At 61.7% G+C, this 56736-nt stretch carries 51 protein-coding genes and 1 pseudogene (2 of these 52 cut by a window edge); 22 read left to right on the forward strand and 30 right to left on the reverse strand.

The features are described from left to right. The 4 genes from mdoH to NWV16_RS02830 form a co-directional block, all read left to right on the forward strand. Positions 1-1697, forward strand: partial view of a glucans biosynthesis glucosyltransferase MdoH gene (gene mdoH / locus NWV16_RS02815; RefSeq protein WP_260521885.1) — the 3' portion only. The gene continues 874 nt to the left of window position 1, outside the view; only the last 1697 of its 2571 coding nucleotides appear in the window; the start codon falls outside the window, past its left edge; the stop codon is at positions 1695-1697. Positions 1698-1885: 188 nt separating this feature from the next. Continuing rightward, positions 1886-2683: a transporter substrate-binding domain-containing protein gene (locus NWV16_RS02820; protein ID WP_260521886.1), complete on the forward strand. Its 798-nt coding sequence runs from the start codon at positions 1886-1888 to the stop codon at positions 2681-2683. 184 nt (positions 2684-2867) lie between these two features. Further along, a complete protein-coding gene (locus tag NWV16_RS02825; protein ID WP_007952431.1) occupies positions 2868-3827 on the forward strand; it encodes an amino acid ABC transporter permease in 960 nt (319 codons plus the stop codon). Beyond that, entirely contained in the window at positions 3820-4554 is a 735-nt protein-coding gene (locus tag NWV16_RS02830) for an amino acid ABC transporter ATP-binding protein (protein ID WP_260521887.1), read from the forward strand. The genes NWV16_RS02825 and NWV16_RS02830 overlap by 8 nt, the downstream gene beginning before the upstream one ends. A gap of 151 nt (positions 4555-4705) precedes the next feature. Here the strand turns inward: NWV16_RS02830 and NWV16_RS27770 are convergent, their stop codons facing one another. The 11 genes and pseudogenes from NWV16_RS27770 to ubiE form a co-directional block, all read right to left on the reverse strand. After that, a complete protein-coding gene (locus tag NWV16_RS27770; protein WP_409519369.1) occupies positions 4706-5578 on the reverse strand; it encodes a methyl-accepting chemotaxis protein in 873 nt (290 codons plus the stop codon). After that, positions 5561-6622, reverse strand: a pseudogene (locus tag NWV16_RS27775) (methyl-accepting chemotaxis protein); the annotation flags it as partial. The pseudogene NWV16_RS27775 and the gene NWV16_RS27770, both read right to left, overlap by 18 nt. 239 nt (positions 6623-6861) lie before the next feature. Further along, entirely contained in the window at positions 6862-7569 is a 708-nt protein-coding gene (locus NWV16_RS02840) for a 16S rRNA (uracil(1498)-N(3))-methyltransferase (protein ID WP_260521889.1), read from the reverse strand. Beyond that, positions 7566-8354 (reverse strand): twin-arginine translocase subunit TatC, encoded by a 789-nt coding sequence (tatC, locus tag NWV16_RS02845; RefSeq protein WP_065261773.1) that lies wholly within the window; start codon positions 8352-8354, stop codon positions 7566-7568. The genes NWV16_RS02840 and tatC overlap by 4 nt, the downstream gene beginning before the upstream one ends. Beyond that, positions 8351-8803: a Sec-independent protein translocase protein TatB gene (gene tatB / locus NWV16_RS02850; RefSeq protein WP_260521890.1), complete on the reverse strand. Its 453-nt coding sequence runs from the start codon at positions 8801-8803 to the stop codon at positions 8351-8353. The genes tatC and tatB overlap by 4 nt, the downstream gene beginning before the upstream one ends. A 10-nt stretch (positions 8804-8813) precedes the next feature. Beyond that, a complete protein-coding gene (locus NWV16_RS02855; protein ID WP_007952423.1) occupies positions 8814-9092 on the reverse strand; it encodes a twin-arginine translocase TatA/TatE family subunit in 279 nt (92 codons plus the stop codon). 25 nt (positions 9093-9117) lie between these two features. After that, positions 9118-9450 carry a phosphoribosyl-ATP diphosphatase gene (locus tag NWV16_RS02860; protein WP_260521891.1) on the reverse strand — a complete coding sequence of 111 codons (333 nt, stop codon included), beginning with the start codon at positions 9448-9450 and terminating at the stop codon, positions 9118-9120. Beyond that, complete coding sequence (hisI, locus tag NWV16_RS02865; RefSeq protein WP_065261770.1) at positions 9443-9844, reverse strand: phosphoribosyl-AMP cyclohydrolase; 402 nt, start codon at positions 9842-9844, stop codon at positions 9443-9445. The genes NWV16_RS02860 and hisI overlap by 8 nt, the downstream gene beginning before the upstream one ends. Before the next feature lie 80 nt (positions 9845-9924). Further along, positions 9925-11529, reverse strand: coding sequence for a ubiquinone biosynthesis regulatory protein kinase UbiB (gene ubiB / locus NWV16_RS02870; protein WP_065261769.1), 1605 nt, complete (start codon positions 11527-11529; stop codon positions 9925-9927). Next, on the reverse strand, positions 11526-12149 hold the full coding sequence (locus tag NWV16_RS02875) for an SCP2 domain-containing protein (RefSeq protein WP_230734852.1): 624 nt from the start codon (positions 12147-12149) through the stop codon (positions 11526-11528). Before NWV16_RS02875 ends, ubiB begins: the two co-directional genes overlap by 4 nt. Further along, positions 12149-12919 (reverse strand): bifunctional demethylmenaquinone methyltransferase/2-methoxy-6-polyprenyl-1,4-benzoquinol methylase UbiE, encoded by a 771-nt coding sequence (gene ubiE, locus NWV16_RS02880; RefSeq protein WP_065261768.1) that lies wholly within the window; start codon positions 12917-12919, stop codon positions 12149-12151. The genes NWV16_RS02875 and ubiE overlap by 1 nt, the downstream gene beginning before the upstream one ends. 165 nt (positions 12920-13084) lie before the next feature. Here ubiE and NWV16_RS02885 point away from each other — a divergent pair, with 165 nt between their 5' ends. The 3 genes from NWV16_RS02885 to NWV16_RS02895 all read left to right on the forward strand — a co-directional run bounded on the left by NWV16_RS02885 (position 13085) and on the right by NWV16_RS02895 (position 14781). Beyond that, positions 13085-13360, forward strand: a complete 276-nt coding sequence (locus tag NWV16_RS02885; RefSeq protein WP_065261767.1) for a polyhydroxyalkanoic acid system family protein — start codon at positions 13085-13087, stop codon at positions 13358-13360. A 160-nt stretch (positions 13361-13520) separates the two neighbouring features. Continuing rightward, positions 13521-13943 carry a phasin family protein gene (locus NWV16_RS02890; protein ID WP_065261766.1) on the forward strand — a complete coding sequence of 141 codons (423 nt, stop codon included), beginning with the start codon at positions 13521-13523 and terminating at the stop codon, positions 13941-13943. Positions 13944-13953: 10 nt separating this feature from the next. Next, positions 13954-14781: a phasin family protein gene (locus tag NWV16_RS02895; protein WP_260521892.1), complete on the forward strand. Its 828-nt coding sequence runs from the start codon at positions 13954-13956 to the stop codon at positions 14779-14781. Positions 14782-14839: 58 nt separating this feature from the next. Here the strand turns inward: NWV16_RS02895 and NWV16_RS02900 are convergent, their stop codons facing one another. The 10 genes from NWV16_RS02900 to NWV16_RS02945 all read right to left on the reverse strand — a co-directional run bounded on the left by NWV16_RS02900 (position 14840) and on the right by NWV16_RS02945 (position 27746). After that, positions 14840-15460: a TetR/AcrR family transcriptional regulator gene (locus NWV16_RS02900; RefSeq protein WP_260521893.1), complete on the reverse strand. Its 621-nt coding sequence runs from the start codon at positions 15458-15460 to the stop codon at positions 14840-14842. 28 nt (positions 15461-15488) lie between these two features. Continuing rightward, the gene (gene phaC, locus NWV16_RS02905) at positions 15489-17171 is read right to left on the reverse strand and encodes a class II poly(R)-hydroxyalkanoic acid synthase (protein WP_260521894.1); all 1683 of its coding nucleotides are present in this window, start codon (positions 17169-17171) and stop codon (positions 15489-15491) included. A gap of 150 nt (positions 17172-17321) precedes the next feature. Beyond that, positions 17322-18176, reverse strand: coding sequence for a poly(3-hydroxyalkanoate) depolymerase (gene phaZ / locus NWV16_RS02910; RefSeq protein WP_065259455.1), 855 nt, complete (start codon positions 18174-18176; stop codon positions 17322-17324). Positions 18177-18330: 154 nt separating this feature from the next. After that, positions 18331-20010, reverse strand: a complete 1680-nt coding sequence (gene phaC, locus NWV16_RS02915) for a class II poly(R)-hydroxyalkanoic acid synthase (protein ID WP_065259456.1) — start codon at positions 20008-20010, stop codon at positions 18331-18333. Between the two features lie 258 nt (positions 20011-20268). Next, positions 20269-20640, reverse strand: coding sequence for a DUF971 domain-containing protein (locus tag NWV16_RS02920; RefSeq protein ID WP_260521895.1), 372 nt, complete (start codon positions 20638-20640; stop codon positions 20269-20271). Positions 20641-20783: 143 nt separating this feature from the next. Then, the gene (hslU, locus tag NWV16_RS02925) at positions 20784-22121 is read right to left on the reverse strand and encodes an ATP-dependent protease ATPase subunit HslU (protein WP_260521896.1); all 1338 of its coding nucleotides are present in this window, start codon (positions 22119-22121) and stop codon (positions 20784-20786) included. 49 nt (positions 22122-22170) lie between these two features. Then, complete coding sequence (gene hslV, locus NWV16_RS02930) at positions 22171-22707, reverse strand: ATP-dependent protease subunit HslV (RefSeq protein ID WP_085683990.1); 537 nt, start codon at positions 22705-22707, stop codon at positions 22171-22173. 153 nt (positions 22708-22860) lie between these two features. Continuing rightward, positions 22861-23577 carry an SPOR domain-containing protein gene (locus tag NWV16_RS02935; RefSeq protein WP_065259459.1) on the reverse strand — a complete coding sequence of 239 codons (717 nt, stop codon included), beginning with the start codon at positions 23575-23577 and terminating at the stop codon, positions 22861-22863. A 1-nt stretch (position 23578) separates the two neighbouring features. Then, a complete protein-coding gene (argS, locus tag NWV16_RS02940) occupies positions 23579-25315 on the reverse strand; it encodes an arginine--tRNA ligase (protein WP_260521897.1) in 1737 nt (578 codons plus the stop codon). Between the two features lie 211 nt (positions 25316-25526). After that, complete coding sequence (locus NWV16_RS02945) at positions 25527-27746, reverse strand: primosomal protein N' (protein WP_260521898.1); 2220 nt, start codon at positions 27744-27746, stop codon at positions 25527-25529. A gap of 301 nt (positions 27747-28047) precedes the next feature. Between NWV16_RS02945 and rpmE the strand changes: the two genes are divergently transcribed. From rpmE to NWV16_RS02960, 3 genes are all read left to right on the forward strand, one after another. Then, on the forward strand, positions 28048-28266 hold the full coding sequence (rpmE, locus tag NWV16_RS02950; protein WP_260521899.1) for a 50S ribosomal protein L31: 219 nt from the start codon (positions 28048-28050) through the stop codon (positions 28264-28266). 41 nt (positions 28267-28307) lie between these two features. After that, a complete protein-coding gene (locus NWV16_RS02955) occupies positions 28308-29090 on the forward strand; it encodes a thermonuclease family protein (RefSeq protein WP_260521900.1) in 783 nt (260 codons plus the stop codon). A 183-nt stretch (positions 29091-29273) separates the two neighbouring features. Further along, complete coding sequence (locus NWV16_RS02960; protein WP_260521901.1) at positions 29274-30542, forward strand: malic enzyme-like NAD(P)-binding protein; 1269 nt, start codon at positions 29274-29276, stop codon at positions 30540-30542. Between the two features lie 265 nt (positions 30543-30807). On the opposite strand, the gene NWV16_RS02965 is transcribed toward NWV16_RS02960, so the two are convergent. Further along, a complete protein-coding gene (locus NWV16_RS02965; RefSeq protein ID WP_409519370.1) occupies positions 30808-33252 on the reverse strand; it encodes a penicillin-binding protein 1A in 2445 nt (814 codons plus the stop codon). 219 nt (positions 33253-33471) lie between these two features. Here NWV16_RS02965 and NWV16_RS02970 point away from each other — a divergent pair, with 219 nt between their 5' ends. The 11 genes from NWV16_RS02970 to hemE all read left to right on the forward strand — a co-directional run bounded on the left by NWV16_RS02970 (position 33472) and on the right by hemE (position 49276). After that, positions 33472-34536: a pilus assembly protein PilM gene (locus tag NWV16_RS02970; RefSeq protein ID WP_260521903.1), complete on the forward strand. Its 1065-nt coding sequence runs from the start codon at positions 33472-33474 to the stop codon at positions 34534-34536. Further along, positions 34536-35102: a PilN domain-containing protein gene (locus NWV16_RS02975; RefSeq protein WP_260521904.1), complete on the forward strand. Its 567-nt coding sequence runs from the start codon at positions 34536-34538 to the stop codon at positions 35100-35102. The genes NWV16_RS02970 and NWV16_RS02975 overlap by 1 nt, the downstream gene beginning before the upstream one ends. Continuing rightward, a complete protein-coding gene (pilO, locus tag NWV16_RS02980) occupies positions 35099-35722 on the forward strand; it encodes a type 4a pilus biogenesis protein PilO (protein WP_260521905.1) in 624 nt (207 codons plus the stop codon). Before NWV16_RS02975 ends, pilO begins: the two co-directional genes overlap by 4 nt. Further along, on the forward strand, positions 35719-36243 hold the full coding sequence (locus NWV16_RS02985; RefSeq protein ID WP_260521906.1) for a pilus assembly protein PilP: 525 nt from the start codon (positions 35719-35721) through the stop codon (positions 36241-36243). Before pilO ends, NWV16_RS02985 begins: the two co-directional genes overlap by 4 nt. Before the next feature lie 13 nt (positions 36244-36256). Next, on the forward strand, positions 36257-38335 hold the full coding sequence (gene pilQ / locus NWV16_RS02990) for a type IV pilus secretin PilQ (RefSeq protein ID WP_260521907.1): 2079 nt from the start codon (positions 36257-36259) through the stop codon (positions 38333-38335). Positions 38336-38339: 4 nt separating this feature from the next. Further along, positions 38340-38858 carry a shikimate kinase AroK gene (gene aroK / locus NWV16_RS02995; protein WP_011332081.1) on the forward strand — a complete coding sequence of 173 codons (519 nt, stop codon included), beginning with the start codon at positions 38340-38342 and terminating at the stop codon, positions 38856-38858. Positions 38859-38999: 141 nt separating this feature from the next. Beyond that, complete coding sequence (gene aroB / locus NWV16_RS03000) at positions 39000-40100, forward strand: 3-dehydroquinate synthase (RefSeq protein ID WP_260521908.1); 1101 nt, start codon at positions 39000-39002, stop codon at positions 40098-40100. 10 nt (positions 40101-40110) lie between these two features. Continuing rightward, positions 40111-41709, forward strand: coding sequence for an AAA family ATPase (locus tag NWV16_RS03005; protein ID WP_260521909.1), 1599 nt, complete (start codon positions 40111-40113; stop codon positions 41707-41709). A gap of 349 nt (positions 41710-42058) precedes the next feature. Further along, a complete protein-coding gene (gltB, locus tag NWV16_RS03010; protein ID WP_260521910.1) occupies positions 42059-46504 on the forward strand; it encodes a glutamate synthase large subunit in 4446 nt (1481 codons plus the stop codon). 33 nt (positions 46505-46537) lie between these two features. Next, positions 46538-47956, forward strand: a complete 1419-nt coding sequence (locus NWV16_RS03015; protein WP_169428512.1) for an FAD-dependent oxidoreductase — start codon at positions 46538-46540, stop codon at positions 47954-47956. Between the two features lie 252 nt (positions 47957-48208). Next, on the forward strand, positions 48209-49276 hold the full coding sequence (gene hemE, locus NWV16_RS03020; protein WP_260521911.1) for a uroporphyrinogen decarboxylase: 1068 nt from the start codon (positions 48209-48211) through the stop codon (positions 49274-49276). A 70-nt stretch (positions 49277-49346) separates the two neighbouring features. On the opposite strand, the gene NWV16_RS03025 is transcribed toward hemE, so the two are convergent. Then, positions 49347-50561, reverse strand: coding sequence for an MFS transporter (locus tag NWV16_RS03025; protein WP_409519371.1), 1215 nt, complete (start codon positions 50559-50561; stop codon positions 49347-49349). 179 nt (positions 50562-50740) lie between these two features. Here NWV16_RS03025 and NWV16_RS03030 point away from each other — a divergent pair, with 179 nt between their 5' ends. Then, positions 50741-51637 (forward strand): LysR family transcriptional regulator, encoded by an 897-nt coding sequence (locus NWV16_RS03030; RefSeq protein WP_260521913.1) that lies wholly within the window; start codon positions 50741-50743, stop codon positions 51635-51637. On the opposite strand, the gene NWV16_RS03035 is transcribed toward NWV16_RS03030, so the two are convergent. The 7 genes from NWV16_RS03035 to NWV16_RS03065 all read right to left on the reverse strand — a co-directional run. Further along, a complete protein-coding gene (locus NWV16_RS03035) occupies positions 51638-52075 on the reverse strand; it encodes an excinuclease (RefSeq protein ID WP_260521914.1) in 438 nt (145 codons plus the stop codon). A gap of 303 nt (positions 52076-52378) precedes the next feature. Beyond that, entirely contained in the window at positions 52379-52819 is a 441-nt protein-coding gene (locus tag NWV16_RS03040) for an excinuclease (protein WP_260521915.1), read from the reverse strand. Between the two features lie 20 nt (positions 52820-52839). Next, complete coding sequence (locus tag NWV16_RS03045) at positions 52840-54075, reverse strand: beta-ketoacyl-ACP synthase (protein ID WP_260521916.1); 1236 nt, start codon at positions 54073-54075, stop codon at positions 52840-52842. Next, entirely contained in the window at positions 54075-54803 is a 729-nt protein-coding gene (fabG, locus tag NWV16_RS03050; RefSeq protein WP_260521917.1) for a 3-oxoacyl-ACP reductase FabG, read from the reverse strand. The genes NWV16_RS03045 and fabG overlap by 1 nt, the downstream gene beginning before the upstream one ends. Further along, positions 54796-55260 carry a hotdog family protein gene (locus NWV16_RS03055; protein ID WP_260521918.1) on the reverse strand — a complete coding sequence of 155 codons (465 nt, stop codon included), beginning with the start codon at positions 55258-55260 and terminating at the stop codon, positions 54796-54798. Before NWV16_RS03055 ends, fabG begins: the two co-directional genes overlap by 8 nt. Continuing rightward, on the reverse strand, positions 55257-56453 hold the full coding sequence (locus NWV16_RS03060; RefSeq protein ID WP_260521919.1) for a beta-ketoacyl-[acyl-carrier-protein] synthase family protein: 1197 nt from the start codon (positions 56451-56453) through the stop codon (positions 55257-55259). The genes NWV16_RS03055 and NWV16_RS03060 overlap by 4 nt, the downstream gene beginning before the upstream one ends. Further along, positions 56450-56736, reverse strand: partial view of a hypothetical protein gene (locus NWV16_RS03065; protein ID WP_312846918.1) — the 3' portion only. Its footprint extends 196 nt past the window's final position; 287 of the gene's 483 nt are visible here — the last part of the coding sequence; the start codon falls outside the window, past its right edge — the gene reads right to left on this strand; its stop codon occupies positions 56450-56452. The genes NWV16_RS03060 and NWV16_RS03065 overlap by 4 nt, the downstream gene beginning before the upstream one ends.

Genomic DNA, 56736 nt, shown 5'->3' on the forward strand with positions numbered 1-56736 from the left:
ACACCGATATCTGCGTTGCCGAACAGCAGGCCTGGCTGGACGTCTGCCGCGAAGCCAAAGGCTTCGGCAAGATCTTCTATCGTCGCCGTCGTCGTCGCGTCAAACGCAAGAGCGGCAACCTCGATGACTTCTGCCGTCGCTGGGGTGGCGATTACAAGTACATGGTCGTGCTCGACGCCGACTCGGTGATGAGCGGCGAGTGCCTGACCAGCCTGGTGCGCCTGATGGAGGCCACGCCGGACGCCGGTATCATCCAGACCGCGCCGCGTGCTTCGGGCATGGACACGCTGTATGCGCGCATGCAGCAATTCGCTACGCGGGTTTACGGTCCGCTGTTCACTGCCGGCCTGCACTTCTGGCAGTTGGGTGAATCCCACTACTGGGGTCACAACGCGATCATCCGCATGAAGCCGTTCATCGACCACTGCGCCCTGGCGCCGTTGCCGGGCAAGGGGGCGTTCTCCGGTGCGATCCTCTCCCACGACTTCGTCGAAGCCGCGCTGATGCGCCGTGCCGGCTGGGGCGTGTGGATTGCCTATGATCTGCCGGGCAGCTACGAAGAACTGCCGCCAAACCTGCTCGACGAGCTCAAGCGTGACCGTCGCTGGTGCCACGGCAACCTGATGAACTTCCGCCTGTTCCTGGTCAAAGGCATGCACCCGGTACACCGCGCGGTGTTCCTGACCGGCGTGATGTCCTACCTGTCGGCGCCGTTGTGGTTCTTCTTCCTGGTGCTGTCGACGGCGCTGCTGGCGGTGAACACGCTCATGGAGCCGCAGTACTTCCTCGAGCCGCGCCAGCTCTATCCGCTGTGGCCGCAATGGCACCCGGACAAGGCCATCGCGCTGTTCTCGACGACCATCGTGCTGCTGTTCCTGCCGAAGCTGTTGAGCGTCATCCTGATCTGGGCCAAGGGCGCGAAAGAGTTCGGCGGCAAGTTCAAGGTGACCCTGTCGATGCTGCTGGAGATGCTGTTTTCCATGCTGCTGGCGCCGGTGCGGATGATTTTCCACACCCGTTTCGTTCTGGCCGCGTTCCTTGGCTGGGCGGCGACCTGGAACTCGCCACAGCGTGACGACGACTCCACGCCATGGAGCGAAGCGATCAAGCGCCACGGTCCGCAGACCCTGCTGGGCTTTTTCTGGGCGCTGCTGGTGATCTGGCTGAACCCGAGCTTCCTGTGGTGGCTGGTGCCGATCGTCGGTTCGCTGATGCTGTCGATTCCGGTGTCGGTGATTTCCAGCCGCGTGGGCCTGGGCCTCAAATCCCGTGACGAGAGCCTGTTCCTCATCCCCGAGGAATACAATCCGCCACAGGCGCTGCTGGCCACCGATCAGTACACCCACGAAAACCGCTGGCATGCGCTTAACGACGGCTTCGTCCGCGCCGTGGTCGATCCGCAGCAGAACGCTTTGGCGTGCTCGCTGGCGACCTCGCGTCACGGTCAGGCCGAGCCGATCGAGTGGTTGCGTCAGGAACGTGTGCGTCACGCGATCAAGGTCGGCCCGGCCGGGCTGAACAACCACGATCGCCTGCAACTGCTGAGCGATCCGGTGGCCCTGGCCCGTCTGCACGAGCAGGTGTGGGCCGAAGGTCACGCCGAGTGGCTGGACGCCTGGCGGGCCTCGGTGAAAGCCGATCCCCATGCGCCGCTGCTGCCGCTCAAGCCTGTGAGCCTGCAAGCGCAACCGGCCTGATGAAGAAACCCCGCGAAAGCGGGGTTTTTTTTGCCTGCCGAATGCTGGCATCGGTCAGTCCCTCATGAAAAAACTTGTGCAAACGGACGAGTGCGTTAGCATCCGTCCCCGAATTGGCGCACCCGGACACATTTGTCCATCTCTGTCGGTTTTCGCGCCGCAAACGCAATGGTTTTGGGGACTTGAAGATGAAGAAGTATCTGTCGATGCTGCTGGTCGGCGTCACGGCACTGGTTGCAGTCACTGCGGCGCAGGCCGGCGCAATCGATGACGCGGTCAAGCGCGGCACCTTGAAAGTCGGCATGGACCCGACCTACATGCCGTTCGAGATGACCAACAAGCGCGGCGAGATCATCGGTTTTGAAGTCGACATCCTCAAAGCCATGTCCAAGGCCATGGGCGTCAAGCTGGAGCTGGTTTCGACCGGTTACGACGGGATCATCCCGGCACTGATGACCGACAAGTTCGACATGATCGGCAGCGGCATGACCCTGACCCAGGAACGCAACCTGCGCCTGAACTTCAGCGAACCGTTCATCGTGGTCGGCCAGACCCTGCTGATCCGCAAGGAACTGGAAGGCACCATCAAGTCTTACAAAGACCTGAACACCGCCGACTACCGCATCACCTCCAAGCTCGGCACCACCGGCGAAATGGTCGCCAAAAAACTTATCGCCAAGGCCAAGTACCACGGCTACGACAACGAGCAGGAAGCCGTGCTCGACGTGGTCAACGGCAAGGCCGACGCTTTCATCTATGACGCGCCGTACAACGTCGTCGCGGTAAACAAGGTCGGCGCCGGCAAACTGGTGTTCCTCGACAAGCCGTTCACTTACGAACCGCTGGCCTTCGGTCTGAAGAAGGGTGACTACGACAGCCTCAACTTCATCAACAACTTCCTGCACCAGATCCACGAAGACGGCACCTACGATCGCATCCATGACAAGTGGTTCAAGAGCACCGAGTGGCTCAAGGACATGGAATAAGCCCGGTCATTGTGGCGAGGGAGCTTGCTCCCGCTCGGCTGCAAAGCAGTCGTAGTCTCCGGTTGACTCGTTCTACCCGATGTTGCGCAGAGGCCGGTTTCAGGGCTGCTTCGCAACCCAGCGGGAGCAAGCTCCCTCGCCACAGAGGGAGTGAGCGCCCTGATCGTTATGGATTTACCTCTAGATGAAACAGAAAAAAGCCCAATGGCCCTGGCACGTCCTGACCGTGCTGGTGCTGGTCGGCCTGGCGGGCGCGCTGTATTACGCCACGTCGCTGATGTCCTACGAATGGCGCTGGAACCGTGTGCCGCAGTACTTCGCCTATCAGGCCGAGGAAACCCAGCGCGCCACTGACATTTCCACCGTCAGCGAACTGGTACGCAAGGGCGGCAGTGCTCAGGTCACCCTGCGCAATGATGCCGGTGACGAGCAGCACCTGACCGTCGACGAAAACAGCCTGCAATTCGCCCAGGGCGACGATGTGGCCGAAGGCGACGTTGTGGGCGTGACCCGGCATTGGGCGGCGGGTCCGCTGCTGTGGGGGCTGTGGACGACGCTTTGGCTGTCGGTGGTGTCCGGTGTCCTCGGTCTGCTGATCGGTCTGGCCACCGGCCTGTGCCGGTTGTCGAGCAACCCGACCCTGCGCGACCTGTCGACGATCTATGTCGAACTGGTGCGCGGCACGCCGCTGCTGGTGCAGATCTTCATTTTTTACTTCTTCATCGGCACGGTGATGAACCTGTCCCGGGAGTTCGCCGGGATCGCCGCGTTGTCGCTGTTCACCGGCGCCTATGTGGCGGAAATCATTCGTTCCGGCGTGCAGTCGATTGCCCGTGGGCAGAACGAAGCGGCGCGTTCGCTGGGTCTGAGCGCCGGCCAGTCGATGCGCCATGTGGTGCTGCCGCAGGCGTTCAAACGCGTGCTGCCACCGTTGGCCGGGCAGTTCATCAGTCTGGTGAAGGACACTTCGCTGGTGTCGGTGATTGCGATTACCGAGCTGCTGAAAAGCGGCCGTGAAGTCATCACCACCTCGTTTTCGCCGTTCGAAATCCTGTTCTGCGTGGCCGGCCTGTACTTGTTGATCAACCTGCCGCTGTCGAAAATCGCCAGCCGGCTCGAGCGGAGGCTCGCGCAAAGTGATTGAAGTCCGCGATCTGGTAAAAGTCTTCGACACCCGTGGTCAGGTGGTGCGTGCGGTGGATAACGTCAGCACCAACGTCGCCAAGGGCGAGGTGCTGGTGGTGCTCGGCCCGTCCGGTTCCGGCAAGTCGACCTTCCTGCGCTGCCTTAATGGTCTTGAGGAATTCGATTCCGGCTCGGTGAGCATCGACGGCCTGCAACTGGCCGACCCGAAAACCGACATCAACGCCTATCGCCGTGAAGTCGGCATGGTGTTCCAGCACTTCAACCTGTTTCCGCACATGACCGTACTGGAAAACCTCTGCCTGGCACAGAAAGTCGTGCGCAAGCGTGGCCAGAAGGACAGCGAGGCCAAGGCGATGGCGCTGCTGGAAAAGGTCGGCATTGCGCAGAAGGCCCGCGAATACCCTTCGCGTCTGTCCGGCGGTCAGCAGCAGCGCGTGGCGATCGCCCGGGCGTTGGCGATGGACCCGAAGGTCATGCTATTCGATGAGCCGACCTCGGCCCTCGACCCGGAAATGGTCGGTGAGGTGCTGGATGTGATGAAAAACCTGGCAGTTGAAGGCATGACCATGGTCTGCGTGACCCACGAAATGGGCTTCGCCCGGGAGGTGGCGGACCGGGTGCTGTTCTTCGATCACGGCAAACTGCTGGAAGACGCCTCGCCGACGGAATTCTTCGATGCGCCGAGGGATCCGCGAGCCCAGGCGTTTTTGCGGCAGGTTTTGTAACTGCGGCGCCTGTTCGGCCGTCTCCGCGAGCAAGCCCGCTGCCACATTGTCTGGTGGTGAACACAAATCCTGTGTTCCACCAGGATCCCTGTGGGAGCGAGCTTGCTCGCGAAAGTATCACCTCGGTCCATAGTGAACCGAGGCAGATGAATCAAACCTTGAACCGGCCCACCAGCGTTTGCAGGTGAGTGCCCAGGCGTGCCAGCTCGACGCTGGAGGCCGCCGTCTCTTCACTGGCCGCCGAGGTCTGGTCCGACACATCCCGCACGTTCAGCACGCTGCGGTTGATCTCTTCGGCCACGGCACTCTGCTGTTCGGCGGCCGCGGCGATCTGCTGGTTCATCGCCTGAATCGCCGAAACGGTGCGAGTGATGCTGTCCAGCGAGCCACCGGCGCGGCGGGTCAGCTCGACGCTGCTGTCGGTCAGCGTGCGGCTGTTGTCCATGATCGTCGCCACCTGCTGGGTGCCGTTCTGCAGGCCGACGATCAGCTCTTCGATCTCTTCGGTGGATTTCTGGGTGCGCTGGGCGAGGCTGCGCACTTCATCGGCGACCACCGCAAAACCACGTCCGGCCTCACCGGCACGGGCCGCTTCGATGGCGGCGTTGAGGGCCAGCAGGTTGGTTTGCTGGGCCACGGATTTGATCACGTCGAGGACGCTGCCGATCTTGTCGCTTTCGCGCTTGAGCTCGCCCATGGCTTCGGTGGAGTGGCCGACTTCAGTGGCCAGACGTTCGATCTGAGCAATGGCTTCACCGACCACCTTGTCGCCTTCGCGGGCCTGCTGGTCAGCCGCGACGGCGGCTTCCGAAGCTTCCTCGGCGTTGCGCGCGACTTCCTGCACGGTGGCGGCCATTTCGTTCATGGCGGTGGCGACCTGATCGGTCTCGACTTTCTGATTGTTCACGCCGGCGCTGGTCTGCTCGGTCACGGCGGACAGCTCCTCGGCGGCGCTGGCGATCTGGGTCACGCCGTCGCTGATGCCGCTGATCAGCTCCCGCAGGCCCTGGGTCATGCTCTGCATCGAACGCTGCAACTGGCCGAGTTCGTCGCGACGCAGGGAGATCAGGTTGTGCGTCAGGTCGCCGGAGGCTACGCGCTCGGCCACTTTCAGGGTCTGGTTCAGCGGAATGATGATCTGCCGGGTGATCGCCCATGCCGCCAGCAAGCCGAAGGCCACGGCCAGCAGGGTGGCGATCAGCAGCTGGCGCTTCGCGCTGGCGGCATCGGTGTCGCGGACGACTGTCTGGGATTCGGTGAGTTGCTTGCTGACATCGAGCAGGATGTCACCCTGCACCGACATGCGGGCCAGAGCCTTGGCGCTGGCCACCTGGGAGTCGCGGAACTGGCTGACAGCGGCACGATAGGCCTTGAGTGAGTCAGTGGCCTGCTGGAGGTTGGCGATGTGTTGCTCAGGCAGCTTGGCCGGCAGGGTCTCGAGGTTTTTCAGGGCGTTGTCGATGGCGTCCAGGGCCGGTTGCTCGGCTTCGGTCTTGCCGCTGTAGGTGTAGCCACGGACCTGGAAGCGGGCCTGCTGGATGAGTTTGCTCAGGTCGATCACCGCGTTGAACTGGGCGACGCTGTCGCCCTGCAGCATGGATTTTTCGACTTCGGCGACCCTGGCCACGGCGTTGTCGGCGGTAGCGCCGAGTTTGCTGCGGGCATCTTCGCGGTTGGCACCGGCCTGCACCATGTCGGCGAAGGCGCGTTTGTATTCGGCGACGGCCGCCAGTTGCTGATCGACTTTCGCCGCGTCGGCGGGTTGTTCGATCAGGCCGCGTGCAGTCTGCAGGCCGCTGTCGAGTTTGCCCAGCAGGTCGTTGACCGTGCCCGGGCCTTGTTCGCCGCGACGCATTTCGTAATCCAGGCGCGCCAGGCGCAGGTCCTTGGTCAGCTCGTTGAGGCTGGAGATGAAACCGAGTTTGTCACCGCGGCTGATGATGCCGCTCATGCCGGTCCAGCCGGTGAAGGTGATCAACAGCGTCAGCAGCAGCACCAGGCCGAAACCGATGCCCAGCTTGCGTTTGACGCTGACGTTTCCAAGATTCTCGGCTAACCAACGGTACATGCGACGACTCCCCTCGGACCACTAATTGGACTTATGGAGACTGTATCGGCTGGATGATGGCAATCTGTAACATCATTTATTTGATGTGATGCCGGATTTTGTGGCGAGGGCGCTTGCTCCCGCTTGGGCGCGAAGCGGCCATCGCTCTTTCTTCAGATGAGCAAGGGGTTGCCGTTTTTGCGACGGCTGCGCCGCCGAGCGGGAGCGAGCGCCCTCGCCACAGTGGCTTCGTGTGTGTCTTAGAACAGACGGGCGAGCAGGGCAGTGACGGCGGTTTCTACGCGCAGGATGCGCTCGCCCAGTTGTACCGCTTGCAGTCCGGCCTTGGTCAGCAGGTCGATTTCGTAGGGAATCCAGCCACCCTCGGGGCCGATGGCCAGTGTCACCGGTTCGTTCAGCGCGCGGGGGCAGGGCGGGAAGTTGCCGGGATGGCCGACCAGGCCGAGGGTGCCGTCGGTGATGGCCGGCAGGCGGTCTTCGACGAACGGCTTGAAGCGCTTTTCGATGATGATCTGCGGCAGCACGGTATCCCGGGCCTGTTCGAGACCGAGGATCAGATTCTCGCGAATCGCCTCCGGCTCCAGAAACGGCGTCTGCCAGAAACTCTTCTCGACGCGATAGCTGTTGACCAGAATCACCTTGGACACACCCATGGTCGCCACGGTCTGGAACACCCGACGCAGCATTTTCGGGCGAGGCAGGGCCAGTACCAGAGTCAGCGGAAGCTTCGCCGGTGGTGGTTGATCGAGCGACACGCGCAATTCTGCTTCATTGGCATCCAGGCGCAGCACTTGAGCCGACCCCATCAAACCATCGATACGCCCGACCCGCAGGCTGTCACCGACTTCCGAACGGTGGACTTCCTGCATGTGGGTCAGGCGTCGGTCGCGCAGCACGACGCGGTCGGCCGCAATGAAATCGGCCTCTTCGAGCAGCAGCAGGTTCATGGCTGGGTCGCTGGCGGCTGGTCGTTGTGGTCGTCGACGGTTTCGTCCGGGCGCTCGCGCTTGCTGACCAGACTGCCGAACAGGATGCCGACTTCAAACAGCATCCACATCGGTACGGCCAGCAGGGTCTGGGAGAAGATGTCCGGCGGGGTCAGGATCATGCCGACCACGAAGCAGCCGATGATCACGTACGGGCGGATCTTCTTCAGGTATTTGACGTCGACCACGCCGATCCACACCAGCAGCACCACGGCCACCGGGATTTCGAACGCCACGCCGAAGGCGAAGAACAGCGTCATGACGAAATCGAGATAGCTGGTGATGTCGGTCATCATTTCCACGCCGGCCGGGGTGGCCGAGGCGAAGAACTTGAAGATCAGCGGGAATACGAAGAAATAGGCGAACGCCATGCCGGTGTAGAACAGCAGGATGCTGGAAATCAGCAGCGGCACCGCGACACGCTTCTCGTGCTTGTACAGACCCGGCGCGATGAAGCCCCAGATCTGGTGCAGGATCACCGGAATCGCCAGGAACAGCGACACCATCATGGTCAGCTTCAACGGCGTCAGGAACGGCGACGACACGTCAGTCGCGATCATTGTCGCGCCGGCCGGCAGGTACTGGCGGAGCGGTGTCGAGACAAAGGTATAGATCTGCTGGGTGAAGGCGAACAGCCCGGCGAAGATGATGAAGATCGCCGCGACGCAACGCAGCAGGCGGGTGCGCAACTCGGTGAGGTGCGATACCAGCGGCATGTGCTGGTCGTTTTCGGGAAGATCGCTCATGGGGCTCGCGGCGGCAATGTTGGGTCGTGAGGGGCCGGCGTGGTTGGCGCGGCGGCTGGAGCAACGGGTTCGATCGGTTGCATGACCGGGGCAGTTTCAGCGGCTGCGGCAGAGACGTGTTCGACGCTCGCCGGCTGCTCCGCAACGGGAGCCGCAGGGGTCTGTTCTGCCACTGGCTGCACCGGCGTCGGCTCCTGCTGAACCGGTGGCGTGAAGATTTTTCGCGCCTCCTGCTCCAGCGACAGGATGTGTTCGTTGTGCAGTTGCCGACGGATTTCGTCGGCACCGATTTCACGTTCAACTTCCTGTTTGATCGCGTTGAAGCTGCGCTTCAGCCGCCCGACCCACAGGCCGGCGGTGCGTGCAGCGCCCGGCAGACGCTCGGGGCCCAGCACCAGCAGGGCAACGAGGCCGACGAGCAGCAGTTCAGAGAAGCTGATACCAAACATTAGTCAGTGCTCACACGTCTTTGCGGATCGGCTCTTCGACTTTCTGCGCCTGCACGTCGATGGTGTGCGGCGGGTTGGCCTGAGCGGTGGCTTGCGGCTGGACCGGTGGTACCGGCTGCGCAGGCGTGACGGTCGGATCGGCCGGTTTCTCGTCGTCGTTCATGGCCTTGCGAAAGCCCTTGATCGATTCGCCGACGTCGGTGCCGAGGTTTTTCAGTTTCTTGGTGCCGAACACCAGCACCACGACAACCAGAATGACGATCCAGTGTTTCCAGTCAAAAATGCCCATGTTGCTGTTCCTCTCTAAAAGTTGTTCAGGCGGACGGACGCGAGGCTTTCTCGACGTGTCCGGACAGGCCGAAGCGACGATCCAGCTCGTCGAGTACAGCCTGCGGGTGCTGCCCCAGCTGGGCGAGCATGACCATGCTGTGGAACCACAGGTCGGCGGTCTCGTAGATCACGTCGCTGCAGTCACCGCTGACGACGGCGTCCTTGGCGGCAATGATGGTTTCGACCGACTCTTCGCCGACCTTCTCCAGAATCTTGTTCAGGCCCTTGTGATACAGACTAGCTACATATGAGCTGTCGGCAGCAGCGCCCTTGCGCTCTTCAAGTACTTGAGCGAGGCGGTTCAGAGTGTCACTCATGTTTGTGTCCGGATGAGTAGATAGCGTGCGGGTCTTTCAGGACCGGGTCGACCGTTTTCCAGTCGCCGTTTTCGAAGACGCGGTAGAAGCAGCTCTGGCGGCCGGTATGGCAGGCGATGTCGCCGATCTGTTCAACCATCAGGATGATCACGTCGGCGTCGCAGTCCAGACGCATTTCATGCAGGGTCTGCACATGGCCGGACTCTTCGCCCTTGCGCCACAGCTTGCCACGGGAACGTGACCAGTAGATGGCACGGTTTTCGGATGCGGTCAGCTCCAGGGCTTCGCGGTTCATCCAGGCCATCATCAGCACGCGTCCGGTCTTGTGATCCTGGGCAATCGCCGGCACCAGGCCATCGGCGTCCCACTTGATCTCGTCCAGCCAGTTTTTCATCTTCGACTCCGACAGCGAACCCACACTTCAATAGTCGGGTTCAGGCGTTGAAACAGTGTGCCAGTCGATCACGCAACTGGCTATCGGCGAACGACCAGATACAAGCCGACTGCCACCATGATCCCGGCGGGCCAATGCCCCAGTTCGTTCAACGGACCGCCGGCGGCGAGGATCGTGCCGCCCGCCAGATGAGCGCTGCCGAGCAGGCGCAGGAACCAGTCGTCCTTGCGTTTCTGCCACGGTGGCGGCGGGTCGCTGGCATGGGGTTGGGACATGCGTTCGAGCAGGTCGCGGGCCATGTTGGCCAGGTGCGGCAGTTGTTCGAACTGGCTCTGCACATTGCCGATCAAGGCTTTCGGGCTGACACGCTCGCGCATCCAGCGCTCGAGGAACGGCTGCGCGGTGTTCCACAGATCCAGCTCCGGGTACAGCTGACGGCCCAGGCCTTCGATGTTCAGCAGGGTCTTTTGCAACAACACGAGTTGTGGCTGCACTTCCATGTTGAAGCGGCGCGCGGTCTGGAACAGGCGCATCAGCACCTGGCCAAATGAAATATCTTTTAACGGTTTTTCGAAGATCGGTTCGCACACGGTACGGATCGCCGCTTCGAATTCATTGAGCTTGGTTTCCGCCGGCACCCAGCCCGAATCGATGTGCAATTGCGCCACGCGGCGATAGTCGCGCTTGAAGAAGGCGAACAGGTTGCGCGCCAGATAGTCCTGGTCTTCCGGGGTCAGGCTGCCGACGATGCCGCAGTCAATCGCAATGTACTGCGGGCTCCACGGGTTGACGGTACTGACGAAGATGTTGCCCGGGTGCATGTCGGCATGGAAGAAACTGTCGCGGAACACCTGGGTGAAGAAGATTTCCACGCCGCGCTCGGCGAGCATCTTCATGTCGGTGCGCTGGTCGGCGAGGGTCGCCAGGTCCGTCACCTGAATTCCGTAGATGCGCTCCATCACCAGCACTTTCGGCCTGCACCAGTCCCAATAGACCTGCGGCACGTAGAGCAGCGGCGAGCCTTCGAAGTTGCGCCTCAACTGGCTGGCGTTGGCCGCCTCGCGCAACAGGTCGAGTTCGTCGTAGATGGTTTTTTCGTAGTCGCTGACCACGTCCACCGGGTGCAGCAGGCGCGCGTCGGCAGAGACCTTTTCGGCGGCACGGGCGAGGATGAACAGCCACGCCAGATCCTGGGCGATCACCGGCTTCAGGCCCGGGCGGATCACCTTGACCACCACTTCTTCGCCGGTCTTCAGTTGCGCGGCGTGCACCTGCGCCACCGAGGCCGAGGCCAGCGGTTCGACGTCGAAACGGCTGAACACTTCGTTGATCTTCTTGCCCAGCTGTTCTTCGATCAGCTTGACCGACAGCTGTGAATCGAACGGCGGCACGCGGTCCTGCAACAGCATCAGCTCATCGGCGATGTCTTCCGGCAGCAGGTCGCGGCGGGTCGAGAGGATCTGCCCGAACTTGATGAAGATCGGCCCCAGGTCCTGCAAGGCCAGGCGCAGGCGTGCGCCACGGCTCAGGTCCAGCGGCCTGCGCGGGAACCAGCGCCATGGCAGGACGTAGCGCAGCGCCAGCAGGAACCACGGCAAGGGCAGATCGAACAGCAGGTCATCGAGGCGGTAGCGGATCACGACGCGCTGGATGCGCAACAGACGGCGGACGGCGAGCAGCTTCATGCGTTATCGCTTGGGTCGAGGGATCGGGAAAGGCGCTCGAAGCGCGCCTCGAGACGTTCCAGATCGAGTTTGATCCGGTCCAGTTCGCTGAAGCGGGCTTCAGCTTCGCGCTGCCCGACAAGGGTGCGCGACTCTTCGGCCAGGTATTCGGCGAGGTTCTGGTTGAGGCTGGCAAATCCTTGTTGATACCAGCGAGCGCGGCTGCGCAGGTGACCGCCGACCAGTTGCGTGGCGACCGGGCCGAGCCAGCGCGAGAGTTCGTACTCCCAGTCCAGCTCCAGGTCCTGAAGCACACCCGCCAGTTCCAGCAGCACACCGCTGTCGCCGTCGAGTTCGACTTCCGGCGCGTGCAGCACGGCGGTCTTGTCCTTGCTCAGGGCCAGTTTCATCAGGCTCGAAGCCGGGGCGCGCAAGGTGCAGTCGACGCCGGTTTCCCAGTGAGAGGCCAACATCAGGCCTTCGTCGCTCGGCAGGATGAACAGTTGCAGCGCCGGGCTGCGGCAATCCACGGCAATCACTTTGCCGGTCAGATGCGCCAGCCTCGGCAGCGCCGTGCTGTCGAGACGCAGCACCCGATTCAGGCCGAGTTCGACGCTGGCCAGCAGCCCGGTCAGCAGCATCAGGGCTTGATGCCGCGGTGCAGGGCGACGATGCCTGCGGTCATGTTGTGATAGGTCACGCGGTCGAAACCGGCGTCGACCATCATCGACTTCAGGGTTTCCTGATTCGGGTGCATGCGGATCGACTCGGCCAGGTAGCGATAGCTTTCCGAGTCGTTGGTGATCAGCTTGCCCATCAACGGCATGAAGGCGAAGGAATAGGCGTCGTAGGCCTTGGACATCAGCGCGTTGGTCGGCTTGGAGAATTCCAGCACCAGCAGGCGTCCGCCCGGCTTGAGCACGCGCAGCATCGAGCGCAGGGCGTCTTCTTTATGCGTCACGTTGCGCAGGCCGAAGGCGATGGTCACGCAGTCGAAATGGTTGTCCGGAAACGGCAGTTTTTCTGCGTCGGCCTGGACGAATTCAACGTTGCCCGAGACACCGACATCCAGCAGGCGGTCACGACCGACCTTGAGCATGGATTCGTTGATGTCCGCGAGAACGACCTGACCGGTCGGGCCGACCAGGTGCGAGAATTTCTTGGTCAGGTCGCCGGTGCCGCCGGCGATGTCCAGCACGCGGTTGCCTGGGCGCACGCCCGACAGTTCGATCGCGAAGCGCTTCCACAGGCGGTGCATGCCGCCCGACAGAAGGTCGTTCATCAGGTCGTACTTGGCGGCCACGGAGTGGAACACCTCAGCGACTTTTTCCGCTTTCTGGCTTTCCGGAACGTTTTTGAAGCCGAAGTGAGTGGTGGGTTCGGCATCGCTGCCTTTGCGCTGATCAGTCATATCGCTGTCACCAAAAGAGAATGCGCGACATTCTAATCCCCAAGCCATGCTTTGTCTTGGAATGGCTAAAGGTAAGATGGGCAACCTTCGGGACGATTTGCCGCAGTGGCGGTCAAGATTCGTTGCAGGCATTCATAGCCCCATTCAAAAAGCAGGAGTCATTCAATGGCCCAAATCAGTGTTGAGCGTGCCCACAGCCTGGGCAAGGAAGCGGCCCGCGAGAAAGCCGATAAACTGGCGAAGAAACTGTCCGATCAGTATGGCCTGGAGCCGCAATGGTCGGGCGACACCCTGAACCTCAAACGTTCGGGCGTGAAGGGCGCGGTGCATGTGGCCGAGGATTCGATCCGGGTCGACGTGGAACTGGGCCTGATGATGTCGGCCATGAGCGGCATGATCAAAGCCGAGATCGAAAAAGCGCTGGACAAAGCGCTGGTCTGATCAGGACAAACGGGGAGCTTCGGGCTCCCCTTTCTTTTCTCGCACACCTGCCTTTTATGTCAGTTGTTAGGGTGCCGTTTCTAATTTTTCTCCCTACTTTGTACCTGAGCCCGACACTCGTCAGGGCAGTTCCTCAAACCTTCTGCGCGTGAGGTGCACCATGGCCAAAGCTGTTTTGAAGAAAAAAATCGACGCCTCGACTTCTGCCCTGAGCGACGTCAAATCCTATGCCCGCAAGATCTGGCTGGCTGGCCTGGGTGCCTACACCAAGGTCGGTCAGGAGGGCAGCGAGTACTTTCAGGAGTTGATCAAGGCGGGTCAAACCGTTGAAAGAAAAGGCAAAAAAGCCGTCACCGAAAAACTCGAAGCGGCCAATGCCGAGATCGATGAGGCCAAGAGCGAAGTCAGTTCTTTCAAAGGTCGCGTCGAAGTTCAGCTCGACAAGGTCGAGAAGGCGTTCGACACGCGCGTCGCCAGTGCCTTGAATCGTATCGGCATTCCGTCTAAACATGACGTTGAGGCACTCTCTGCTAAGCTCGATGAGCTGACGGCATTGCTCGAACGCGCCGCGCGTAAATCTTAAGGAGAACGGGATGGCTGGTAAAAAGAACACCGATAAAGAAGGCAGCTCGTGGATCGGAAAAGTCGAAGACTATTCCCGCAAGATCTGGCTGGCTGGTTTAGGCGTGTACTCGAAGATCGACACTGACGGCAGCAAGCTCTTCGAGACATTGGTCAAAGACGGCGAGAAAGCCGAGAAGCTCACCAAGGCAGCGGTCGGCAAGAAAGTCGATGCCGCCAAGGACTCCGCTTCTTCGGCCAAGTCGCGCATCAGTGGCGTGAAAGATCGTGCGCTGGGTACGTGGGATCAACTGGAAGGGGCTTTTGACAAGCGCCTGAACAGTGCGATTTCGCGCCTGGGCGTACCGAGCCGCAACGAAGTGAAGGATCTGCACAAGAAGGTCGACGCTCTGACCAAGCAGATCGAAAAACTCACCGGCCTCAAAGCCCAACCTGTGGCGGCCAAGACCGCAGCAGCCAAACCAGCGGCAAAACCTGCTGCCAAGCCATTGGCCAAGGCGGCTGCCAAGCCAGCGGCCAAAACCGCAGCAGCCAAACCGGCAGCGAAAGCCGCGGCCAAACCGGTTGCAGCCAAGGCCGCCGCCAAACCTGCTGCAAAACCGGCGACCAAGCCAGCAGCGAAAACCGCTGCCGCCAAACCCGCTGCCAAGCCTGCGGCCAAACCGGCAGCAGCGAAAAAGCCTGCAGTGAAAAAACCGGCCGCGCCGAAAGCCGCTGCGCCGAAACCGGTGAGCGTACCGCAAGCACTGGCCAGCACGTCGAACTCCGCCTCGGCTCCAGCCCCGGCGCCAGTTTCGACTGTTGCATCGACTCCGTCGACGCCGACCAGTCAGTCCTGATTTTCAGGGCTCAGGAAAACGCCCGGCCTGTGAAGGTCGGGCGTTTTTGTTTGTGCGACTACTCGTGATCTTCGAGATACTGCAAAGCCATCCGCTCCGTCGCCACCTTCACCGGCGGCAACAGATGCGGCGCCACCAGCATCATGATCTGGTAAACCACCAGCCTCACTTCGCCCTCGCGATCGAGAATCCGCTGATAGTCCAGCGAGAACAGCAAGGTCATGGTGATCTGTTCCACCAGTTGTCCCAGCGCCTGGGTATCGCTGACCAGTTGCCCCGATGCTTTCAATCGCGCGAGCAGTGACGCCAGCGTGCGCTTCAGGATATTGAGGAACTGGCGAATGCCCTTGGCCAGTTTCGGCAGGCGCCCGGCCAGGTTCGACAGGTCCTGGAAAAGGAACCGGTACTGCGCCAGGCGTTCGACGATCAGGTGCAGGAACAACCAGTAATCCTCTGGCGCCAGTTCGACATCGGCGGGCGGGTCGAGCAGTGGCGCCAGTTCGTTCTGAAAACGTTCGAACAGCCCGAGAATCAGCGGTTCCTTGCCATGGAAGTGGTAGTAGAGGTTGCCCGGGCTGATCCCCATTTCATTGGCAACCTCCATGGTGGAGACGTTCGGCTCGCCCTTCTCGTTGAACAACTGCAGGGCACATTCGAGGATCCGTTCGCTTGTTTTCATCCAGTCTTCTTAACAGGGTCGGGGTCGGTCAGCGCACGCGCACGTAAGTGCCGGGTGCCGCCTCCATCGGTGGATAATTCGCGTTGCCCAGGGTCATCCGGGTTTCATGCAGGGTGCCGGAACGTTGCTGCACCCATTCCAGCCACTGCGGCCACCAGCTGCCGTCGACTTTTTTCGCGTCGTAATACCAGGCGCGCGGGTCGCTGCTCAGCTTGCCGTTCTCGACGTAGGTGGCTTTGGGGTTGCTCGGCGGGTTGAGAATGCTCTGCACATGGCCGCTGTTGGACAGCACGAAACGCCGCTCGCCGCCCAGTAGCAGGGTCGAGCGATAGACCGCGTCCCACGGCGTGATGTGGTCATTCATGCCGGCCACGCTGAAACTGTCGACCGTGACTTTCTGCAGGTCGATCGGCGTGCCGCAGACTTCCAGGCCTCCTGAATGAATCAGCGGGTTGTGCTTGAAGAAGTCCAGCAGATCGCCATGAAACGCCGCCGGCAGGCGGGTGCTGTCGTTGTTCCAGTAGAGGATGTCGAACGCCGGCGGCTCCTTGCCCAGCAGGTAGTTGTTGACGAAGTAGCTCCAGATCAGATCGTTGGGTCGCATCCAGGCGAACACCTTGGCCATGTCGCGACCGTCCAGCACGCCTTTCTGATAAGAACGGCGCTTGGCCGCTTCGAGGGTCTGCTCGTCGGCGAACAGTGTGGCCGGAGAGTCGATCTGGCTGTCCAGCAGGCTCACCAGATAGGTGGCGCTGGAGACCCGCCGCAATTGCCGCTTGGCCTGCAAGTGCCCTTGCAGCGCGGCGATGGTCAGCCCGCCCGCACAGGCCCCCACCAGGTTGACTTCCCGGGCGCCGGTGATCGCCCGGCAGATATTCATCGCTTCTTCCACGGCCTCGACGTAGGTCGACAGGCCCCATTCGCGATGGCGCACGTCCGGATTGCGCCAACTGATCATGAAGGTCTGCAAGCCGTTTTTCAGGGCGTACTGGACGAAGCTGTTGTTCGGGCTCAGGTCGAAAATGTAGTACTTGTTGATTTGCGGCGGCACCACCAGCAACGGTTTCGAGTACTGCTTTTCGCTCATTGGCCTGTACTGGATCAGTTCGAGCAATTCATTGCGAAACACCACCGAGCCGGTAGTGGTGGCAACCGTCTTGCCGACCTCGAATGCCTGCCTGGTCACCTGACGTGGCAGGCCGTCGTTGTGCAGCAGGTCATCGAACAGATGACTCAGGCCGCGCACCAGACTGTGACCGCCGGAGTTGAACAGCTCCTTGATCGCCAGCGGATTGAGCAGCGTGTTGGAAGGCGCCACGGCGTCGTTGATCAGGGAAAAAGCGAAGTGCGCACGGGCGCGATCGTCGTCGCTCATGCTGCTTTCGTCGATCCAGCTCTTGACCTGTTTCTGCCAGCTCAGATAGGCCTGCAGGCTCCGGCGGTAGAACGGATTGAGGCTCCAGGCCGGGTCGGCAAAGCGGCTGTCGTTGGGGTTGGTCGGGTGCAGTGTTTCGCCGAGCAGCACGCGTCCGAGCGCGCCACCGAGTTTCAACGCGTGTTTGGCGCTGTGGATCGGGTTGCGCAGACCATGGGCGGCGACGCTGCGCAACGTCGAAATCAGATCGCGGCCACGCAGGCCGGCCATTGCACTCTGTGCATTGATGAACACGGCAGGACTGGGCACTGCGCCCGTCGCTGGTTTGTCGCGCATGACTCAACACTCCTTCGTCTTCAGGTCAATAACAAACACACCGAACCAGAACACCATAGACGCTGTTGCGGGTTGTTGCCTGCGCGGCGTCCTGCCACGCACTTGCAAAAAGCCCTGCAAGGAACTGTCCAGAAAACCGTGTCGGAACCGTTATCCGCCCAGCGGTGTCGGGTGGGGATGCATCACTGCGCGAAGGCGTTCCTCCTGGAGAAATTTCATGATGATCGGCGCCACGGCTTCGGCCCGGGTGATGAGGAACAGATGCCCGTCATCGATGATGTGCAATTGCGCGTTGGGAATTCGCCAGGCGAGCAGACGCATGTTGATCAGCGGGATCAGCGGATCGTCGTCGCCGGCCAGCACCAGGGTCGGCTGATGGATCTTGTGCAGCCAGTGAATGCTGGTCCAGCCGAGGCCTGCAAACAGTTGCCAGTAATAACCGAGCTTGCCCGCCGAACGCACCTTGGCCGCATGGCTGGCGGCGAGGGTGGGGTCACGCCGGAACGAACCGCCGTAGATCATCGGGGCGATGCGGATCACATGGGACGGCTGGATGTAACGGCGCGGACTGGCCATCATCCACAGCACCTTCGGCTTGCCCGGCACCATGACCGCGCCTGCCGCCGTGGCGGCCAGTACCAGTTTCTTGCAGCGCTCGGGATAGTCATGGGCGAACTGCTGCGCCAGCGCGCCGCCCCAGGACACGCCGATGACGTTGACCTGACCGTAGTCGAGGTAATCGAGCATGCGTGCCGTCAACTTCGCCAGCCCGGGAAAGCGGTATGGCCGGCTCGGCGTCGAGGAACCGCCGACGCCGGGCACGTCGAAGGCGATCACCTCCAGGTCGGGGTCCAGCGCCGCGACAAAAGGAAACACCAGCTCCAGGTTGGCGCCGATGCCGTTGAAAATCAGCAAGGGCGTCAAGTGAGGCTTGCCGGGGCGTACGGCGGTCCGGAGGGTCTGGCCATCCAGCTCGACGGTACGGAAGATGAACGGTTGCGGCATGCTTCAGGGCCCTGTGGGTCAATCTCGATATCACCTTGTCCCCCTTGTGGGGGCGGGCTTGCTCGCGAAGGCGTCGTGTCAGTCGCCATTGATGTTGGCGGATCAACCGCTTTCGCGAGCAAGCCCGCTCCCACAGGGGAGTGAGGTGCGTCAGTTACCGCTCGTGTACATAAGTGCCCGGCGAGGCTTCTCCCGCCGGATACGCCTTGTTGCCCAGTTTCGTCGGCGCCTTTTTCAGCTCGCCCGAACGCGCCGCCTGCCAGGCCTGCCAGTACAGCCACCAGGAGTCGGTGTGCTTGGTCGAGTTTTCCTGCCAGTCATCGGCATTGGCGGTCATTTCGTCGCTGGTCATGTAACGGGATTTCGGGTTGCCCGGCGGGTTCAGGATGCTCTGGATATGCCCGCTGCTGGAGAGCACGAATTCCACCTTGCCGCCAAACAGCTGCGCCGACTTGTAGCAGGACTTCCATGGCGTGATGTGGTCGTTGGTGCCTGCCAGCGAGAAGATGTCGGCCGTGACCTTCTTGAGGTCGATCGGTGTGCCGCACACTTCCAGTGCATCGGGGCGGGTCAGTGGATTGTTTTTGAACATCTCGATCAGGTCGCCGTGGAACGCGGCCGGCAACCGGGTGGTGTCGTTGTTCCAGAACAGGATGTCGAACACCGGCGGTTCGTTGCCCAGCAGGTAGTTGTTGACCCAGTAGTTCCAGATCAGGTCGTTGGGGCGCATCCAGGCGAAGACCTTGGCCATGTCTTTGCCTTCCAGCACACCGGCCTGATACGAATGACGCTTGGCCATCTCCAGAGTCTGCTCGTCGACGAAGAGTGCGACGTCGCTGTCCAGGGTGGTGTCGAGCACGCTGACCAGCAGGGTCAGGGCATTGACCTTGTTCTCGCCAGTGGCGGCGTAGTGGCCGAGCAGGGCGGTGCAGGTGATGCCGCCGGAGCAGGCGCCGAGCATGTTGACGTCCTTGCTGCCGGTGATCGCGGTGACCACGTCGACCGCTTCCTTCAGGGCTTCGATGTAGGTCGACAGGCCCCACTCGCGCTGTTCCTTGGTCGGGTTGCGCCAGCTGACAATGAAGGTCTGCACGTTGTTGCGCAGGCAGAAGCGCGCCAGGCTCTTGTCCGGGCTCAGGTCGAATACATAGAACTTGTTGATTTGCGGCGGCACCACCAGCAGCGGACGTTCGTGTACCTGCTCGGTGATGGGTTTGTACTGGATCAGTTCCAGCACGTCGTTGCGAAACACCACTGCGCCTTCGCTCACGCCCAGGGTCTTGCCGACCTCGAATGCGCCCATGTTGACCTGGCTCGGCATGCCGCCGTTGTGCACCAGATCCTTGGCCAGATGGGAGAGGCCGTCGAGCAGGCTTTTGCCGCCGGTCTCGAAGAAGCGTTTGACCGCCGCCGGGTTGGCCATGCTGTTGGTCGGCGCCATGGCTTCGGTCATCAGGTTGATCACGAAGTGGCCGCGCGCGATGTCCTTGGGCGAGAGGCTGCTGTCGTCGATCCAGGCATGGAGTTCCTTGCGCCATGCCAGGTAGGTTTGCAGGTAACGTTTGTACAGCGGGTTCTGACTCCACGCCGGATCGACGAAGCGACGGTCATCGCCTGCCGGTTGCAGTTCTGATTTGCCGAACAGCACGTTCTTCAATTCGAGGCCGAAATGAGTGACGTGTCTGACGCTATGGATCGGTTGTTTGATGGCCTGGGTCAGCACCATTCGAGCAGAGGCCAGCAGATCCTTTCCGCGTAGCCCAACGACGGGATTCAGCCCCAGGGTGTTCTCCGAGGCCTGGTACTTCAAATCATCGTTATTCTTGTTACTCATCTACGACGCTCCATTGTCCTGAGACGAGTACCCGGTTTTCTGCTGTGCAGTTCCACAGCCAATGCCAGGTACTACTGCTCGGGTGACCGTTGATTCTGCATAGCTGCTTTACAGTCGTAGAGCACTGCAGGGAACTTGCCAGTTCCATTGGTTACCCGAGATTGATTTTTTTCGCAAGCAGCCGATCCCGGGCCGCTTTAGCGGAGCATTCAAACAGATGAATCTAGAAAATGCCCTCTAAACAGTCCGAGGTGCGGACTAGAGCATCAGCTTGACGACGGACTGGTCCGGGTCGCGGGTTTTGCCGGCAGCTTTGAGCTCGGCCAGATAATCCGCCCAGAGTGCGTCATAACGTCGCCCCAGTTCGTAGAGGTAATCCCAGGTGAACAGGCCGCTGTCGTGACCGTCGTCGAAGGTCAGTTTCAGGGCGTACTGACCGGCCGGTTCGACCTTGGTCAGGCCGACATGCAGCTTGCCGGATTGCAGGATCGGTTTGCCGTGGCCCTGGACCTCGGCGGAGGGGGAATGCACGCGCAGGAATTCGGCGGGCAGGGTGTATTCCTCGCCGGACGCGTATTTGAGCGACAGGGTTTTCGAGGCTTTGTGCAGTTTGATGTCGGTGGGGAGCATGAGCAGGTATCCGTCTAGTGCGGAACCTTGTGGGAGCGAGCCTGCTCGCGAAAGCGGTGGTTCAGTCAACACAATGGTTGAGTGTACCGCCATCTTCGCGAGCAGGCTCGCTCCCACAGTTCCGCTATATCTGTAAGAGTTGCTTACAGGATATAACGGGACAGATCTTCGTTCTGCGCCAATTCACCCAGGTGGCTGTTGACGTACTCGGCGTCGATCAGGATCGCCTTGTCGTCATGGGCGCTGGCCAGGTCGCCGGCACTGAACGACACCTCTTCCAGCAGACGCTCGAGCAGCGTGTGCAGGCGGCGGGCACCGATGTTCTCGGTCTTCTCGTTGACCTGCCAGGCGATTTCCGCCAGGCGCTTGATGCCTTCAGGCTGGAACTGGATGTTCAGGCCTTCGGTCTTCAGCAGCGCGCAGTATTGCTCGGTGAGCGAAGCGTGCGGTTCGCTGAGGATGCGTTCGAAATCTTCCGGGCTCAGGGCCTTGAGTTCGACGCGGATCGGCAGACGGCCTTGCAGCTCCGGCACCAGATCGCTCGGCTTGCTCAGGTGGAACGCACCGGAGGCGATGAACAGGATATGGTCGGTCTTGACCATGCCCAGCTTGGTGTTGACGGTGCAGCCTTCGATCAGCGGCAGCAGGTCGCGTTGCACACCTTCGCGGGACACATCGGCGCCACCGACATTGCCGCGCTTGGCGACCTTGTCGATTTCATCGATGAACACGATGCCGTGCTGCTCGACCGCTTCCAAGGCCTTGGCCTTCAACTCTTCTTCGTTGACCAGGCGACCGGCCTCTTCATCGCGCACCAGTTTCAGCGCTTCCTTGACCTTCAGCTTGCGGGACTTCTTCTTGCCCTTGCCCATGTTGGCGAACAGGGACTGCAACTGGTTGGTCATCTCTTCCATGCCCGGAGGCGTGGCGATCTCGATGCCGGACATTTCCGCCACTTCGATCTCGATTTCCTTGTCGTCCAGCTGACCTTCGCGCAGGCGCTTGCGGAACAGCTGGCGGGTGTTGGAATCCTGGGTCGGCGCGTCGTCGGTGCCCAAGCCCATGCGTGCCGGTGGCAGCAGGGCGTCGAGGATGCGATCCTCGGCGGCGTCTTCGGCGCGGTGGCGCACGCGGGTCATTTCCTGCTCGCGCAGCATCTTGATCGCGGCATCGGCCAGATCCCGGATAATCGATTCGACGTCGCGGCCAACGTAGCCGACTTCGGTGAACTTGGTCGCTTCGACCTTGATGAACGGTGCGTTGGCCAGCTTGGCCAGGCGACGGGCGATCTCGGTTTTACCGACACCGGTCGGGCCGATCATCAGAATGTTCTTCGGGGTCACTTCAACGCGCAGCTCTTCAGGCAGCTGCATGCGGCGCCAGCGGTTGCGCAAGGCAATCGCGACAGCGCGCTTGGCATCGTCCTGGCCGATGATGTGGCGGTTGAGTTCGTGGACGATTTCGCGGGGAGTCATGGACATAATAATTGACGGTCCTCAAGCAGAAACAAGCCGTGGCACAGGGGCCGCGTCAGGCTTGGTCAGCGAGATCCTGCTCCTCAATGGTCTGGGTGTGGTTGGTGAATACGCAGATGTCGCCGGCGATGCCAAGAGCGGTCTCGACGATTTCGCGGGCCGACAGGTCGGTCTTCTTCAGCAGGGCGCTGGCGGCGGCTTGCGCGTAGGCGCCGCCGGAACCCATGGCGATCAGGCCATCTTCGGGTTCGACCACGTCACCGTTGCCGGTGATGATCAGCGAGGCGTCCTTGTTGGCGACCGCGAGCATCGCTTCGAGGCGGCTCAGGGAGCGGTCGGTGCGCCATTCCTTGGCGAGTTCGACGGCGGCACGGATCAGGTGGCCCTGATGTTTCTCAAGCTGGCCTTCGAAACGTTCGAACAGGGTAAAGGCGTCGGCGGTGGCACCGGCGAAACCGGCAATGACCTGGCCGTGGTACAGGCGACGAACTTTCTTCGCGTTGCCTTTCATCACGGTGTTGCCGAGAGAAACCTGGCCGTCGCCGCCCATGACGACTTTGCCGTGGCGGCGGACTGAAACGATGGTGGTCAAGGGAAGAGTCTCCACACTGCGGGGCGAAAATGCCTTATGCCCCTTCATATGGGGGTGGTGGAGAGGATTTCAACTGCGGGGCGGGAGAGGGGACGAGCGGTGGTTTGTACATGATCGCTCCCGCGCGGAGCGTGGGAGCGATCAGTGTGGGGGTTAGCGGCTCTGGCGTTGTTGTAACAGCAGGTTGCTGAAGCCCGCGCCCGCCAGTTGCTTCTGGGCGGTCGTCAGCTGTTCGCGGTTGCTGAACGGACCGACCAGTACGCGGTACCAGGTTTCTTCCTTCACCGTCCCGGACTCGACCGCCACTGCCTGACCGAGCAGGATGATCTGCGCGCGAACCTTGTCGGCATCGGCCTCTTTGCGGAACGAGCCGGCCTGCAGGAAGAACTTGGTCACCGGTGCAGCCTTGGTCACCGGCGGTGCTGGCGGCGGGGTGATCCCGGCCAGTGCGGCCTGGGCGCGTGCGGTGTCGATCTTCGCCGCTTCCGCCGGGGTCACCGGTGTGGTCGGAATCGCCGGCACCTGTGGCGTCGGCAGGGTTTTCTCCGGAACGGCGTCAGGCGGCACGATCACTTCCGATTCCGGCAGCAGGGTGTAGAAGTCGTACTTCGGCTTCACCGGTTGCGTCGGGCTCGGCGGGGTCTTGTTGGCCTCGGCGATCTTGGTGGCTTTCTGTTGTTGCTGTTGCTCGACCTTCTCGCGCTTGACCGTGTCGCTGCCCTTGCCCGGCTCCAGTTTCATCAGGAACACGATGAACGCACCGACCGTCAGGCCGATGGCCATCCACAGCCAGCCCGGGATCGGTTGCTTCGCAGGAGCTTGGTAACGGCTGGCGCCACGCTTGGGTGCAGGTTTTTTCTTGGCAGCCAACTTACATACGCTCCAGGGTTTCCAGGCCGAGCAGTTCCAGGCCTTGCTTGAGGGTACGGCCGGTCAGCGCGGCAAGGCGCAGGCGGCTCTGCATTTGTGCCGGGGTGTCCGCGGCGAGGATCGGGCAGTTCTCGTAGAAGCTGGAGAACAGGCCGGCGACGTCGTACAGGTAGGTGCACAGGGTGTGCGGCGTGCCCTTTTCCGCGACGTTGTTCAGCACTTCGCCGAACTGCGCCAGTTTGGCCGCCAGTTCCTGCTCGTGCGCCGCTTCAAGAACGATCTGACCGTCGACTTCGCTGAAATCCTTGCCCAGCTTGCGGAACACGCCGGCCACACGGGTGTAGGCATACAGCAGGTACGGCGCGGTGTTGCCTTCGAAGTTGAGCATCAGGTCGAAGTTGAAGCTGTAGTCGCTGGTGCGATGCTTCGACAGGTCGGCGTACTTCACGGCGCCGATGCCCACGACTTTGGCGATGTTGCGCAGTTCGTCTTCGGCCAGTTCGGGATTCTTGTCTTTCACCAGGGTGTAAGCACGTTCCTGCGCTTCGGTCAGCAGATCGATCAGCTTCACGGTGCCGCCGTCACGGGTCTTGAACGGACGGCCGTCGGCACCGTTCATGGTGCCGAAGCCCATGTGCTCCATTTCCATCGGATGGGTCACGAAACCGGCCTTGCGCGCCACGGCGAACACTTGCTGGAAGTGCAGGGCCTGACGCTGGTCGACGAAGTACAGCGCACGGTCGGCCTTGAGTTTGCCGCTGCGGTAGCGCACGGCGGCCAGGTCGGTGGTGGCGTACAGGTAGCCGCCGTCGGCCTTGACGATGATCACCGGCAGCGGCTCGCCTTCGGCGTTCTTGAATTCGTCGAGGAATACGCACTGCGCGCCGTTGCTTTCAACCAGCATGCCGGCGGCCTTGAGGTCGTTGACCACGTTGATCAGGTCGTCGTTGTAGGCGCTTTCGCCCATCACGTCGGCCATGGTCAGTTTGACGTTCAGCAGTTCGTAGATCTTCTGGCAGTGCGACAGCGAGATGTCCTTGAACCGGGTCCACAGGGCCAAGCATTCGGCATCGCCGGCCTGCAACTTGACCACCAGGCCACGGGCGCGGTCGGCGAATTCCGGGGATTCGTCGAAACGCTGCTTGGCGGCGCGGTAGAAGTTTTCCAGGTCCGACAGCTCGTCGCTGGTGATCGGATTTTCCTGCAGATACGCCATCAGCATGCCGAACTGGGTGCCCCAGTCGCCGACGTGGTTCTGACGGATCACGGTGTCGCCGAGGAATTCGAGTACCCGGGCCACGCCGTCGCCGATGATGGTCGAGCGCAAGTGGCCGACGTGCATCTCTTTGGCCAGGTTCGGTGCCGACAGGTCGACCACGGTGCGTTGCGCCGGGCCGGCCTTGCGCACACCGACGTGAGCGTCCGCCAGGGCCGCGTCGAGGCGCGAGGCCAGTGCCTGGGTGTTCTGGAAGAAGTTGATGAAGCCGGGACCGGCGATTTCGGCCTTGCTGACGTTCTCGTCGGCCGGCAGGGCGGCGATGATTTTTTCCGCCAGGTCACGTGGCTTCATGCCTGCAGGCTTGGCCAGCATCATCGCGATATTACTGGCGAAGTCGCCGTGGGTCTTGTCCCGGGCATTTTCCACCTGGATCGCCGGCGTCAGGCCTTCAGGCAACACACCTTCGTTGACGAGTTGGGTGAGGGCTTGTTGGATCAGCTGGCGAATGGTGTCTTTCATGGTCTTCTCTTTCGACCGCAAGCGCGGCGGCGCATCGATGCGCGGGTGGAAAAACTGGGCATTATCCGTTGCGAAGACGGGCTTGCCAACCTTAGCAGGCAGGATGTGGATGTGTGGTGACAATTCGTCAGCCATCGCTGGCAAGCCGGTTCCCACAAGAACAACACAATTCCCCTGTGGGCGCTGGCTTGCCAGCGAAGCCATCGATCAATCAATACAAATCGACGGGGTCGACATCCAAAGACCAGCGCACCGCCCGCCCGCTCGGCATCTGCTCCAGCGTCAGCAGCCAGCTCGCCAGCAACCGGTGCAGCGGTGCCCGGGCCGTGGCCTGCAAGAGTAATTGAGCGCGGAAGCGTCCGGCCCGGCGTTCCATCGGTGCCGGCACCGGTCCCAGCAGCTCGATGCCGCTCAGGTTCTGTTCGGCCAGCAAGCGCTCGGCTTCGCTGCACGCCTCGTCGAGAAAACCTTCGGCCTGCCCCGGTTTGTGCGCTTCGGCGCGCAACAGTGCCAGATGAGCGAACGGCGGCAGGCCAGCGGCGCGGCGCTCGCTGAGGGCCTGTTCGGCGAAGGCGAAATAACCCTGCTCGGTCAATTGCACCAATAAAGGATGGTCGGCCAGATGGGTCTGGATGATCACCTTGCCCGGTTCCTCAGCCCGCCCGGCGCGCCCGGCAACTTGCACGATCAATTGCGCCATGCGTTCGCTGGCACGGAAGTCGCCGGAGAACAGGCCGCCGTCGGCATCGAGGATCGACACCAGCGTCACCCGGGGAAAGTGGTGACCCTTGGCCAGCATCTGGGTGCCGACCAGAATGCACGGCTGGCCTTTCTGGATCGTGGCGAACAACTGGTTCATCGCGTCCTTGCGCGAGGTGCTGTCGCGGTCGACGCGCAGCACCGGGTAATCCGGGAACAGAATCGCCAGCCTCTCCTCGGCCCGTTCGGTACCGGCGCCTACTGGCCGCAGGTCGACCTTGTTGCATTTCGGGCACTGGCGCGGCACGCGCTCGACGTAACCGCAATGGTGGCAGCGCAATTCGCCATAACGCTGATGCACGGTCATCCGTGCATCGCAGCGCTGGCACTCGGACATCCAGCCGCAATCGTGGCACAGCAGTGTCGGAGCAAAGCCGCGGCGGTTGAGGAACACCAGCACCTGCTGGCCGGCGGCGAGGGTCTGGCCGATGGCTTGTTGCATCGGTCCGGAAATGCCGCTGTCCAGCGGGCGACTTTTTACATCCAGGCGCAGGAATCGTGGTGGTTTGGCGCCGCCGGCCCGTTCGTTCATTCGCAGCAGTCCGTAACGACCGGTGTAAGCGTTGTGCAGGCTTTCCAGCGATGGCGTTGCGGAGCCGAGGACAATCGGGATGTCTTCCTGTCGCGCCCGCACCAGCGCCAGATCCCGGGCGTGATAGCGCAAGCCCTCCTGCTGTTTGTAGGAGCTGTCGTGCTCTTCGTCGATGATGATCAGCCCCGGATTTTTCATCGGGGTGAACAGCGCCGAACGGGTGCCGATAATAATGTCGGCCTCGCCGTCACGGGCAGCGAGCCAGGCATCCAGACGGTCGCGGTCGTTGACTGCCGAGTGCAGCAGGGCGATGCGGGCGTTGAAGCGTTGTTCGAAACGGACCAGGGTTTGCGGGCCGAGGTTGATCTCCGGGATCAGCACCAGCGCCTGCTTGCCGGCCTCGAGGGTTTCGCGGATCAGCTGCAAATAGACTTCGGTCTTGCCGCTGCCGGTGACACCCGCCAGCAGGAACGCGTGATAACTGTCGAAACCGGCGCGAATCGCTTCATAGGCGGCGCGCTGTTCGCCGTTGAGCGGCAGCTCCGGCTGGGCCAGCCAGTGCTCGTGACGCACGCCGGGGGCGTGGCGGCGCACTTCGACCTGCACCAGATCCTTGGCCAGCAACAGGTCGAGGCTGTCCTTGCTCAGCATCAGTTTGCTCAGTAACTGATGGGCGACGCCGTGAGGATGCTGGGCCAGCGTTGCCAGGGCCTCACGCTGACGTGGTGCGCGGGTGATACGTGGGTCATCGAGGCTGGCGCCGGGAGCGACGGACCAGAAGCGTTCCTGGCGCGCTTCGGCCAGTTCGCCCTGACGCAGCAGCACGGGTAGCGCCCAGCTCAGGGTGTCGCCGAGGCTGTGCTGATAATACTGGGCGGTCCACAGGCACAGCTTGAACAGGGCCGGTGGCAGGGGCGCGGTGGTGTCGAGCAGGGCCAGCGCCGGCTTGAGTTTGTCCGCCGGGACTTCGCTGGTGTCGCTGACTTCCACCAGAATCCCGATCATCTCCCGACGACCGAACGGTACCCGCAGGCGCATGCCCGGCTGCAACTGCGAACGCCGGACACCGGCCGGGGCCCGGTAATCGAACAGGCGGCGCAGGGGCGAAGGCAGGGCGAGGCGCAGAATGGCGTCGGGCACGCGGAGGATTCTCTGTGAGCGGGCAGTATGAAAGGCTGAGCGCGAACCCTGTGGGAGCGGGCTTGCCCGCGAAAGCGTCCTGACAGTCGATGAAGATGCCGACTTTATGCGCCTCTTCGCGGGCAAGCCCGCTCCCACAGGTTTGCGTGCGGATGATCAGCATTTGGGGCGCGAGCCTAGCAGACGGTCGGTCTCAGTGACAGCTTGCGTGATTGGCATTGTCTGGTAGAATCCGCGGCCTAATTACGTGCGGTATTCAACAATCGTGTTGGATGGCGGCACGCCAGCTGAGGAAAACACCATGAAAGCCGATATCCACCCGAATTACCCAGAAGTTGCAGTAACTTGCAGCTGCGGCAACAAGTTCGAAACCCGTTCGACCTTCGGCAAAGCCCTGGCGATCGACGTTTGCAGCGAGTGCCACCCGTTCTACACCGGTAAGCAGAAGACTCTGGACACCGGTGGTCGCGTTCAGAAGTTCGCCGACCGTTTCGGTGCTTTCGGCGCGAAAAAGGCCTGAGGCCCTTCATTCTGGAAAACCTCAGCGGCTTTTCCGGACTGATGAAAAAGGCGTCCCTTGCGGGCGCCTTTTTTGTGTCCGCGATTTGGCTGTCCGCTGCCCAGGCCTTTTGTCCGGCGCCTTCGGGCGTGTCCGGCGTTGTGGTGCAACGGGTCGTCGATGGTGACACGGTGCGCCTGAGTGATGGCCGCAGCGTACGCCTGATCGGTCTCAACACACCTGAATTGGGCAAGCAGGGCCGCAGCGACGAACCGTTTGCCGTGGCGGCGCGCAAACGCCTGGAAGCCCTGGTGGCTGGCAGTGGCGGACGGGTGGGTTTGCGCCTTGGTGCGCAAGAAAAAGACCATTACGGGCGTACGCTCGCCCATCTCTACAGCGTCAGCGGCGCCAGTCTCGAGGCACAAATGCTCGCCGATGGCCTGGGTTTCCACGTCGCGGTGGCACCGAATGTCGATCTTGTCGATTGTCAGCAAGCCGCCGAACGTAGTGCTCGGCAGGCCGGGCTCGGTCTTTGGAGACGCTCACCTGTACTGAAAGCGGAGCAGATCGAGCGCTCGGGTTTCGCCATCGTCAGCGGGCGTGTGAGCAAGGTTCAGCGCAATCGTGGCGGAATCTGGATCGAGTTGCAGGACAAGCTTGTACTGCGTGTTGCACCCAATCTGCTGGAGCGCTTCGATGGCAACGCCCTGCAAGCGCTGAAGGGCAGGCAGATCGAGGCCCGGGGCTGGGTAGTCGATCGTTCACGAAGGGGCGGACTGAAAGCGGGTCAGGCCCGTTGGCTGTTGCCGCTGACCGATCCTTCCATGTTGCAGACATCTCGCTGAAGAAAAATTGTAGACATTTTTTCTGTCGATTGTGAACAGTCGAGCCCTTGTGCGCCGTGGCTCTTGGCCCAAAGTCGTAGGGCAGGGCGCTTGACAGGGGTGACCGGGCAGTCTTGTGGGGACTTTGCGAGGCGCGTATCCTCGCTGACCAGTCTGTCCAACAGTAAAAAGCGGAATGCCAAAATGTCTGATCTGAAAACTGCCGCTCTCGAATATCATGCCAATCCTCGTCCAGGAAAGCTGAGTGTCGAGCTCACCAAGGCCACTGCTACCGCCCGCGACCTGTCGCTGGCCTACAGCCCCGGCGTAGCTGAACCAGTGCGCGAGATCGCCCGCGATCCTGAGCTGGCCTACAAGTACACCGGCAAGGGCAACCTGGTTGCAGTCATTTCCGATGGCACCGCGATTCTCGGTCTGGGTAACCTCGGCCCACTGGCCTCCAAGCCTGTGATGGAAGGTAAAGGTGTACTGTTCAAGCGCTTCGCCGGTATCGACGTGTTCGACATCGAAGTCGACTCCGAAAGCCCGCAAGCCTTCATCGACACCGTAAAGCGCATTTCCATCACCTTCGGTGGCATCAACCTGGAAGACATCAAGGCTCCGGAGTGCTTCGAGATCGAACGCGCCCTGATCGAGCAGTGCGACATTCCGGTATTCCACGATGACCAGCACGGCACCGCGATCGTGACCGCTGCCGGCATGATCAACGCCCTGGAAATCGCCGGCAAAACCCTGGCGGACGCGAAGATTGTCTGCCTGGGCGCCGGCGCTGCCGCCATCTCCTGCATGAAGCTGCTGGTGAGCATGGGCGCCAAGGTCGAAAACATCTACATGATCGACCGTACCGGCGTGATCCACGCTGGCCGTGACGACCTGAACCAGTACAAGGCTGTGTTCGCTCACGCTACCGAGAAGCGCACCCTGGACGACGCCATCGAAGGCGCTGACGTATTCGTCGGCCTGTCCGGCCCGAACCTGCTGAGCGCCGAGCAGCTGAAGCGCATGGCGGCCAACCCGATCGTCTTCGCCTGCTCCAACCCGGATCCGGAAATCTCCCCGGAACTGGCTCACGCCACCCGTAACGACGTGATCATGGCCACCGGCCGTTCGGACTACCCGAACCAGGTCAACAACGTGCTGGGCTTCCCGTTCATCTTCCGTGGTGCCCTGGACGTTCGCGCCAAGCGCATCAACGAAGAAATGAAGATCGCTGCCGCCAACGCCCTGAAGGATCTGGCCAAGCTGCCGGTGCCAAAGGAAGTCTGCGCCGCCTACGGCGTCGACGCGCTGGAGTTCGGCCGTGAGTACATCATTCCGAAGCCGATGGACGCACGCCTGATCACCGTCGTCTCCGACGCCGTGGCCAAGGCCGCCATCGAGACCGGTGTGGCGACCCTGCCGTATCCGAAGCACTACCCGCTGAAAAGCGTGGATGACGTGTTCAACGGCTAAGTCGTTGTAACGCTTCAAGCGAAAGCCCTGGCTCGTGAGAGTCGGGGCTTTTTTGTGCCTGAGGGTTTTGTATTGGGTACGCAGGCCTCATCGCTGGCAAGCCAGCTCCCACAAAAAATGAAGTGAGGCGCACACTGTGGACATTCAACAAAACCTGTGGGAGCTGGCTTGCCAGCGATGGGGCCGGTTCCATCCACTGTAACTCCCTCAAGCAATAAAAAGCCCCGCACTTCTCACGAAGGCGGGGCTTTTTAGCGGATCCGGATCAGAACAAATCGATCGGCGCCTGTTCATCCGCCGGCAGCGGGCTGCCCGGCACGGCGCCGTTGCCGATCTCGTTGACCGACGGCGGCGTGTCTTCGGCCTTGAACAGTTCGAAGTAGGCGCCCGGTGTGCTCGGCGAAGCTGCGCGGCCGCTGACCGGGTCTACCCGCAGGCTGAGGATGCCTTCCGGCTCCGGCTGGACATGCGGTGGCTTGTCCTTGAGTGCCGCGCTCATGTAGTTCATCCAGATCGGCAGTGCCACGGTGCCGCCGAACTCCCGTCGACCAAGGCTTTCCGGCTGGTCGAAACCGGTCCACACAGTGGTCACGTAATCGGCGTTGTAACCGGAGAACCACGCATCCTTGGATTCGTTGGTAGTCCCGGTTTTGCCCGCGATGTCGCTGCGGCCCATGGCCAGTGCGCGACGACCGGTGCCGAGCTTGATCACGTCCTGCAGCATGCTGTTGAGGATGTACGTGGTACGACCATCGACAATGCGCTCGGCGACTGCCGGTGCTTGCGGCACAGCGGCGCTGCCCGGTGCTTCACCCGGAACCGGTGCTGCGTCGACGGTGATCGATGGGGTCGCCGGTGCCGCGATGCCGTCGGTGGCCTCGCCGCCCTGCGGCACGGTCGGCGGGTTGGCGACGAACAGCGTGTCGCCATTGCGGCTTTCGATCTTGTCGATGATGTACGGGGTGATCTTGTAGCCACCGTTGGCGAAGGTGCTCCAGCCGGTAGCGATTTCCATCGGCGTCAGGGTTGCGGTGCCCAGTGCCAGCGAAAGGTTTGGCGGCAGGTCCTGCTTGTTGAAACCGAAACGGGTGATGTAGTCGATGGTCTTGCCTACGCCCATGGCTTGCAGCAGGCGGATCGAAACCAGGTTGCGCGACTTGTAAAGGGCCTCGCGCAGGCGGATCGGGCCGAGGAAGGTGTTGGTGTCGTTCTTCGGACGCCAGACCTTGTCCAGATACTCGTCGACGAACACGATCGGTGCGTCATTGACCAGGCTGGCAGCTGTGTAGCCGTTATCCAGTGCGGCGCTGTAGACAAAGGGCTTGAAGCTCGAACCCGGCTGGCGCTTGGCCTGCAATGCCCGGTTGTAATTGCTCTGCTCGAACGCAAAGCCGCCAACCAGCGAGCGGATTGCTCCGTTCTGCGGGTCCAGCGATACCAGTGCACCTTGCGCCTGCGGAATCTGGCTGAATTTCAGCGAATTGTTCGGCTGACGCTGCACGCGCACCAGATCACCGACCTGCGCCACATCCGAAGGCTGACGCGGCGCGGCGCCCATGCTGTTGGTATTGAGGAACGGACGCGCCCATTTCATGGTGTCCCAGGCCACATGCTCTTCACCGGTACGGGTCAGCACCTGCAGGCCGTTCTTGTCGACCTGGGTGACGATGGCCGGTTCGAGGCTGCTGATGGTGCGTTGTTTGGTCAATTCGACGGCCCAGGCTTCACGGGTCTTGCCCGGCAGGCGCGATTCGGGACCACGGTAGCCGTGACGCTGGTCGTAAGTCATCAGGCCTTCGTGCAGCGCGGTATTGGCCATTTCCTGCAGGTTGCTCGGCACCGTGGTGGTGACGCGGAAACCCTCGGTATAGGCGTCGCTGCCGTAGCGGCCGACCATTTCGGCGCGGGCCATCTCGGCGATGTACGGCGCGTTCACTTCCGGGGTCGGTACGTGATAGCTGGCGTTCAGCGGTTCGTTGATGGCGGCGGTGTAGTCGGCCTCGGTGATCTTGCCGAGTTTGTACATGCGCCCGAGGATCCAGTCGCGACGCTCCTTGCTGCGGGCGGGGTTGGCCAGCGGGTTGAAGCGCGACGGGGCTTTCGGCAGGCCGGCGATCATCGCCATCTGCGCCAGGCTGACCTCGCGGATCGACTTGCCGTAATACACCTGCGCCGCCGCCTCGATGCCGTAGGCGCGGTTGCCCAGATAGATCTTGTTCACGTACAGCTCGAGGATCTCGTCCTTGGTCAGCTGTCGCTCGATCTGCAGGGCCAGGAGGATCTCAGTCGCCTTGCGCGAGAAGCTGCGTTCGCTGGTCAGGAAGAAGTTCTTCGCCACCTGCATGGTGATGGTGCTGCCGCCGGACTGAATGTGCCCGCTTTTGACCAGCTGGGTCGCGGCACGCATCAGGCTGCTCGGATCGACGCCGTAGTGGTTGGCGAAATTGTCGTCTTCAGCACTTAGTAACGCATTAATGAAATTGGGGGGAATGTCGGCGAAACGGATCGGTGTGCGGCGCATTTCGCCAAATTCTGCGATCAACTTGTTGTCGCTGCTGTACACCCGGAGCGGAATCTGCAACTGAATGCTTCTCAGCGCCTCCACAGATGGCAAACCCGGACTAAGGTAAAGAAACGCGCCGCTGAGAACTAAAAGCAGTCCGCAGAAAACGGCGACGATGGACCAACCGAAGAATTTCAGCAGACGAATCAAGGCTTTTGGACATCCAGGGCAAAGAATGAATTTGGCGCCAGGGTTCCGGGAACACACAGAACGGCCCGCGCTGGCGGTACAAAGCGGAAAAAATCGCTGGGCATTATAAGCACTTTTCCGCTGGGGGCGTCATTTGCGCTTCTGTCAAGACGGGGCGAGGGAACGCAATGCGCATTACAGAGTCCGTAACTCACGGAAAGTCATAGGGAATTGGTAGTGCTAGGACTCTTCAATAAAAAGACCAATACGTTGCTGGGGATCGATATCAGCTCCACTTCGGTGAAGTTGCTGGAGCTCAGTCGCCAGGGGGAGCGCTACCGGGTCGAGGCGTACGCGGTGGAGCCTTTGCCGGCCAATGCCGTGGTCGAGAAGAACATCGCCGAACTCGAAGGCGTCGGGCATGCCCTGTCCCGGGTCCTGGTCAAGGCGCGCACCGGGCTGAAATCCGTGGCAGTGGCGGTGGCCGGCTCTGCAGTGATCACCAAGGTCATCGAGATGGATGCCGGCCTGTCCGAGGATGAGCTGGAAAACCAGCTCAAGATCGAGGCCGACCAGTACATTCCCTATCCGCTGGACGAAGTGGCCATCGATTTCGAAGTCCAGGGCGTTTCGCCGCGCAACCCCGAGCGGGTCAATGTGCTGCTGGCCGCCTGTCGCAAGGAAAACGTCGAAGTCCGGGAGGCGGCACTGGCGCTGGCCGGTCTGACAGCGCGGGTGGTGGACGTCGAGGCCTATGCCCTGGAACGTTCGTTCGGTCTGCTGGCCACGCAACTGGCCGCCACGCAGGAGCGCCTCACCGTCGCGGTGGTCGACATCGGCGCCACCATGACCACCCTCAGCGTCCTGCATAACGGGCGGATCATCTATACCCGCGAACAACTGTTCGGCGGTCGCCAGCTGACCGAGGAGATCCAGCGTCGCTATGGCCTGACCCTCGAGCAGGCCGGGCTGGCCAAGAAGCAGGGCGGCCTGCCGGACGATTACGTCAGCGAAGTCCTGCAGCCGTTTCGCGAGGCGCTGGTGCAGCAGGTTTCGCGTTCCCTGCAATTCTTCTTCGCTTCCGGTCAGTACAACGCGGTCGATCACATCATGCTGGCCGGCGGTACGGCCTCGGTGCCAGGTCTGGACCGCTTGATCGAAGAACGCCTGGGCACGCCGACCCAGGTTGCCAATCCGTTTTCCGACATGGCCCTGAGCAGCAAGGTCAACGCCGGAGCACTGGCCAGTGACGCGCCGGCCCTGATGATTGCCTGCGGGCTTGCGCTCAGGAGTTTCGACTGATGGCGCGGATCAACCTTCTCCCCTGGCGTGAGGAACGCCGCGAAGAACGGCGCAAACGCTTTCTGCTGGCCCTGACCGGGGTGGTGGTCGGCTCGATCGGTGCGCTCTTCATTGCTGCGCAGGTGCTCAGTATGGCCATCGAGCATCAACAGGCTCGTAACGACTACCTCGGCAAACAGATCGCCGTGATCGATGAGCGGATCAAGCAGATCAGCGAACTGAAGGCGCGTCGTCAGCAACTGGTGGAGCGCATGCGCATCATCCAGGACTTGCAGGGTAACCGGCAGGTCAGCGGGCGGATCTTCGATCAACTGGCGCGTACCCTGCCTGACGGTGTGTATTTCACCAGCGTCAAAATGGTCGGCAAGACCCTGTCGATCAGTGGCGCGGCGGAATCGAACAATCGGGTATCGGACCTGATGCGCAACCTTGAAGCGTCCGACTGGTTCGATGCGCCGACCCTGAATGAAGTCAAGGCGACCACGGCAGGGCAGCTGGATCAGGCCAACGTTTTCCAGTTGACTGTTCACCAGACCCGGCCGAAGAACCTGGAGGACGAGCCATGAAACCGTCCGAATGGCTGGCCAGCCTGCGCAATATCGATTTCAACGATCTGGACACCAGCAACATCGGCTCGTGGCCGCCGGCAGTGAAAGGCCTTGCCGGGGCGCTGCTGATGATTCTGGTTCTGGCGCTGGGCTACAACTTCTTTATCAGTGACATGGAAAGCGGGCTTGAAACCAAACGTACGGAAGAAGCCACGCTCAAGGAACAATTCGCCAGCAAGGCGCGCATGGCGGCCAACCTGGAGCTTTACACGCAGCAGATGAGCGAGATGGAGAATTCGTTCGGTGTGCTGCTGCGGCAATTGCCCAGCGATACCGAAGTGCCCGGGTTGCTGGAGGACATCACCCGCACCGGACTGGGCAGCGGTCTTGAATTCGAAGAGATCAAACTGTTGCCCGAAGTGACGCAGCAGTTCTACATCGAGCTGCCGATCCAGATCACCGTTACCGGCGCCTATCATGACCTCGCCACCTTCGTCAGCGGTGTGGCCGGTCTGCCGCGGATCGTGACCCTGCATGATTTCGAACTGGCCCCGGCCAACCCTGAGGGCGGGACGAAGCTGCGCATGAGCATCCTCGCCAAGACTTACCGCTACAACGACAAGGGGCTGCAGAAATGAGCCCGATCCGATTCCTTCTGTTGTCGACATTGACCCTGGGGTTGTGCGGTTGCGGCGACCGTGACTTCAGCGATCTCGATGCCTACATGAATGAGGTGCGCCTGCGACCGCCAGGCAGGATCGAACCGACACCGACCTTTCGTTCCTACCCGACGTTCACCTACAGCGCAGCCAATCTGCGCAGCCCGTTCTCGCGTCAGGTTCGGGTCGATCTGGCCGGGCAGCAGCACGGTTCACGTAACGTCAAACCCGATCCGAACCGGGTCAGGCAATACCTCGAAGGTTTCAACATCGAGCAGTTCGAGATGGTCGGCACGATTGCCAATGCCTCCGGCTTCTATGCGCTGTTGCGCGGTGCCGGCGGGGTGCATCGGCTGAAAGTCGGCGATTACCTGGGGCGCAACGAGGGGCGCATCGTCGCCATCAGCGCCTCCCAGGTCGATGTGATCGAGATCGTTCCGGACGGCGAAGGCGCCTGGCTGGAGCGGCCGCGCACCATTCCTTTGAAAGAGCACTCATAGTGGAAGTCGAACAATGAACAGGATTTTCTCCACCCTCGGTTTTTCGCTATGGATAGCGCTGCTGTCACCGATGGTTGAAGCGGCCAACCTGAAGATGCTGGACGTGGCGGCGTTGCCGGGGGATCGCGTCGAGTTGAAGCTGTCGTTCGACGGCCCGCCGCCGCAACCCAAGGGTTACACCACCGACTCGCCGGCGCGGATCGCCCTTGATCTGCCGGGAGTGGCCAGCCAGCTTGCGAACAAGACCCGCGACCTTGGCAGTGGCAATGCGCGCTCCGCCACGGTGGTCGAAGCCAACGACCGTACCCGATTGATCATCAATCTGACGCAGCTGGCACCTTATGACACCCGGGTCGAGGGCAACACGCTGTTCGTGGTGGTCGGACAAGGCACCAGGCCCGCTGCGCCGCGACCTGCCGCGAAGACGCCGCGTGCCACGCCGGTCGCGGCGCCGGCGCGGGCTTATGCGCCAGTCGCCAGGGCCATCCGTGGTGTGGACTTCCAGCGCGGCACTGCAGGCGAGGGCAACGTCGTCATCGACCTGTCCGACCCTGCCATCGCTCCGGACATTCAGGAACATGACGGCAAGATCATTCTCAACTTTGCCCGTACCCAGTTGCCGGAACCGTTGCGGGTGCGTCTCGACGTCAAGGATTTCGCCACCCCGGTGCAGTTCGTCAACGCCGCCGTCAGCGGTGATCGGGCGATCATTACCGTCGAGCCCGGCGGCACGTTCGACTATTCAACCTACCAGACCGACAACAAGCTGACCGTGAGTATCCGGCCACTGACCATCGACGATCTGCAGAAACGCAACGCCGACCGCAACAACTACAGTGGTGAGAAACTGTCCCTCAACTTTCAGGACATCGATGTGCGCTCGGTGCTGCAGTTGATTGCGGACTTCACCAACCTCAACCTGGTGGCCAGCGACACGGTGCAGGGCGGTATCACCTTGCGCCTGCAAAACGTGCCATGGGATCAGGCGCTGGATCTGGTGCTCAAGACCAAAGGACTGGACAAGCGCAAGGTAGGCAATGTGTTGCTGGTGGCGCCGGCAGATGAAATTGCCGCTCGCGAACGGCAGGAGCTGGAGTCGCAGAAGCAGATCGCCGAGCTGGCGCCACTGCGTCGTGAACTGCTGCAGGTGAACTACGCCAAGGCGGCGGACATTGCCAAGCTGTTCCAGTCGGTCACCAGCGCCGAGGCCAAGGTCGACGAGCGTGGCTCGATCACCGTCGATGAGCGCACCAACAACATCATCGCCTATCAGACCCAGGATCGCCTGGACGAGCTGCGGCGGATCGTGGCGCAGCTGGATATTCCGGTGCGCCAGGTGATGATCGAGGCGCGAATCGTCGAGGCCAACGTCGATTACGACAAGAGCCTGGGCGTGCGCTGGGGCGGTTCGATCCAGAACAAGGGCAACTGGAACACTTCCGGGGTGAGCAATGGTTCGTCGACCACCATCGGTACGCCGGGCAGCACCAGTACCAACTCGCCGTTCGTCGACATGGGCACGGTCAACAACACCTCCGGGATCGGCATCGCCTTCATCACCGACAACGTCTTGCTGGATCTCGAGCTGACGGCGATGGAGAAGACCGGCAACGGCGAAATCGTCTCGCAGCCCAAGGTGGTCACCTCCGACAAGGAGACAGCGAAGATCCTCAAGGGCACCGAGATCCCGTATCAGGAGGCCAGCTCCAGTGGTGCCACGTCGGTGTCCTTCAAGGAGGCCTCGCTGTCGCTGGAAGTCACGCCGCAGATCACCCCGGACAACCGCATCATCATGGAGGTGAAAGTCACCAAAGACGAACCGGATTACCTGAACAAGGTGCAGGATGTGCCGCCGATCAAGAAAAACGAGGTCAATGCCAAGGTGCTGGTGAACGACGGCGAGACCATCGTGATTGGCGGGGTTTTCTCAAATACTCAAAGCAAGGTCGTAGATAAGGTGCCATTTCTTGGCGATGTGCCGTATCTTGGCCGCCTTTTCCGGCGTGATGTGGTTTCGGAGAAAAAATCCGAGCTGCTGGTATTCCTCACTCCGCGTATCATGAATAACCAGGCGATTGCTGTGAGTCGTTGATTCTGTGCGAAATTTGATTCTTGTAGGACCGATGGGCGCTGGGAAAAGCACCATCGGCCGATTACTGGCCAAAGAGCTGCGCCTGCCGTTCAAGGATTCCGACAAGGAAATTGAACTGCGTACGGGCGCCAATATTCCGTGGATCTTCGACAAGGAAGGCGAGCCCGGTTTTCGTGATCGAGAACAGGCGATGATCGCCGAGCTGTGCGCGTTCGACGGCGTTGTGCTGGCAACCGGCGGTGGCGCGGTGATGCGCGATGCCAACCGCAAGGCGCTGCACGAAGGCGGGCGGGTGGTATACCTGCACGCCTCCGTCGAGCAGCAGGTCGGTCGCACCTCCCGTGATCGCAACCGTCCGCTGTTGCGCACGGCCAATCCCGAAAAAACCCTGCGCGACCTGCTGGCGATCCGTGATCCGCTTTATCGGGAAATCGCCGATCTGGTGGTGGAAACCGACGAGCGGCCACCGCGCATGGTGGTGCTCGACATTCTTGACCGCCTGGCACAGCTTCCGCCCCGTTAAAGCCTCGCCGGAAATGCGCTATCCTCGGCGTCCTGTCGAGGGTTGTGGCGCATCGCACGCAAGCGGCGTCACACCCTCAAGACCGGGGACATCCGATAATTCAAGGCAGGACGCCTGCTTCCATCTTCACTGTGGGGACACATGCAGACACTCAAGGTCGATCTAGGCGAGCGCAGCTACCCGATTCATATTGGCGAAGGTCTGTTGGATCAGCCTGAACTGCTGGCTCCGCACATCCACGGGCGGCAAGTGGCAATCATCTCCAACGAGACCGTTGCGCCGCTCTATCTCGAGCGTCTGACTCGCAGCCTGGCGCAGTATTCGGTGATTTCCGTGGTACTGCCTGACGGCGAAGTCTTCAAGAACTGGGAAACCCTGCAATTGATCTTCGACGGTCTGCTGACCGCCCGTCATGATCGTCGCACCACAGTGATCGCTCTGGGGGGCGGTGTGATCGGCGACATGGCCGGGTTTGCGGCCGCCTGCTACCAGCGCGGTGTCGATTTCATCCAGATTCCTACCACGCTGTTGTCACAGGTCGATTCGTCGGTGGGCGGCAAGACCGGGATCAACCACCCGCTGGGCAAGAACATGGTCGGCGCCTTCTACCAGCCGAACGTGGTGCTGATCGATACGGCCTCCCTGAAGACCCTGCCAGAGCGAGAACTGTCGGCGGGCCTGGCCGAGGTCATCAAGTACGGTCTGATCTGCGACGAACCGTTCCTGAGCTGGCTCGAAGACAATATCGACGCCCTGCGTGCGCTGAACCAGAAAGCCCTGACTTATGCCATCGAGCGCTCCTGCGCCGCCAAGGCTGCGGTGGTCGGTGCCGATGAAAAGGAAACCGGCGTGCGCGCCACGCTCAATCTCGGCCACACCTTCGGCCACGCCATCGAGACCCACATGGGCTATGGTGTCTGGTTGCACGGCGAAGCGGTCGCTGCTGGCACCGTAATGGCGCTGGACATGTCCGCGCGCCTCGGCTGGATCAGCGAGCAGGAGCGTGATCGTGGCATCCGTCTGTTTCAGCGGGCCGGCCTGCCGGTCATTCCGCCGGAAGAAATGACCGAAGCCGATTTTCTCGAACACATGGCAATTGATAAAAAAGTGATCGACGGTCGTTTGCGCCTGGTGCTGCTGCGCCGGATGGGCGAAGCGGTGGTGACCGACGATTATCCGAAAGAGGTTCTACAGGCCACGCTGGGAGCGGACTACCGCGCTCTGGCTCAGCTTAAAGGTTAATAAGATTCCGATGACTAGTTTGCATGCCGACGAGGCGTTTCTCGGCCATTTCCAGTTAAGTCACGACCCTTTCGCTCCACGGGTCCCGGGCTTCAAGTTTTTTCCGGCCCAGCGCAAACCCGTGCTGGGGCAACTGCATCATCTGGCGCGTTACAGCCAGTTGCTGCTGGTGGTCACCGGCCCTCAGGGCAGCGGCAAGACGCTGCTGCGTCAGGCACTGGTGGCCAGTACCAACAAACAGTCGGTTCAAAGTGTCGTCGTCTCCGCCCGTGGTGCCGGCGATGCGGCCGGTGTGCTGCGTCAGGTCGCCCAGGGACTGGACGTTGCCCAGGCCGAGGTCGGGGCGATTCTCGATCAGGTCGTACAGCTGGCGCTGACCGGTCAGGAAGTCTATCTGCTGGTGGATGACGCCGAGCAGCTCGACGAATCCGCGCTCGAAGCCCTGATGGCGCTGGGCGCCGGCGCGCCGGAAGGTCGCCCGCATGTGTTCCTGTTCGGCGAATCGTCGCTGATAGCTCAACTTGAGGCGCTGCACCTTGAGGAAGAGCGCTTTCACGTCATCGAATTGCAGCCGTACACCGAAGAGGAAACCCGCGAATACCTCGATCAGCGGCTGGAAGGAGCCGGTCGGGGTGTCGAACTTTTCACCGCGGATCAGATCTCTGATATTCACGAAAGCTCCGAGGGCTGGCCCGGCAACATCAACCAGGTCGCCCGCGATGCACTGATCGAAGTCATGATTGCCAGCCGCTCTGCGGTGAAGCGTCCAAGTATGGGGTTCAACATGCCGAAGAAACACGTATTGGCGATTTCCGCCGTCGTTGTGGTGGCGGTCGCTGCCGCCTGGCTGATGCCCGGTCGCAACAAGGCGCCGACCGCCGGGGCGCCGGCCAATGAACAGGCTCAGCTGCCGCTGGGACAGGGCGGTGCGCCGAACGTGGAGTTCGCCGGTAACACCCAACCGATGCCGTTGCCGTTGGTCGGCAATTCGCAACCGGTGATGCGCAAGCCTTTGGCCGAAGCGGCGGGCGGGATTACCGAGGGTGACGATGGCGTGCCGCTGGAAGGCTCGAGCAACACGCCGCCGACCGTAACCACTACCGCGCCACCGGCCGGTGTGCCTGCCGGCCCGGCACCGACGCCGGTTCCGGTCCCTGCGGCCAAGCCGACGCCGGCACCCACCCAGGTTGCCACGGCCAAGCCAGCGCCTGCTCCGGCTGCGCCAGTTGCCAAGCCAGCCCCGACGCCTGCCAAGCCTGTGGCTGCGGCCAAACCGGTCGAGAAAGCCGCCGAGAAGCCGGTTACCGTCGCCAAGGCCGCCGGTGGCAGCTGGTACGCAGGTCAAGCCCCGGGCAACTACGTGGTGCAGATCCTCGGTACCAGCTCCGAAGCGGCAGCGCAAAGCTTCGTCAAGGAGCAGGGCGGCGAGTACCGCTACTTCAAGAAAGTCCTCAACGGCAAGCCGCTTTACGTGATCACCTATGGCAGTTTTGCCAACCGTGATGCGGCCGTTTCTGCCATCAAGGCCTTGCCAGCGAAGGTTCAGGCTGGTAAACCTTGGCCTCGCACTGTCGCCAGCGTCCAACAGGAACTGGCAACAACTCGCTGAAGATTCGGCGGCCTTACCCAGGCCGCCTCTCCAAGCACCTCAAAATTTCTACAAGTGCGCGCTTCCTTTCAGGTCGCGTGCCTTGTGGTGTCTGCGTCACAGTAGTCTTTGAGTCGTTGCGGTCAGAATTAAAAAAGTTTTGACTAGCACAGCAGATCGCTTTAAACCTTTCACAAATGCGACATGGATTTGCGACATTTCGTCGTCAAATTTGTGAGCGTCTGTGTCGCTGTGTACAATGACCACCCTTTTGCCCCCGCAAAGCCGGCGTACGTTCGGCGCGAGATGCAAGTGGTTGAATTGAAAAGAAATTTGCCTCGAAAAGAGGCAGCCTGGTGAGAAAGTGTCTATGAAAGCAGGTCTGTACCAACCAGATGAATTCAAGGATAACTGCGGTTTCGGCCTGATAGCCCATATGCAGGGCGAACCCAGTCATACCCTATTGCAAACGGCCATCGAGGCCCTGACCTGCATGACCCACCGCGGTGGGATTAATGCCGACGGCAAGACCGGTGACGGTTGCGGTCTGCTGATTCAAAAACCCGACACCTTCCTGCGTGCCATTGCCCAGGAAGCCTTCAGCGTCGAGCTGCCCAGGCAATATGCCGTGGGCATGGTCTTCTTCAACCAGGATCCGGCCAAGGCCGAAGCTGCTCGCGAGAACATGAACCGCGAGATCCTCGCTGAAGGCCTGCAACTGATCGGTTGGCGCAAAGTGCCGATCGACACCAGCGTCCTCGGCCGCCTCGCCCTCGAGCGCCTGCCGCAGATCGAGCAGGTGTACATCGGCGGCGAAGGCCTGAGCGATCAGGACATGGCGGTCAAGCTGTTCAGCGCCCGTCGTCGTTCGTCGGTGGCCAACGCCGCTGATACCGATCACTACATCTGCAGCTTTTCCCACAAGACCATCATCTATAAAGGCCTGATGATGCCGGCCGACCTGGCCGCGTTTTATCCGGACCTGGGTGACCAGCGCCTGCAAACCGCGATCTGCGTGTTCCACCAGCGCTTCTCCACCAACACCCTGCCGAAATGGCCGCTGGCCCAGCCTTTCCGCTTCCTCGCCCACAATGGCGAGATCAACACCATTACCGGCAACCGCAACTGGGCCCAGGCTCGTCGCACCAAGTTCACCAACGATCTGATGGATCTGGAAGAACTCGGCCCGCTGGTCAATCGTGTCGGTTCCGACTCCTCGAGCATGGACAACATGCTGGAGCTGATGGTCACCGGCGGCATCGACCTGTTCCGTGGCGTGCGGATGATCATTCCGCCGGCGTGGCAGAACGTCGAAACCATGGACCCGGATTTGCGTGCGTTCTACGAGTACAACTCGATGCACATGGAGCCGTGGGACGGTCCGGCCGGCGTGGTGATGACCGATGGTCGCTACGCGGTATGCCTGCTCGACCGTAACGGTCTGCGCCCGGCGCGCTGGGTCACCACCACCAATGGTTTCATCACCGTCGCCTCGGAAATCGGCGTCTGGAACTACCAGCCGCAGGACGTGATCGCCAAGGGCCGCGTCGGTCCTGGTCAGATCCTCGCCGTGGACACCGAAACCGGTCAGATCCTCGACACCGACGCGATCGACAACCGTCTGAAATCCCGTCATCCGTACAAGCAATGGCTGCGCAAGAATGCCCTGCGCATCCAGGCGACCATGGAAGACAACGATCACGGTTCGGCTTTCTACGACGTCGATCAGCTCAAGCAATACATGAAGATGTATCAGGTCACGTTCGAAGAGCGCGACCAGGTGCTGCGTCCGCTCGGCGAGCAAGGCTACGAAGCCGTCGGCTCGATGGGCGACGACACGCCGATGGCCGTGCTGTCCCAGCGCGTGCGCACGCCGTACGACTATTTCCGTCAGCAGTTCGCGCAGGTCACCAACCCGCCGATTGACCCGCTGCGTGAAGCGATCGTGATGTCGCTGGAAATCTGCCTCGGTGCCGAGCGCAACATCTTCCAGGAATCGCCGGAACACGCCTCGCGCGTGATCCTCAGCTCGCCGGTCATTTCCCCGGCCAAGTGGCGCTCGCTGATGAATCTTGACCGCCCGGGTTTCGAGCGGCAGATCATTGACCTCAACTACGACGAAAGCGTCGGTCTCGAAGCGGCTATCCGCAACGTGGCCGATCAGGCTGAAGAAGCCGTGCGTGCCGGTCGTACCCAGATCGTCCTGAGCGACCGCCATATCGCGCCGGGCAAACTGCCGATCCATGCCTCGCTGGCCACCGGCGCGGTGCATCACCGTCTGACCGAAAAAGGTCTGCGCTGCGACTCCAATATCCTGGTGGAAACCGCCACCGCACGCGATCCGCACCACTTCGCCGTGCTGATCGGTTTCGGTGCCTCGGCGGTCTATCCGTTCCTGGCTTATGAAGTGCTGGGCGATCTGATCCGTACCGGTGAAGTGCTGGGCGACCTCTACGAGGTGTTCAAGAACTACCGCAAAGGCATCACCAAAGGTTTGCTGAAGATCCTGTCGAAGATGGGCATCTCGACCATCGCGTCCTATCGCGGTGCTCAGCTGTTTGAAGCCATCGGTCTGTCCGAAGAAGTCTGCAACCTGAGTTTCAAAGGCGTGCCGAGCCGCATCAAGGGGGCGCGTTTCGTCGACATCGAAGCCGAGCAGAAAGCACTGGCCACCGAAGCCTGGAGCCCGCGCAAGCCGATCCAGCAGGGCGGTCTGCTGAAGTTCGTCCACGGTGGCGAATACCACGCGTACAACCCGGATGTGGTCAACACCCTGCAAGCCGCCGTGCAGCAGGGCGACTACGCCAAGTTCAAGGAATACACCTCGCTGGTGGACAACCGTCCGGTGTCGATGATCCGCGACCTGCTCAAGGTCAAGACCCTCGACAAGCCGCTGGACATCAGCGAAGTCGAACCGCTGGAATCGGTGCTCAAGCGCTTCGATTCCGCCGGTATCTCGTTGGGCGCCCTGTCGCCGGAAGCACACGAAGCACTGGCTGAAGCCATGAACCGCCTCGGTGCGCGTTCCAACTCCGGCGAAGGTGGCGAGGACCCGGCGCGTTACGGCACCCTCAAGAGTTCGAAAATCAAACAGGTCGCGACCGGCCGTTTCGGGGTGACCCCGGAATACCTGGTCAACGCCGAAGTGCTGCAGATCAAGGTCGCCCAGGGCGCCAAGCCGGGCGAGGGCGGGCAACTGCCCGGCGGCAAGGTGAACGGCCTGATCGCCAGGCTGCGTTACGCCGTGCCGGGCGTGACCCTGATTTCGCCGCCGCCACATCACGACATCTACTCCATCGAGGACCTGTCGCAACTGATCTTCGACCTGAAGCAGGTCAACCCGCAGGCGCTGGTTTCGGTGAAACTCGTGGCTGAAGCGGGCGTCGGCACCATCGCTGCCGGTGTGGCCAAGGCCTATGCGGACTTGATCACCATCTCCGGCTACGACGGTGGTACCGGTGCTTCGCCGCTGACCTCGATCAAATACGCTGGCGCACCGTGGGAACTTGGCCTGGCCGAAACCCACCAGACCCTGCGCGGCAACGACCTGCGCGGCAAGGTCCGGGTGCAGACCGACGGCGGCCTGAAAACCGGCCTCGACGTGATCAAGGCGGCGATCCTCGGTGCAGAGAGCTTCGGTTTCGGTACCGCGCCGATGATCGCGCTGGGCTGCAAATACCTGCGCATCTGCCACCTCAACAACTGCGCCACCGGTGTTGCGACCCAGAACGAGAAGCTGCGCAAGGATCACTACATCGGCACCGTCGACATGGTGGTGAACTTCTTCACCTACGTCGCCGAAGAAACCCGTGAGTGGCTCGCCAGGCTGGGCGTGCGTTCCCTCGAAGAGCTGATCGGTCGTACCGATCTGCTGGAAGTGATCGAAGGCCAGACCGCCAAGCAACATCACCTGGATCTGACCCCGCTGCTGGGCAGCGATCATATCCCGGCGGACAAACCGCAGTTCTGCGGCGTCGAGCGCAACCCGCCATTCGACCAGGGCCTGTTGGCCGAGAAGATGGTCGAGATGGCGACGTCGGCGATCAACGACCTCAGCGGGGCCGAGTTCGATCTGGACATCTGCAACTGCGACCGTTCGATCGGCGCGCGGATTTCCGGTGAAATCGCTCGCAAGCACGGCAACCAGGGCATGGCCAAGGCGCCGATCACCTTCCGCTTCAAAGGCACTGCGGGTCAGAGTTTCGGCGTGTGGAACGCCGGCGGTCTGAACCTGTACCTGGAAGGCGATGCCAACGACTACGTCGGCAAGGGCATGACCGGCGGCAAACTGGTCATCGTGCCGCCGAAGGGCAGCGTTTATCAGACCCAGAACAGCGCCATCATCGGCAACACCTGCCTGTACGGCGCCACTGGCGGCAAGCTGTTCGCCGCCGGCACCGCGGGCGAGCGTTTCGCCGTGCGCAACTCCGGTGCCCATACGGTCGTGGAAGGCACCGGCGATCACTGCTGCGAGTACATGACCGGCGGTTTCGTCTGCGTTCTGGGCAAGACCGGTTACAACTTCGGCTCAGGCATGACCGGCGGTTTCGCCTACGTGCTCGATCAGGACAACACCTTCGTTGACCGGGTCAACCACGAACTGGTGGAAATCCAGCGGATCAGCGGCGAGGCGATGGAAGCCTATCGCAGCCACCTGCAGAACGTGCTGAACGAGTACGTCGCGGAAACCGACAGCGAGTGGGGTCGTGAACTCGCCGAGAACCTCGACGACTACTTGCGCCGTTTCTGGTTGGTCAAGCCGAAGGCTGCCAACCTGAAGTCGTTGCTTTCCAGCACCCGTGCCAACCCGCAGTGATATGCGCCTGAAGAGTTTGATGAGGTTTTAACAATGGCTGAACGTCTGAATAACGACTTCCAGTTCATCGATGTCGGGCGCAAGGATCCGAAGAAGAAACTGTTGCGTCAACGCAAGAAAGAGTTCGTGGAAATCTACGAACCGTTCAAACCCCAGCAGTCGGCCGACCAGGCCCACCGCTGCCTGGGTTGCGGCAACCCGTATTGCGAATGGAAGTGCCCGGTGCACAACTTCATTCCGAACTGGCTGAAGCTGGTGGCCGAGGGCAACATCCTTCAGGCCGCCGAACTGTCGCACCAGACCAACACCCTGCCGGAAGTCTGCGGTCGGGTGTGCCCGCAGGATCGTCTGTGCGAGGGCGCGTGCACCCTCAACGACGGCTTCGGCGCAGTGACCATCGGTTCGGTCGAGAAGTACATCACCGACACCGCGTTCGCCATGGGCTGGCGCCCGGACATGTCCAAGGTCAAACCGACCGGCAAGCGTGTCGCGATCATCGGTGCCGGTCCGGCGGGCCTCGGTTGTGCCGACGTGCTGGTGCGCGGTGGTGTGACCCCGGTGGTGTTCGACAAGAACCCGGAAATCGGCGGTCTGCTGACCTTCGGCATCCCCGAGTTCAAGCTCGAAAAGACCGTGTTGAGCAATCGCCGCGAAGTCTTCACCGGCATGGGCATCGAGTTCCGCCTCAACACCGAGGTCGGCAAGGACGTGACCATGGAGCAACTGCTCGCCGAATACGATGCGGTGTTCATGGGCATGGGCACCTACACCTACATGAAGGGCGGTTTTGCCGGTGAGGACCTGCCGGGCGTGTATGACGCGCTGGACTTCCTGATCGCCAACGTCAACCGCAACCTGGGCTTTGAAAAGTCGCCGGAAGATTTCGTCGACATGAAAGGCAAGAAAGTTGTGGTGCTGGGCGGTGGTGATACGGCGATGGACTGCAATCGTACCTCGATCCGCCAGGGCGCCAAATCGGTGACCTGCGCCTATCGTCGTGACGAAGCGAACATGCCCGGCTCGCGCAAAGAGGTGAAGAACGCCAAGGAAGAAGGTGTGAAATTCCTCTACAACCGCCAGCCGATCGCCATCGTCGGTGAAGACAGGGTCGAAGGCGTGAAAGTGGTCGAGACCCGTCTCGGCGAACCGGACGCCCGTGGCCGTCGCAGTCCCGAGCCGATCCCGGGTTCCGAGGAGATCATCCCGGCCGACGCCGTGGTCATCGCGTTCGGTTTCCGCCCGAGCCCGGCGCCGTGGTTCGAACAGTTCGAGATCCAGACCGACAGCCAGGGTCGCGTCGTTGCGCCTGAGCAAGGTCAGTACAAGCACCAGACCAGCAACCCGAAAATCTTCGCCGGTGGCGACATGGTGCGCGGTTCCGACCTGGTGGTGACGGCGATCTTCGAAGGCCGCAATGCAGCTGAAGGGATCCTGGATTACCTGGGCGTCTGATCACTTCCAGCATTGGAATGCGATCAAAATGTGGGAGCAGGCTTGCTCGCGAATGCGGTGGATCAGTCACCATCACCGGTGGCTGACACATCGCATTCGCGAGCAAGCCCGCTCCCACAGTTGTTTCTCGGTGTTGCTGATGGCGCATTTCCAGCGCGACAAATTGACCCGATAGACAAAAGGCTGACCTGCATCCGTGCCTTTTGCGTCGCGCTCTGAGAAAATGCCCGCACTTTTTTTCCGGATGCCGACATGACTGCCCTGAAGAACGACCGTTTCCTCCGCGCCCTGCTCAAGCAACCCGTAGACGTCACCCCGGTGTGGATGATGCGCCAGGCCGGCCGCTACCTGCCGGAATACCGCGCCAGCCGCGCCCAGGCCGGTGATTTCATGAGCCTGTGCATGAATCCGGAATTCGCCTGCGAAGTCACGCTGCAACCGCTGGATCGCTATCCGCAACTGGACGCGGCGATCCTGTTCTCCGATATCCTCACCATCCCCGATGCCATGGGCCAGGGCCTGTACTTCGAGACCGGTGAAGGTCCGCGCTTCAAGAAAGTCGTCAGTACCCTGGCTGACATTGAAGCCCTGCCGATCCCGGATCCGCAAAAAGACCTCGGCTACGTGATGGACGCGGTCAGTACCATCCGCCGCGAACTGAACGGCCGTGTGCCGCTGATCGGTTTCTCCGGCAGTCCGTGGACACTGGCTACCTACATGGTCGAAGGCGGCTCGTCGAAAGACTTCCGCAAGACCAAGGCGATGCTCTACGACAACCCGCAAGCCATGCACCTGCTGCTGGACAAGCTGGCGCAGTCGGTGACGGCGTACCTGAACGGCCAGATCCAGGCCGGCGCGCAAGCGGTGCAGATCTTCGACACCTGGGGCGGCAACCTGTCGGCGGCGGCGTATCAGGAATTCTCCCTGGCCTACATGAAGAAAATCGTCAGCGGCTTGATTCGTGAGCACGACGGTCGCAAGGTGCCGGTGATCCTGTTCACCAAGAATGGCGGCCTGTGGCTGGAAAGCATCGCCGAGGCCGGTGCCGACGCACTGGGCCTGGACTGGACCTGCGACATCGGCAACGCCCGCGCCCGCGTTGGCGACAAGGTTGCCTTGCAAGGCAACATGGATCCGACCGTGCTCTACGCCAAACCGGAAGCGATCCGTACTGAAGTGGGCCGCATCCTCGCCAGCTACGGCAAGGGCAGCGGCCATGTATTCAACCTCGGCCACGGCATCACCCCGGAAGTCGATCCGGAACACGCTGGCGCGTTCTTGCGAGCGGTGCATGAGTTGTCGGCGCAGTATCACCAGTGATCGGCGCTCAGCTCTAATGTTGGAAAACAAAAACGCCCGGCTTGTGCCGGGCGTTTTTTGTGGGCGTGATTCAGGCTTTGACACCACCCAGCGGCGGCAGCTTCGCCAGCTTTAACGCCACCAACAGTGCCACCAGCAACAACGCGCCAATGAACAGTCCAATCCCGTTCCACCCGGCCAGGTGCCAGAACACCCCGCCCGCCGTCCCGGCGATGCTCGACCCGGCGTAATAGCTGAACAGGTACAACGAAGACGCCTGGCCCTTGGCCTTGAGCGCCCGGCGGCCGATCCAGCTGCTGGCCACCGAGTGCGCGCCGAAGAAGCCGAAGGTGAAGATCAGCATGCCGATGATCACCAGAGGCAGCGGTGTGAACATCGTCAGGGCGAGGCCGGCGAACATCAGGGCGATGATGGCCCACAGCACTTTGCGGCGGCCCAGCTTGTCGGCCAGCGAACCGATTTTCGCCGAGCTGTAGATGCCCGACAGGTACACCACCGATAACAGCCCCACGAACACTTGATCCAAGTGATACGGCTCGGCCAGCAGACGGTAGCCGATGTAGTTGAACAGGGTGACGAACGCGCCCATCAGCACGAACGCCTCAAGGAACAGCAGCGGCAGGCCGGCATCACGAAAGTGCATGGTGAAGCCGTCGAGCAGGCTGCGCGGGTGCAGCGAGCGGGAGCGGAAATTGCGCGACTCCGGCAGGATTTTCCAGAATACCGCCGCCGCGATCAGCGCCAGACCACCGATCACCATCATCGCTGTGTGCCAACTGACGAAGTCGATCAGCACGCCAGTTATCAGACGCCCGCTCATCCCGCCGATCGCGTTGCCGCCGATGTACAAACCCATCGCCAGACCGATGTGCTGCGGATGGATTTCCTCGCTCAGGTACGTCATTGCCACCGCCGCCAGACCGCTCAATGACAGCCCGATCAGCGCGCGCGTGATCAGTACGCCGTGCCAGCTCGGCATCATCGAACTGGCGATGGTGCACAGGGCTGCGGCAAACAGCGCGGCGACCATCACCGGTTTGCGCCCCACCCGATCGGAAATCGGCCCGGTGATCAGCAGACCGAAGGCCAGCATGCCGGTGGCCACCGACAGGATCAGGCTGCTTTGTGCTGCGTTGATCGAATATTCCTGAGACAGCAGCGGCATCATCGGCTGCACGCAGTACAACAGGGCGAACGTCGCGAAGCCACCGCTGAACAGCGCCAGCACCGTGCGCATGAACGCGGGTGTGCCTTTCTCGATGTAGATCTCTTGCAGTTCGGTCATCACATCATCCGCCGCAGCGGGCGGGACTTCATGGGCCAGTGGAGCGACGGCGGTTTTCACATCAGACCTCGGGGGGGCGCGGGCAGGCAAGCAATGAAAAAATCATATAGCTGGCTAATGTTTCTATCCAATATATTGTTCGACCTGTTTGATAGCTTTAACGACCTAATGGAGTGTTCATGGAATTGCGTCACTTGCGCTACTTCATCGCCGTCGCCGAAGAGCTGCACTTCGGCCGCGCCGCACAGGTACTGGGCATCTCCCAGCCACCGCTGAGCCAGCAGATTCAGGCACTGGAACAGGAAGTCGGCGCCCGGCTTTTCGAACGTACCAATCGTCGGGTCGAGCTCAGTGAGGCCGGGCGGCTGTTTCTGGAAGAAGCGCGGCTGGTGCTCGCGCAAGTCGATAAGGCGGCGGATGTGGCTCGCCGCGCTCAACTCGGTGAGCTGGGTGAGCTGAAGATCGGCTTTACCTCCTCGGCGCCGTTCAGCTCGACCATTCCCCAGGCGATATTTTCCTTCCGCCAGCGCTTCCCGGCCGTGCACCTGAACCTGCGCGAGATGAGCAGCACCATGGTGGCCGACGCACTGGTGGACGAGTCGATCGAGGTCGGCATCATGCGCCCGCTCGGTTTGCCGGACTCGCTGAGTGTGGTCGAGTTGATGCGCGAGCCTCTGGTGGCGGTGCTCGGTTCCAAACACCCGCTGGCCCAAGGCAGCGAAGAAGGCCTGTTTCTCTCGGCGCTGGCGCTGGAGCCGTTCGTGTTCTTCCCGCGCAGTTACGGCAGTGGTCTGTATTCGCAACTGATCAGCCTGGCCCGTGACGCCGGGTTCAGCCCGCACTTCGCTCAAGAGGCGGGGGAGGCAATGACCATCATCGGTCTGGTAGCGGCGGGACTGGGGGTGTCGGTGCTGCCGGCGTCCTATCAGCGGATGCGCATCGACGGTGTGGTCTATCGACCGTTGCTGGATCCTGAAGCGGTAACGGCGGTGTGGCTGGTACAGCGCAAGGATCAGAAATCGCCGATGGCCAAGGCGTTTGTCGAGTTGCTGACGCGCAAGGTCGAAGCCGGCTGATCAGGGCAGCCGCACCAGATCGCCCTTCAACGCTACCCGCGTCACAAACACCCCGGCCCGACATTCGTAGGTGTTCAGATCCTTGCGCACATGCTGGTCGTAGTAGCTGACGATATTGGTCACCGCATTGGCCCCGACGCGCTTGGCCTGCGCCTGCAGCGCAATCAGGTTCGATTGCAGCACCCACTCGCAGGAGTCGTGATCGCTCTTGTTGAAGCCGTTGGTCTTCAAATCGCTGACCACGCCGCGCTGCAACAGGCGCTGAGTCCCCTGTGGCCCATTGCCGATCAGGTAAAACTTCACACTGCCATCCAGCCGCCCGGCCCGAATCGCATCCGACAGCACGGTTTCGAACGGCATGTACATCAGGTTGGTAGCGTGGCTGGCGCTGGGAAGCAGGCTGAAGAGGGCAGTGGCGATCAGGGCTTTCGCTTGCATGGTTGTCTCCTTGACGGTGAAAGCGAACCGCGAGTGCTCGAGCGACCGGGCTCGCCGTTCCGGCAGGCGCTGTGCGATGGCCTGTTTGAGCGAGTGTAGATGGTCCATGCAGAGGTGCAGCGAAATGCCGGTGTTGTCGGAAATACCTTTTCAGGCAGTATTGCCGGCGTTCCCGAAAGGGGCTTGTGAGACTCTGAGGATCCTGGGCAACCAGCTATCGCAGAGCCAGGCAGGTGACAGGCGATGACAAGCCAACCTGTTTGTGAAAGGGCGCCGAAAGGCGCCCTTTGTCGTTTCCGGCGGTTACTGAACCGTCGCCAGATCACCCTTCAACGCAACGCCTGCCATGATCGCGCCCGCGTGGCATTCGTAGTTCTTCGCATCCTTGCGCTCGTTGCTCTTGTAGAAGCTGACGATGTTGGTCACGGCGTTGGCGCCGGCGTTTTTCGCCGCCTGGTGCAGGCTGATGATGGCCGATTGCACGACCCACTCGCAGGCTGCCTGGTCGGACTTGTTGAAGGCGTTGGTTTTCTTGTTGGTCACCGCACCAGGGCTGACAACGGTGACTTTGCCGGCAGGAGTGTTGCCCGCCAGGAAGAACTTCACGCTGCCGTCGATCTTGCCGGTGCGGGTTGCCTCCGCGACCGCTTTGTCGAATGGCAGGTAGACCGCCGTGTCACGGGCCTGGCTGACGGCCGGCAAGGCACAGATGAGCAGAGTGGCGGCGAGTTGCTTGAAACGCATGGAGGTCTCCTTGACCTGGATTAATTCGGTTGTGTCCAGCGGCGGAAGATCAGCGAGGTGTTGACCCCGCCGAACGCGAAGTTGTTGTTCATCACGTACTCGTGATGCATCTGGCGAAACTCGCCGCGCAGGTAGTCGAGCTGGCCGCAGTGCGGATCGACTTCGTCGAGGTTGAGCGTGTGCACGTACAGGTCGCGGTTGAGCATTTCGATGCTGAACCAGGATTCCAGCGCACCGCAGGCGCCGAGGGTATGGCCGAGAAAGCTCTTCTGCGAGCTGATCGGCATGTGTTCGCCGAACAGGCTGCTGGTGGCCAGGGTTTCGGCGATGTCGCCCTGCTCGGTGGCCGTGCCATGCCCGTTCACGTAACCGATGGCGTCTGGCGGGAGCCCCGCGTCTTCCAGCGCCAGTTCCATGGCCCGGCGCATGGTGATCTGTTCCGGACGGGTGGTGTGCTGGCCGTCGGCATTGCTGCCGAAGCCGACGATTTCGGCGTGGATGCGCGCACCGCGAGCGAGGGCATGTTCCAGCTCTTCGAGCACCAGCATGCCGCCGCCTTCACCGATCACCAGGCCGTCGCGTCCCTTGTCGTAGGGACGTGGCGAGGTCTGCGGCGCATCGTTTTTCAGGCTGGTGGCGTATAGCGCGTCGAACACCATGGCCTCGGTCGGGCACAGTTCTTCGGCGCCGCCGGCGAGCATCAACGGCAGGCGACCGAACTTGATTGCCTCGTAAGCGTAACCGACGCCCTGGCTGCCGCTGGTGCAGGCGCTGGAGGTCGGGATCAGACGCCCGGTGAGGCCGAAGAAGATGCTGATGTTCGCCGCCGTGGTATGCGGCATCATCCGCACGTAGGAATTGGCATTGAGCCCTTCGGCCACCGAATTGAGCAGCATGTTGCCGAACGCCTTGATCTCGTCGGTGCTGCCGGTGGACGAGCCACAGGCCACGCCCATGCGTCCGTCCTTGATCGACTCGTCGCCGAGCAGACCGGCATCGGCCAACGCCTTTTCCGCTGCGGCCACGGCGAGCCGGGACACCCGGCCCATGCTGCGCAATTGCTTGCGGGTCCAGTGCGCCGGCACCTGGAAATCATCGATGGGCCCGGCCAGGCGAGTGTTGAGTTCACTGAAACGATCCCACTCGTCCATCCGGCGGATGCCGCTGCGGTTGGCCGCAAAGTTGCGGGCAATCGTGTCCCAGTCGCTGCCCAGCGAGGTGATGCCGGCCATGCCGGTGACGACAACGCGCTTCATCAGCACAAGCCTCCGTTGACCGCCAGGACCTGGCGGGTGATGTACGACGCTTCCGCCGACATCAGGAAATTCACCGCACCGGCCACTTCTTCCGGGGTGCCCATGCGTTGTGCCGGGATCATCTTCATCAGTTCTTCCACCGGCACGTTTTCATCGAGCATGGCCGTGTCGATCAGGCCCGGCGCGACACAGTTCACCGTGATTTTGCGCTTGGCCAGTTCGATCGCCAATGCCTTCGCAGCGCCAATCACACCGGCCTTCGAAGCGCTGTAGTTGACCTGGCCACGATTGCCGATCAGTCCCGAAACCGAGGTGATGCAGACGATGCGACCGGCGGCGCGGCGACGGATCATCGGCATCATCACCGGGTGCAGGACGTTGTAGAAACCGTCGAGGTTGGTACGCAATACCGCGTCCCAATCATCATCGCTCAAGGCCGGAAACGCGCCGTCGCGGGCCAGACCGGCGTTCAGCACTACGCCGTAATAGGCGCCGTGAGCTTCGACGTCGGCTTCGAGGATGGCTTTGCAGGTTTCGCGGTCTGCCACGTCGAATTGCAGGATGCGCGCATGGCGGCCCAGGGCTTCGATTTCGGCTTTCACCGCTTGCGCTTCGGCCACGCCGCTGCGGCAATGCAGGACGATATCGTGGCCGGCCTGGGCCAGGCGCAGGGCGATGGCACGGCCGATGCCACGGCTGGAGCCGGTGACCAGTGTGAATTCAGTCATCCTTCGACTCCTTCAATTGTTCAAGATATTGCGCTGCGTGCGGTGGGCGGAACACGTTCAGCCGGGCACTGGCTTCGATGCCGGGCGCCGTGATGTGGCACTCGAACACGCCCATGCCGTTGTCGTCTTCCAGCGAGCGGATGCCGTGAACGGTCAGCTCGCTGCCGACCGGAAACGCCTCGACATTGCATTCGAATTTGCGAGTGCCGAGCAGAAAACCCAACTCCACTGCGTTGCCTTTCTGCCGTGCATGACAGCCGGCGAACGCGGCGACACTCTGGGCCATCAGCTCGACGCCGACCCATGCCGGCAGGCTGCCGTCGGGCAGGCTGAACAGGCCACCGGGTCTGACCGTCAGGGTGGTGTGGATCTGCTCGTCGTCGAAGCCGAGGATCCGGTCGATCAGAATCATGTCGCCAGCGTGGGGCAGCAATTCGGCGAGCGGCCAGTCAGTCATGGGGCGTCTCCGATAATCAGGCTGACGTTATTGCCACCGAAGGCAAACGAATTGCTCATCAGGTAGCGCGGAGCAGTGGACGCTAGGCGTTCGTTCGCGGTCACCCACTTCAGCGCGGGCATGTCCGGATCGGCCTGGCCATCCCAGACATGTGGCGGCAAGGCGTGGTCAGGGTTATCGGCGCTCAGGCTCAGCCAGCAGAACGCGGCTTCCAGTGCGCCGGCCGCGCCGAGGGTGTGGCCGGTCATCGGTTTGGTCGAGGAGCAGGCCACGCCCTGCGGGAACAAGGTGGAAACGGCCAGGCTCTCCATGGCGTCGTTGTGCTGGGTGGCGGTGCCGTGCAGGTTCAGGTAGCTGACTTGTGACGCTTGCAGGTGGGCGCGATCCAGTGCCTGCTGCATGGCCTGCAACGCGCCACGACCGGACGGTTCCGGCGCGGAAATATGATGTGCATCGGAACTGGCGCCGGCGCCCAGCAGGGCAATGGCCGGGCCGTCGCTGCGCTGTTTGCTCATGATGAAGAGCACCGCCGCCTCGCCGATGTTGATGCCGTCGCGGTTGGCCGAAAACGGATTGCAGCGCTCGCCGGAGACCGCTTCCAGCGACGAAAAACCATTGAGCGTCAGTTTGCACAGGCTGTCGACGCCGCCGCACAGCACCGCGTCGCACAACCCCAGATCGAGCAGACGTCTGGCGCTCATCATGGCCCGGGCGCTGGAGGTGCACGCCGTGGAAATCACGTAGGCCGGGCCGCTCAGTTGCAGCCAGTCGGCGAGAAAAGTCGCCGGGGCGCCGAGTTCCTGCTGCCGGTAGTCGTAATCGGTCGGGAACTGCTGGTGGCGAATGTAGTGCGCCAGTCCCTGACTGGCCTCGTCGATCCCGGAGGTGCTGGTGCCGAGCACCACGCCGATGCGATCAGGGCCATAGGTCTGAATCGCGGCGTCAATGTCGTCGCGAATCTGCAATGCGGCTTCCAGCAGCAACTGATTGTTGCGGCTCTTGTGCGCCGCCATTTGCGGCGGGACGGGTGCCAGATCACCGCGCACGGCGGCTACCGGCAACTCGCGCTCCGGCACCCAGCCAGACTCGTGGCGCATGCCCGAACAATCGCCGGCGAACAGTTGGCGGGCGACCTCTTGCTTGTCACGGCCCAGGGCGCAGATCACGCCGAGGGCATTGAGGTAGGCGGTCATGGCGTCGATTCACCTAAAGGAGACACGCGATAGTGCGGGCCTTGGGGCAGATTCAATTCGAAGCGCAACGGTTGTGCATACCGGATGTTCCAGCGTTCCGGCAGTGAACGTTGTCCGTCGCTTTGCAGTGCGCCAGGGTAATTGCGCGACAGCTCGCCCGCAGGCGTCAGAGCGAACAGCAGCGCGGCGAACAGCTCCCGGGCTTCCGGATCGGGCGGCAGCAGGCCGTCGGCCTGCCAGTGTCCGTCGATCAGTCGCTGGCGGGCCTGGGGAATGCCCAGCG

Origin of the sequence: Pseudomonas sp. BW7P1, from assembly GCF_024981055.1 — a bacterium.
In the GTDB taxonomy this organism is placed as follows: domain Bacteria; phylum Pseudomonadota; class Gammaproteobacteria; order Pseudomonadales; family Pseudomonadaceae; genus Aquipseudomonas; species Aquipseudomonas bananamidigenes.

What these genes read in the sequence shown, in the direction of transcription:
- NWV16_RS02820 (WP_260521886.1), top strand. Translation starts at nt 1,886, where the DNA reads ATGAAGAAGTATCTGTCGATGCTGCTGGTCGGCGTCACGGCACTGGTT.
- NWV16_RS02825 (WP_007952431.1), top strand. Translation starts at nt 2,868, where the DNA reads ATGAAACAGAAAAAAGCCCAATGGCCCTGGCACGTCCTGACCGTGCTG.
- NWV16_RS27770 (WP_409519369.1), bottom strand. Translation starts at nt 5,578, where the DNA reads ATGCAGAGCATGACCCAGGGCCTGCGGGAGCTGATCAGCGGCATCAGC.
- NWV16_RS02840 (WP_260521889.1), bottom strand. Translation starts at nt 7,569, where the DNA reads ATGAACCTGCTGCTGCTCGAAGAGGCCGATTTCATTGCGGCCGACCGC.
- tatC (WP_065261773.1), bottom strand. Translation starts at nt 8,354, where the DNA reads ATGAGCGATCTTCCCGAAAACGACCAGCACATGCCGCTGGTATCGCAC.
- tatB (WP_260521890.1), bottom strand. Translation starts at nt 8,803, where the DNA reads ATGTTTGGTATCAGCTTCTCTGAACTGCTGCTCGTCGGCCTCGTTGCC.
- NWV16_RS02855 (WP_007952423.1), bottom strand. Translation starts at nt 9,092, where the DNA reads ATGGGCATTTTTGACTGGAAACACTGGATCGTCATTCTGGTTGTCGTG.
- NWV16_RS02860 (WP_260521891.1), bottom strand. Translation starts at nt 9,450, where the DNA reads ATGAGTGACACTCTGAACCGCCTCGCTCAAGTACTTGAAGAGCGCAAG.
- hisI (WP_065261770.1), bottom strand. Translation starts at nt 9,844, where the DNA reads ATGAAAAACTGGCTGGACGAGATCAAGTGGGACGCCGATGGCCTGGTG.
- ubiB (WP_065261769.1), bottom strand. Translation starts at nt 11,529, where the DNA reads ATGAAGCTGCTCGCCGTCCGCCGTCTGTTGCGCATCCAGCGCGTCGTG.
- NWV16_RS02875 (WP_230734852.1), bottom strand. Translation starts at nt 12,149, where the DNA reads ATGCTGCTGACCGGGCTGCTGGCCAGCGTCGAACTCGGCCTGAATCGG.
- ubiE (WP_065261768.1), bottom strand. Translation starts at nt 12,919, where the DNA reads ATGACTGATCAGCGCAAAGGCAGCGATGCCGAACCCACCACTCACTTC.
- NWV16_RS02885 (WP_065261767.1), top strand. Translation starts at nt 13,085, where the DNA reads ATGGCCCAAATCAGTGTTGAGCGTGCCCACAGCCTGGGCAAGGAAGCG.
- NWV16_RS02890 (WP_065261766.1), top strand. Translation starts at nt 13,521, where the DNA reads ATGGCCAAAGCTGTTTTGAAGAAAAAAATCGACGCCTCGACTTCTGCC.
- NWV16_RS02895 (WP_260521892.1), top strand. Translation starts at nt 13,954, where the DNA reads ATGGCTGGTAAAAAGAACACCGATAAAGAAGGCAGCTCGTGGATCGGA.
- NWV16_RS02900 (WP_260521893.1), bottom strand. Translation starts at nt 15,460, where the DNA reads ATGAAAACAAGCGAACGGATCCTCGAATGTGCCCTGCAGTTGTTCAAC.
- phaC (WP_260521894.1), bottom strand. Translation starts at nt 17,171, where the DNA reads ATGCGCGACAAACCAGCGACGGGCGCAGTGCCCAGTCCTGCCGTGTTC.
- phaZ (WP_065259455.1), bottom strand. Translation starts at nt 18,176, where the DNA reads ATGCCGCAACCGTTCATCTTCCGTACCGTCGAGCTGGATGGCCAGACC.
- phaC (WP_065259456.1), bottom strand. Translation starts at nt 20,010, where the DNA reads ATGAGTAACAAGAATAACGATGATTTGAAGTACCAGGCCTCGGAGAAC.
- NWV16_RS02920 (WP_260521895.1), bottom strand. Translation starts at nt 20,640, where the DNA reads ATGCTCCCCACCGACATCAAACTGCACAAAGCCTCGAAAACCCTGTCG.
- hslU (WP_260521896.1), bottom strand. Translation starts at nt 22,121, where the DNA reads ATGTCCATGACTCCCCGCGAAATCGTCCACGAACTCAACCGCCACATC.
- argS (WP_260521897.1), bottom strand. Translation starts at nt 25,315, where the DNA reads ATGAAAGACACCATTCGCCAGCTGATCCAACAAGCCCTCACCCAACTC.
- rpmE (WP_260521899.1), top strand. Translation starts at nt 28,048, where the DNA reads ATGAAAGCCGATATCCACCCGAATTACCCAGAAGTTGCAGTAACTTGC.
- NWV16_RS02955 (WP_260521900.1), top strand. Translation starts at nt 28,308, where the DNA reads ATGAAAAAGGCGTCCCTTGCGGGCGCCTTTTTTGTGTCCGCGATTTGG.
- NWV16_RS02960 (WP_260521901.1), top strand. Translation starts at nt 29,274, where the DNA reads ATGTCTGATCTGAAAACTGCCGCTCTCGAATATCATGCCAATCCTCGT.
- NWV16_RS02975 (WP_260521904.1), top strand. Translation starts at nt 34,536, where the DNA reads ATGGCGCGGATCAACCTTCTCCCCTGGCGTGAGGAACGCCGCGAAGAA.
- pilO (WP_260521905.1), top strand. Translation starts at nt 35,099, where the DNA reads ATGAAACCGTCCGAATGGCTGGCCAGCCTGCGCAATATCGATTTCAAC.
- NWV16_RS02985 (WP_260521906.1), top strand. Translation starts at nt 35,719, where the DNA reads ATGAGCCCGATCCGATTCCTTCTGTTGTCGACATTGACCCTGGGGTTG.
- pilQ (WP_260521907.1), top strand. Translation starts at nt 36,257, where the DNA reads ATGAACAGGATTTTCTCCACCCTCGGTTTTTCGCTATGGATAGCGCTG.
- aroB (WP_260521908.1), top strand. Translation starts at nt 39,000, where the DNA reads ATGCAGACACTCAAGGTCGATCTAGGCGAGCGCAGCTACCCGATTCAT.
- NWV16_RS03005 (WP_260521909.1), top strand. Translation starts at nt 40,111, where the DNA reads ATGACTAGTTTGCATGCCGACGAGGCGTTTCTCGGCCATTTCCAGTTA.
- gltB (WP_260521910.1), top strand. Translation starts at nt 42,059, where the DNA reads ATGAAAGCAGGTCTGTACCAACCAGATGAATTCAAGGATAACTGCGGT.
- NWV16_RS03015 (WP_169428512.1), top strand. Translation starts at nt 46,538, where the DNA reads ATGGCTGAACGTCTGAATAACGACTTCCAGTTCATCGATGTCGGGCGC.
- hemE (WP_260521911.1), top strand. Translation starts at nt 48,209, where the DNA reads ATGACTGCCCTGAAGAACGACCGTTTCCTCCGCGCCCTGCTCAAGCAA.
- NWV16_RS03025 (WP_409519371.1), bottom strand. Translation starts at nt 50,561, where the DNA reads ATGACCGAACTGCAAGAGATCTACATCGAGAAAGGCACACCCGCGTTC.
- NWV16_RS03030 (WP_260521913.1), top strand. Translation starts at nt 50,741, where the DNA reads ATGGAATTGCGTCACTTGCGCTACTTCATCGCCGTCGCCGAAGAGCTG.
- NWV16_RS03035 (WP_260521914.1), bottom strand. Translation starts at nt 52,075, where the DNA reads ATGCAAGCGAAAGCCCTGATCGCCACTGCCCTCTTCAGCCTGCTTCCC.
- NWV16_RS03040 (WP_260521915.1), bottom strand. Translation starts at nt 52,819, where the DNA reads ATGCGTTTCAAGCAACTCGCCGCCACTCTGCTCATCTGTGCCTTGCCG.
- NWV16_RS03045 (WP_260521916.1), bottom strand. Translation starts at nt 54,075, where the DNA reads ATGAAGCGCGTTGTCGTCACCGGCATGGCCGGCATCACCTCGCTGGGC.
- fabG (WP_260521917.1), bottom strand. Translation starts at nt 54,803, where the DNA reads ATGACTGAATTCACACTGGTCACCGGCTCCAGCCGTGGCATCGGCCGT.
- NWV16_RS03055 (WP_260521918.1), bottom strand. Translation starts at nt 55,260, where the DNA reads ATGACTGACTGGCCGCTCGCCGAATTGCTGCCCCACGCTGGCGACATG.
- NWV16_RS03060 (WP_260521919.1), bottom strand. Translation starts at nt 56,453, where the DNA reads ATGACCGCCTACCTCAATGCCCTCGGCGTGATCTGCGCCCTGGGCCGT.